The organism is Sphingomonas sp. AC449, from assembly GCF_979253475.1.
Genome location: NZ_CEEDCZ010000003.1, coordinates 171,074 through 227,592 on the forward strand (window position 1 = coordinate 171,074; position 56,519 = coordinate 227,592).

Annotated in this window: 53 protein-coding genes (2 of these 53 running past the window's edge); 27 read left to right on the forward strand and 26 right to left on the reverse strand. The window is 66.2% G+C overall.

Annotated features, from left to right (window positions below; genetic code table 11):
• Together AC0CH3_RS07415 and AC0CH3_RS07420 are read right to left on the reverse strand one after the other, a co-directional pair.
• Nucleotides 1-2,384: the 5' portion of an ABC transporter permease gene (locus AC0CH3_RS07415; RefSeq protein ID WP_354299953.1), read on the reverse strand. 115 nt of this gene lie to the left of the window's left edge; 2,384 of the gene's 2,499 nt are visible here — the first part of the coding sequence; its start codon is at nt 2,382-2,384; its stop codon lies beyond the left edge, outside the window.
• Nucleotides 2,381-3,055, reverse strand: coding sequence for an ABC transporter ATP-binding protein (locus tag AC0CH3_RS07420; protein WP_354299954.1), 675 nt, complete (start codon nt 3,053-3,055; stop codon nt 2,381-2,383). Before AC0CH3_RS07420 ends, AC0CH3_RS07415 begins: the two co-directional genes overlap by 4 nt.
• A gap of 181 nt (nt 3,056-3,236) precedes the next feature.
• Between AC0CH3_RS07420 and AC0CH3_RS07425 the strand changes: the two genes are divergently transcribed.
• A complete protein-coding gene (locus tag AC0CH3_RS07425) occupies nt 3,237-3,842 on the forward strand; it encodes an arylesterase (RefSeq protein ID WP_354299956.1) in 606 nt (201 codons plus the stop codon).
• Between the two features lie 75 nt (nt 3,843-3,917).
• A complete protein-coding gene (locus tag AC0CH3_RS07430) occupies nt 3,918-4,652 on the forward strand; it encodes a Crp/Fnr family transcriptional regulator (protein WP_082446148.1) in 735 nt (244 codons plus the stop codon).
• A gap of 16 nt (nt 4,653-4,668) precedes the next feature.
• Here the strand turns inward: AC0CH3_RS07430 and AC0CH3_RS07435 are convergent, their stop codons facing one another.
• The 3 genes from AC0CH3_RS07435 to AC0CH3_RS07445 all read right to left on the reverse strand — a co-directional run bounded on the left by AC0CH3_RS07435 (nt 4,669) and on the right by AC0CH3_RS07445 (nt 6,883).
• On the reverse strand, nt 4,669-5,004 hold the full coding sequence (locus tag AC0CH3_RS07435) for a hypothetical protein (RefSeq protein ID WP_056024276.1): 336 nt from the start codon (nt 5,002-5,004) through the stop codon (nt 4,669-4,671).
• A gap of 87 nt (nt 5,005-5,091) precedes the next feature.
• Nucleotides 5,092-5,907 carry a transglutaminase-like domain-containing protein gene (locus AC0CH3_RS07440; RefSeq protein ID WP_354299958.1) on the reverse strand — a complete coding sequence of 272 codons (816 nt, stop codon included), beginning with the start codon at nt 5,905-5,907 and terminating at the stop codon, nt 5,092-5,094.
• A 13-nt stretch (nt 5,908-5,920) separates the two neighbouring features.
• Entirely contained in the window at nt 5,921-6,883 is a 963-nt protein-coding gene (locus AC0CH3_RS07445; RefSeq protein ID WP_354299959.1) for a transglutaminase family protein, read from the reverse strand.
• Here AC0CH3_RS07445 and AC0CH3_RS07450 point away from each other — a divergent pair.
• From AC0CH3_RS07450 to AC0CH3_RS07480, 7 genes are all read left to right on the forward strand, one after another.
• The gene (locus tag AC0CH3_RS07450; RefSeq protein WP_465237734.1) at nt 6,882-7,685 is read left to right on the forward strand and encodes an N-formylglutamate amidohydrolase; all 804 of its coding nucleotides are present in this window, start codon (nt 6,882-6,884) and stop codon (nt 7,683-7,685) included. The two genes, AC0CH3_RS07445 and AC0CH3_RS07450, sit on opposite strands and share 2 nt — an antisense overlap.
• 182 nt (nt 7,686-7,867) lie before the next feature.
• A complete protein-coding gene (locus tag AC0CH3_RS07455) occupies nt 7,868-10,786 on the forward strand; it encodes a PAS domain-containing protein (protein ID WP_465237735.1) in 2,919 nt (972 codons plus the stop codon).
• Between the two features lie 115 nt (nt 10,787-10,901).
• Nucleotides 10,902-11,870, forward strand: coding sequence for a cytochrome c oxidase subunit II (locus AC0CH3_RS07460; RefSeq protein WP_354299963.1), 969 nt, complete (start codon nt 10,902-10,904; stop codon nt 11,868-11,870).
• A complete protein-coding gene (ctaD, locus tag AC0CH3_RS07465) occupies nt 11,867-14,413 on the forward strand; it encodes a cytochrome c oxidase subunit I (protein WP_354299964.1) in 2,547 nt (848 codons plus the stop codon). Before AC0CH3_RS07460 ends, ctaD begins: the two co-directional genes overlap by 4 nt.
• Nucleotides 14,410-14,811 (forward strand): hypothetical protein, encoded by a 402-nt coding sequence (locus tag AC0CH3_RS07470; RefSeq protein ID WP_354299966.1) that lies wholly within the window; start codon nt 14,410-14,412, stop codon nt 14,809-14,811. The genes ctaD and AC0CH3_RS07470 overlap by 4 nt, the downstream gene beginning before the upstream one ends.
• On the forward strand, nt 14,808-15,428 hold the full coding sequence (locus AC0CH3_RS07475; RefSeq protein WP_354299967.1) for a cytochrome c oxidase assembly protein: 621 nt from the start codon (nt 14,808-14,810) through the stop codon (nt 15,426-15,428). Before AC0CH3_RS07470 ends, AC0CH3_RS07475 begins: the two co-directional genes overlap by 4 nt.
• Complete coding sequence (locus AC0CH3_RS07480; protein ID WP_354299968.1) at nt 15,425-16,471, forward strand: c-type cytochrome; 1,047 nt, start codon at nt 15,425-15,427, stop codon at nt 16,469-16,471. Before AC0CH3_RS07475 ends, AC0CH3_RS07480 begins: the two co-directional genes overlap by 4 nt.
• 6 nt (nt 16,472-16,477) lie before the next feature.
• Here AC0CH3_RS07480 and AC0CH3_RS07485 read toward each other — a convergent pair whose 3' ends face one another.
• The 4 genes from AC0CH3_RS07485 to AC0CH3_RS07500 are packed head-to-tail and all read right to left on the reverse strand — an operon-like array spanning nt 16,478 to nt 22,080.
• Nucleotides 16,478-17,989 carry a Ppx/GppA phosphatase family protein gene (locus tag AC0CH3_RS07485; RefSeq protein ID WP_465237736.1) on the reverse strand — a complete coding sequence of 504 codons (1,512 nt, stop codon included), beginning with the start codon at nt 17,987-17,989 and terminating at the stop codon, nt 16,478-16,480.
• Nucleotides 17,986-20,151 carry an RNA degradosome polyphosphate kinase gene (locus AC0CH3_RS07490; RefSeq protein WP_056023287.1) on the reverse strand — a complete coding sequence of 722 codons (2,166 nt, stop codon included), beginning with the start codon at nt 20,149-20,151 and terminating at the stop codon, nt 17,986-17,988. The genes AC0CH3_RS07485 and AC0CH3_RS07490 overlap by 4 nt, the downstream gene beginning before the upstream one ends.
• A gap of 28 nt (nt 20,152-20,179) precedes the next feature.
• Nucleotides 20,180-20,824 (reverse strand): HdaA/DnaA family protein, encoded by a 645-nt coding sequence (locus tag AC0CH3_RS07495; RefSeq protein WP_333993538.1) that lies wholly within the window; start codon nt 20,822-20,824, stop codon nt 20,180-20,182.
• 11 nt (nt 20,825-20,835) lie between these two features.
• Nucleotides 20,836-22,080, reverse strand: a complete 1,245-nt coding sequence (locus AC0CH3_RS07500; protein WP_354299971.1) for a heavy-metal-associated domain-containing protein — start codon at nt 22,078-22,080, stop codon at nt 20,836-20,838.
• Nucleotides 22,081-22,144: 64 nt separating this feature from the next.
• Here AC0CH3_RS07500 and purM point away from each other — a divergent pair, with 64 nt between their 5' ends.
• The 3 genes from purM to AC0CH3_RS07515 are packed head-to-tail and all read left to right on the forward strand — an operon-like array spanning nt 22,145 to nt 24,442.
• A complete protein-coding gene (purM, locus tag AC0CH3_RS07505) occupies nt 22,145-23,272 on the forward strand; it encodes a phosphoribosylformylglycinamidine cyclo-ligase (protein WP_354299972.1) in 1,128 nt (375 codons plus the stop codon).
• A complete protein-coding gene (purN, locus tag AC0CH3_RS07510) occupies nt 23,265-23,837 on the forward strand; it encodes a phosphoribosylglycinamide formyltransferase (RefSeq protein ID WP_354299974.1) in 573 nt (190 codons plus the stop codon). Before purM ends, purN begins: the two co-directional genes overlap by 8 nt.
• Nucleotides 23,834-24,442 carry a hypothetical protein gene (locus AC0CH3_RS07515; RefSeq protein ID WP_465237737.1) on the forward strand — a complete coding sequence of 203 codons (609 nt, stop codon included), beginning with the start codon at nt 23,834-23,836 and terminating at the stop codon, nt 24,440-24,442. The genes purN and AC0CH3_RS07515 overlap by 4 nt, the downstream gene beginning before the upstream one ends.
• A 41-nt stretch (nt 24,443-24,483) precedes the next feature.
• On the opposite strand, the gene AC0CH3_RS07520 is transcribed toward AC0CH3_RS07515, so the two are convergent.
• The 4 genes from AC0CH3_RS07520 to AC0CH3_RS07535 form a co-directional block, all read right to left on the reverse strand.
• Nucleotides 24,484-25,002, reverse strand: coding sequence for a GNAT family N-acetyltransferase (locus AC0CH3_RS07520; RefSeq protein WP_354299978.1), 519 nt, complete (start codon nt 25,000-25,002; stop codon nt 24,484-24,486).
• Nucleotides 25,002-25,424, reverse strand: a complete 423-nt coding sequence (gene ndk, locus AC0CH3_RS07525; RefSeq protein ID WP_056023302.1) for a nucleoside-diphosphate kinase — start codon at nt 25,422-25,424, stop codon at nt 25,002-25,004. The genes AC0CH3_RS07520 and ndk overlap by 1 nt, the downstream gene beginning before the upstream one ends.
• Before the next feature lie 104 nt (nt 25,425-25,528).
• Complete coding sequence (locus AC0CH3_RS07530; RefSeq protein ID WP_354299979.1) at nt 25,529-25,966, reverse strand: DNA polymerase III subunit chi; 438 nt, start codon at nt 25,964-25,966, stop codon at nt 25,529-25,531.
• 73 nt (nt 25,967-26,039) lie between these two features.
• Nucleotides 26,040-27,518, reverse strand: coding sequence for a leucyl aminopeptidase (locus AC0CH3_RS07535; RefSeq protein ID WP_465237738.1), 1,479 nt, complete (start codon nt 27,516-27,518; stop codon nt 26,040-26,042).
• Nucleotides 27,519-27,673: 155 nt separating this feature from the next.
• Between AC0CH3_RS07535 and AC0CH3_RS07540 the strand changes: the two genes are divergently transcribed.
• From AC0CH3_RS07540 to rsmA, 4 genes are all read left to right on the forward strand, one after another.
• The gene (locus tag AC0CH3_RS07540) at nt 27,674-29,938 is read left to right on the forward strand and encodes an LPS-assembly protein LptD (RefSeq protein ID WP_465237739.1); all 2,265 of its coding nucleotides are present in this window, start codon (nt 27,674-27,676) and stop codon (nt 29,936-29,938) included.
• Nucleotides 29,939-30,092: 154 nt separating this feature from the next.
• A complete protein-coding gene (locus tag AC0CH3_RS07545) occupies nt 30,093-31,406 on the forward strand; it encodes a peptidylprolyl isomerase (RefSeq protein ID WP_443019254.1) in 1,314 nt (437 codons plus the stop codon).
• A gap of 13 nt (nt 31,407-31,419) precedes the next feature.
• On the forward strand, nt 31,420-32,421 hold the full coding sequence (gene pdxA, locus AC0CH3_RS07550) for a 4-hydroxythreonine-4-phosphate dehydrogenase PdxA (protein ID WP_354299984.1): 1,002 nt from the start codon (nt 31,420-31,422) through the stop codon (nt 32,419-32,421).
• On the forward strand, nt 32,418-33,266 hold the full coding sequence (gene rsmA, locus AC0CH3_RS07555; RefSeq protein WP_465237740.1) for a 16S rRNA (adenine(1518)-N(6)/adenine(1519)-N(6))-dimethyltransferase RsmA: 849 nt from the start codon (nt 32,418-32,420) through the stop codon (nt 33,264-33,266). Before pdxA ends, rsmA begins: the two co-directional genes overlap by 4 nt.
• Nucleotides 33,267-33,270: 4 nt before the next feature.
• Here rsmA and AC0CH3_RS07560 read toward each other — a convergent pair whose 3' ends face one another.
• The 3 genes from AC0CH3_RS07560 to guaB form a co-directional block, all read right to left on the reverse strand.
• The gene (locus AC0CH3_RS07560) at nt 33,271-33,771 is read right to left on the reverse strand and encodes a tetratricopeptide repeat protein (RefSeq protein ID WP_156350535.1); all 501 of its coding nucleotides are present in this window, start codon (nt 33,769-33,771) and stop codon (nt 33,271-33,273) included.
• Between the two features lie 49 nt (nt 33,772-33,820).
• Nucleotides 33,821-35,008, reverse strand: coding sequence for an RsmB/NOP family class I SAM-dependent RNA methyltransferase (locus AC0CH3_RS07565; RefSeq protein ID WP_354299988.1), 1,188 nt, complete (start codon nt 35,006-35,008; stop codon nt 33,821-33,823).
• A gap of 117 nt (nt 35,009-35,125) precedes the next feature.
• A complete protein-coding gene (guaB, locus tag AC0CH3_RS07570) occupies nt 35,126-36,583 on the reverse strand; it encodes an IMP dehydrogenase (RefSeq protein WP_056023327.1) in 1,458 nt (485 codons plus the stop codon).
• 119 nt (nt 36,584-36,702) lie between these two features.
• On the opposite strand from guaB, the gene AC0CH3_RS07575 reads away from it, so the two are divergent.
• Together AC0CH3_RS07575 and AC0CH3_RS07580 are read left to right on the forward strand one after the other, a co-directional pair.
• Entirely contained in the window at nt 36,703-37,689 is a 987-nt protein-coding gene (locus tag AC0CH3_RS07575; protein WP_354299990.1) for an SPFH domain-containing protein, read from the forward strand.
• Between the two features lie 5 nt (nt 37,690-37,694).
• Nucleotides 37,695-38,126, forward strand: coding sequence for an NfeD family protein (locus AC0CH3_RS07580; protein WP_354299992.1), 432 nt, complete (start codon nt 37,695-37,697; stop codon nt 38,124-38,126).
• An 82-nt stretch (nt 38,127-38,208) separates the two neighbouring features.
• Here the strand turns inward: AC0CH3_RS07580 and AC0CH3_RS07585 are convergent, their stop codons facing one another.
• Nucleotides 38,209-39,810: a phosphoenolpyruvate carboxykinase gene (locus AC0CH3_RS07585; protein WP_457325462.1), complete on the reverse strand. Its 1,602-nt coding sequence runs from the start codon at nt 39,808-39,810 to the stop codon at nt 38,209-38,211.
• A gap of 245 nt (nt 39,811-40,055) precedes the next feature.
• On the opposite strand from AC0CH3_RS07585, the gene AC0CH3_RS07590 reads away from it, so the two are divergent.
• The 7 genes from AC0CH3_RS07590 to AC0CH3_RS07620 all read left to right on the forward strand — a co-directional run bounded on the left by AC0CH3_RS07590 (nt 40,056) and on the right by AC0CH3_RS07620 (nt 45,308).
• Nucleotides 40,056-40,763, forward strand: coding sequence for a response regulator transcription factor (locus AC0CH3_RS07590; protein WP_056023338.1), 708 nt, complete (start codon nt 40,056-40,058; stop codon nt 40,761-40,763).
• A gap of 1 nt (nt 40,764) precedes the next feature.
• Nucleotides 40,765-42,348, forward strand: coding sequence for a sensor histidine kinase (locus tag AC0CH3_RS07595; protein ID WP_354299996.1), 1,584 nt, complete (start codon nt 40,765-40,767; stop codon nt 42,346-42,348).
• A 12-nt stretch (nt 42,349-42,360) separates the two neighbouring features.
• A complete protein-coding gene (locus AC0CH3_RS07600; protein ID WP_354299998.1) occupies nt 42,361-42,792 on the forward strand; it encodes an HPr kinase/phosphorylase in 432 nt (143 codons plus the stop codon).
• A complete protein-coding gene (gene rapZ / locus AC0CH3_RS07605) occupies nt 42,789-43,709 on the forward strand; it encodes an RNase adapter RapZ (RefSeq protein ID WP_354299999.1) in 921 nt (306 codons plus the stop codon). Before AC0CH3_RS07600 ends, rapZ begins: the two co-directional genes overlap by 4 nt.
• Nucleotides 43,710-43,725: 16 nt before the next feature.
• Nucleotides 43,726-44,133 (forward strand): PTS sugar transporter subunit IIA, encoded by a 408-nt coding sequence (locus tag AC0CH3_RS07610; RefSeq protein ID WP_056023348.1) that lies wholly within the window; start codon nt 43,726-43,728, stop codon nt 44,131-44,133.
• Nucleotides 44,130-44,402 carry an HPr family phosphocarrier protein gene (locus AC0CH3_RS07615; RefSeq protein ID WP_056023351.1) on the forward strand — a complete coding sequence of 91 codons (273 nt, stop codon included), beginning with the start codon at nt 44,130-44,132 and terminating at the stop codon, nt 44,400-44,402. Before AC0CH3_RS07610 ends, AC0CH3_RS07615 begins: the two co-directional genes overlap by 4 nt.
• A gap of 108 nt (nt 44,403-44,510) precedes the next feature.
• On the forward strand, nt 44,511-45,308 hold the full coding sequence (locus AC0CH3_RS07620; RefSeq protein ID WP_465237741.1) for a TrmH family RNA methyltransferase: 798 nt from the start codon (nt 44,511-44,513) through the stop codon (nt 45,306-45,308).
• A gap of 9 nt (nt 45,309-45,317) precedes the next feature.
• Here AC0CH3_RS07620 and AC0CH3_RS07625 read toward each other — a convergent pair whose 3' ends face one another.
• From AC0CH3_RS07625 to recR, 3 genes are all read right to left on the reverse strand, one after another.
• Nucleotides 45,318-46,760: a DNA recombination protein RmuC gene (locus tag AC0CH3_RS07625; protein ID WP_465237742.1), complete on the reverse strand. Its 1,443-nt coding sequence runs from the start codon at nt 46,758-46,760 to the stop codon at nt 45,318-45,320.
• A gap of 354 nt (nt 46,761-47,114) precedes the next feature.
• Nucleotides 47,115-47,639, reverse strand: coding sequence for a peptide deformylase (def, locus tag AC0CH3_RS07630; protein ID WP_354300006.1), 525 nt, complete (start codon nt 47,637-47,639; stop codon nt 47,115-47,117).
• 31 nt (nt 47,640-47,670) lie between these two features.
• Nucleotides 47,671-48,267 carry a recombination mediator RecR gene (gene recR, locus AC0CH3_RS07635; protein WP_056023361.1) on the reverse strand — a complete coding sequence of 199 codons (597 nt, stop codon included), beginning with the start codon at nt 48,265-48,267 and terminating at the stop codon, nt 47,671-47,673.
• Nucleotides 48,268-48,320: 53 nt separating this feature from the next.
• On the opposite strand from recR, the gene fmt reads away from it, so the two are divergent.
• Together fmt and truA are read left to right on the forward strand one after the other, a co-directional pair.
• Nucleotides 48,321-49,235 (forward strand): methionyl-tRNA formyltransferase, encoded by a 915-nt coding sequence (fmt, locus tag AC0CH3_RS07640; protein ID WP_354300008.1) that lies wholly within the window; start codon nt 48,321-48,323, stop codon nt 49,233-49,235.
• Nucleotides 49,232-49,990: a tRNA pseudouridine(38-40) synthase TruA gene (gene truA, locus AC0CH3_RS07645; protein ID WP_354300010.1), complete on the forward strand. Its 759-nt coding sequence runs from the start codon at nt 49,232-49,234 to the stop codon at nt 49,988-49,990. Before fmt ends, truA begins: the two co-directional genes overlap by 4 nt.
• Nucleotides 49,991-50,062: 72 nt before the next feature.
• Here truA and AC0CH3_RS07650 read toward each other — a convergent pair whose 3' ends face one another.
• The 6 genes from AC0CH3_RS07650 to AC0CH3_RS07675 form a co-directional block, all read right to left on the reverse strand.
• Entirely contained in the window at nt 50,063-51,286 is a 1,224-nt protein-coding gene (locus AC0CH3_RS07650) for a class I SAM-dependent RNA methyltransferase (protein WP_354300012.1), read from the reverse strand.
• Complete coding sequence (locus AC0CH3_RS07655) at nt 51,283-52,656, reverse strand: NAD(P)H-hydrate dehydratase (RefSeq protein WP_354300014.1); 1,374 nt, start codon at nt 52,654-52,656, stop codon at nt 51,283-51,285. The genes AC0CH3_RS07650 and AC0CH3_RS07655 overlap by 4 nt, the downstream gene beginning before the upstream one ends.
• Nucleotides 52,653-53,021, reverse strand: a complete 369-nt coding sequence (locus AC0CH3_RS07660; protein WP_354300016.1) for a hypothetical protein — start codon at nt 53,019-53,021, stop codon at nt 52,653-52,655. Before AC0CH3_RS07660 ends, AC0CH3_RS07655 begins: the two co-directional genes overlap by 4 nt.
• A gap of 16 nt (nt 53,022-53,037) precedes the next feature.
• Entirely contained in the window at nt 53,038-54,759 is a 1,722-nt protein-coding gene (gene ilvD / locus AC0CH3_RS07665; protein ID WP_354300018.1) for a dihydroxy-acid dehydratase, read from the reverse strand.
• Nucleotides 54,760-54,931: 172 nt separating this feature from the next.
• Complete coding sequence (locus AC0CH3_RS07670; protein ID WP_056023383.1) at nt 54,932-55,282, reverse strand: response regulator; 351 nt, start codon at nt 55,280-55,282, stop codon at nt 54,932-54,934.
• Nucleotides 55,283-55,329: 47 nt separating this feature from the next.
• Nucleotides 55,330-56,519, reverse strand: partial view of a hybrid sensor histidine kinase/response regulator gene (locus AC0CH3_RS07675; RefSeq protein WP_354300020.1) — the 3' portion only. It continues 1,195 nt past the right edge of the window; the window shows 1,190 of its 2,385 coding nt (coding positions 1,196-2,385); its start codon lies beyond the right edge, outside the window; the stop codon is at nt 55,330-55,332.

A 56,519-nucleotide genomic window follows, 5' to 3' on the forward strand; every position in this document is an offset into this window, starting at 1 on the left:
TAGCTCGGCAGCCAGGTGAAGCTGAAGACCTGCGTCACGACATACCAGGCGCCGCCAAGGCCTAGCAGCAGCGCGAACCCGACCAGGATGAGCGTCAGGACCGCATATTCGAGCGCCTGCACGCCGAGCACCTGCCAGCGCGTGGCGCCGAGCGTGCGCAGGATCACGCCGTCATAGGTTCGCGCCTCGCGTGCGGCCGCGATCGCCCCGATCAGCACCGCGATCCCGGCGAGGATCGCCACCGACGCCGCTGCGGTGATCGCGGTGCCCATCTGCGACACGATCGTGCGGACCTGGCCGATGACGTCGCGGACCTCGATCACCGAGATCGACGGGAACACGGCGGCGAGCGCGCGCATCACCCCGCCCTCCTCGCCCTTGTCGAGATCGATCGTCGCGGCGAGCATGTGCGGTGCATCCGCGATTGCGTTGGGCGAGAACACCATCACGAAATTGAACCCCAGCGTGTCCCAGCTGATCCGCCGGAACGACGCGATCCGCGCCTCTCGTTCGACGCCCAGCAGCGAATAGCTGATCGGGTCGCCGATCCTGAGCGACAGCGCCTTGCCGAGACGCTCGTCGATCGAGACCAGCGGCGGTCCCGCATAGCCGCGCGGCCACCACCGCCCGGCGACGATCGTGCTGCCGCTCGGGACGCCTTCCGAATAGGTGAGCCCGCGCTCGCCGCGCAGCGCCCAGGCGCCTTCGGGCAAGGTCTTGAGATCAGCCACGCGGGTCGTGCCATAGCCGGTGATCGTGCCGCGCATCGCGGGGACGGTCTCGATCACGGGATGCCGCGCGACCCCCGCGACGATTCGTGCGAAGGCCTTGGCCTGCTCGGGCGGAACGTCGAGCGCGAACAGCGCCGGCGCGCGTTGCGGGATCGTCCGCTGGATGTTCGCATCGATGCTCGTGCGGATCGCCGCGAGCAGCACGAACAGCGTCAGGCCCAGCCCGAGCGCGACGACCAGCGTCGTGGTGCGTGCCCCCGGCCGGTGCAGCGCCGCGAGCGCCAGCCGCAGCAGCGGCCGGCGCGGACGCGGGATCATCGCCGCGCCGCGCTGCACGAGCCACCCGAATCCTGCGAGCAGCCCGAGCACGCCCGCGACCGCGGCGAGGAACCCCGCGCTGAGCCGCGGCTGCTCGGCCGTCGCCAGCGCGAGGCCGACGATCGCCAGAACCGCACCCCCTACCCATAGAAGCGTTGCGCGCGCCCCCGTCGTCCCCCCGCTCAGGCTCCCCCTCAGCAACCCCGCTGCCGGCACCCTCCCCGCTGCGATCAGGGGCGGCGCGGTGAAGGCCAGCGCGATCAACAGCCCGTAGGCCGCGGCCAATGCGAGCGGTGCCGGATGCACAGCAAATCGCGGGGCGACCGGCAGGACGTCGCCGGCCACCGCGACGATCAACGGTATTGCCGCCACCCCCGCGAGGAGGCCCGCGGAAATGCCGACCGCCGCGACCGCGCCGATCTGCAGGCTGTAGATCCGTGCGATCATACCCGACGTGGCACCGAGCACCTTCAGCGCCGCGATGCTCCGACGACGCGCGATGAGATAGGACGATACGCCGTTCCCCACCCCGATCCCCGCGATAACGAGCGCCGCCAGCCCCACCAGAAGCAGAAACTGCCCCATCCGCTCGACAAATCGCGCTGCTCCCGGCGCCGCGCGGTCGCGCGTCTTGGTTTCCCAGCCGGCGTTCGGGAACCGGGTCTTGATCCGATCGACGGCGGTCTGCGGCGCGACGCCATCGGGGAGCCTCACGCGATACTTGCTTTCGTACAGGCTGCCGGGCTGCACCAGTCCGGTACGCGCAATCCCGTCCAGCGACACGATCGCGACCGGCCCCAAGGTGAAGCCCTCGCCGAGGCGGTCGGGTTCCTCCGTGAGCACCCCCGTCACGACGAACCCGGCACGGCCCAGATTGAGCGCTGCGCCCTTACCGATCCTCATCCGCTCGGCCAGTGCCGACGAGATCCAGACCCCGTCGGCAAGCAGCGTTGCACGGCCGGCGCGCGGTGCGAATGCGAGCGCGCCGTATAGCGGATAGGCGCTGTCGATGCCCTTCAGCTCGATCGGGACACTCGTGCCGCGGCGTACCGCCATCGCCTGCATCCGGACGGTCTGCGAGACACGGCCGAGCTGGCCCATTGCCGCGCGTTCGTCCGCCGAGGCAGCACGCTGTGAGGCGGCAAATTCGACGTCGCCGCCGAGGATCGTGCTGCCGCGAGCCGAAAGCTCGTCGTCGATAGCCCGGGTGAGGCTGCCGATCGCGGCGAGCGCGCCCACGCCGAGGAACAGACAGGCCAGCAGGAGACGGAGCCCGCGGAACTGGAGGTTGAGCTCCCGCCGGGCGATGCGCCATGCCACGCGAAAGTCGTTCACGCGCGATGGTCTCCGACGATCCGGCCGTCACCGAGCTCCACCGTGCGGTCGCACCGTGCGGCGAGAACCGGGTCATGCGTGATGATGACCAGCGTCGCGCGCGTCGCGGCGCGGCGTTCGAACAGCAGATCCATCACCGCCGCGCCCGTCGCGGCGTCGAGATTGCCGGTCGGCTCATCCGCAAAGACAAGGTCGGGGCGCGGCCCCAGCGCCCTGGCAATCGCGGTGCGCTGCTGCTCGCCACCCGACAGCTGCGTCGGATAATGACCAAGCCGGTGAGCAAGGCCGACCGCCTCGAGCTCGGCGCGTGCGCGATCGAACGCATCGCCGATGCCCGCGAGCTCCATCGGTACGGCAACGTTCTCGAGCGCCGTCATCGTCGGCAGCAGATGGAATGCCTGCAGGACGATACCGATCCGCCCCCGTCGCGCGCGCGCCAGATCGTCTTCGCTCAGTGCGGTGAAGTCGAGCCCGGCCACCCGAACATGACCCGACGTCGCCTGCTCCAGCCCCGACAGCACCGCCATGAGAGAGGATTTGCCCGATCCCGACGGACCCAGCAATGCGACGCTCGATCCGCGCGCGATATCCAGATCGATGTTGTTCAGGATCGGCGTGGCCGCGGTCGATGTGCCCAGCGTCAACGTGACATCGCGGACCGATATCACCATATCGTCGGAAGCTGCTTGTGACATGGAGATCTTTACGTTGGAGCGATATCGGTCCTCATATGCGGTCGCGGCCGCCCTTCTCCAAGCCTTGGCCGTCGCCGGCTGCAATCGGCCCGACGAGTCGGCGACGCCGTCGTCCGATCGCGAGCCATCCACCGTCGCCGCCTCAAGCCAGAACGCCGTGACGGACAATGTCGGGGCGATGCCCGCCGCGCCGGCTGGTGCTCAGCGGCTGATCCTCGCCTTCGGTGACAGCCTCTATGCAGGCTATGGCGTGGCACGTGGTCAGAGCCTGCCGGACGTCGTGCAGGCGAACCTGCGTCGGGCGGGTACCAATGCGACGATCGTCAACGCGGGCGTATCGGGGGACACCAGCGCCGCTGGACGGCGGCGCTTTGCCTTCGCGCTCGACAGCATGGCCCGCAAACCTGACCTGATCCTGCTCGGTCTGGGCGGCAATGACGTCTTGCGGCAGATCTCGCCTGCGGAGACGCGGGCGAACCTGACGGCGATGATGGACGAGGCCAAGCGCCGCGACATTCCCGTCATCCTCACCGGTATGCGCGCGCCCCCCAATCTGGGTGCCGACTATCAGCGCGCATTCGATACGATATGGCCCGATCTTGCCAAAGCCTATGATGCGCGCCTCTACCCCTTCATTCTCGACGGGGTGATCGGACAGCCTGCGCTCATGCAGCGCGATTATGTCCACCCGAATGCCAGCGGGATCGATCATATCGCGGATCGTCTTACGCCGATCGTTATGGGACAGCTTGGTAAAGGCTGATACGGCCCTAACCGGTTGACGATCGCGAGGCGTAGTCTCAACTGGCCGAATAATCTGTGTTACGGGGGCGGAACGATGCATCGAAGTGGGTTGATTGCACGGCTTGAGAGGCATCTCGTGCTGACCGCGGGCGAGCGCGAGGCGATCACCAGCGCGGAACATCGTGAAGTTCGCCTGAAGCCCGGCGAGATCCTGATGGCCGAGGGCGGGCTCAGCGACACGCTGTTCGTGGTGCATTATGGCTGGCTGCACTCGTCCGCAAAGCTCTCGACGGGCGGGCGTCAGATCCTGCGGTTCCATTATGCGGGCGACCTGATCGGGACGTCGAGCATCGCGTGGTCGGTGGCCTCCGCGACGCTGACCGCGGTGTCGGACAGTACGGTGATGGAGCTTCCGAAGGTCGAGCTGGGCCGGATATTTCGCCAACAGCCCCGGCTTGCTGGTTTGCTCTATGCCATCGCCGCCGCGGAAAACGTCGCGATGAGCGACCGGCTGACGTCGATCGGCCGCAAGGGTGCGACCGAACGACTGACGACGCTGCTGCTCGATATCCTCGCCCGGCTGCGCGTGACGGCAGGCGGCGTGATCGATTCCTATGATCTGCCGTTGACACAGAGCGACATCGGCGACGCACTCGGGCTGACGAAGGTGCACGTCAATCGGACGATCCGGGCGCTCGAACGTGATGGCGTCATCGAACGCAACGGGCGCCGGCTTCGTCTGATCGATCCGGACTCGCTCATGCGACAGACGGGGTTTGTCGACCGCTACGGCGAGATCGAAACCGCGTGGCTTCCCGCTGCCCCCTGAAGTGGGAGGCGGCCGGTTAGTTCGGCTCGACGACGAACAGCGTCACGCCTTCATATTTGATGTCGTGCGGGTTGAAGATGGCATCGGTCTTGAACCCGTCCTCGTCGACCGCGATATCCTTCAGGCCGGCAAGCTTGAACGTCCCCAGCTTGATCTCGCGCGGGGGCTGGCCATCGCGCAGCAGCGTTACCGCGTCGACGAACACGTCATCGTGCTTGGTGAACAGGATGTGTGGTGCGAGCTTCACGTGCATGCGGTTATAGACGGCAGTCACACACCGTCGCAGCGCGATAGCCTGCAGCAATAGCGCGTTGGCGTTCGAAGGGACGGTACCGGTCGTGTCAGCAGGCATATTGTGCATCGCAGCATAGTTGGGAATCACGCGCCGTTCGCACGAACGTTCGGCGTCTGACAAGGATAAACGGACAGTGCGAAACGCTCAAGCCGTCGCTTCGACCGCGTCCGTATGGACATCGAACCCCACCAGTTGCGCCCGACCGAACGTGGTGGTGAGCGCCGCATCGGTCGCATCCCTTCCCCGTGCCATCAGGATCCGGCCGATCCGCGGCGTGTTGTGGCGCGCGTCGAACGTGTGCCAGCGGCCACCGAGATAGACGTCGAACCATGCGGAGAAATCCATCGGCGCATCGACCGGCGCTATGCCGATATCGCCGAGATACCCGGTGCAATAACGCGCCGGGATGTTCATGCATCGGCACAACGTGATCGCAAGATGCGCGAAATCACGACATACGCCCTGCTGTTCCTGATGCGCATCCCATGCGGTCTTGGTCGAGCGCGCGTGATGATAGCCAAATTCGATATGATCATGCGTGAACGCGACGATCGCCTGGACGCGCGCCCAGCCGGACGGGACGTGGCCGAACAATGACCATGCGGTTTCCGACAGCCGGTCTGTCTCGCAATAGCGGCTGCCGAGCAGGAAGACCAGAATCTCGTCGGGCAGATCCTCCACGGCATGCTGTTGCGCGTCGAGGTCGACAGGATCGGGCTTGCCGTCGTCAGTCACCGTGAAATCGCACGACAACGTCAATCCACCCGCAGGGATCGTCATCCGCGTACATACGTTTCCGAACGCGTCGAGATAATCGTACATCGGGATATCGGGACCCGCGACGATCCGGTGCGGCGAGACCAGATCCTTGTTCCGCGATGGGTGAATCGACAGCATCGCCATCAGCGGCGTCGGCGCCTCCGCCTCGAAACGGATCTTGTAACCGGCACGTATCAGCATGCAATCGACCCTTTCATGCCTTCACCTTGCGTGGCGGCGGCGCAACTGACGGTTGAGTATTGGAAATCTGGGCGTTGGTCTCAGCCGGATCGTCGACGGCGACGTCGACGGACACGGTCATGTCCTCGAAGCTTCCGGGAAAGCCGGCCCAGGTGCCGGACACGGGCACGGCCTGATAAATGTCACGGGCGATCGCGACGCGGATCAAGCCACGGCTGCCGACGATACCGTTGGTCGGGTCGAACTCGACCCAACCAGAGCCGGGCAGATAGACGCGAACCCAGGCATGCGTGTTCCCGCCGCCCGTGCGCTGATCCCGCTTCGTCGGGCTATAGACATAGCCGGACACGAACCGCGCCGCGAACCCGAGCGCGCGCACCGCCTCGATCATCAGCATGGCATAGTCGCGACACGTCCCCTTGCGTTTGGCGAGCGTCTCGATCGGCGATTGCGTCCCCTTTTCCGGGCGCGGGACATAGGTGAACTCTCGCCGGATCGCTGCCGTCATCGAGGACAGCATCGCCAGCGTATCCGTCTGACCCGAAACATCGACGAACCGGCGCGCCCAGCGATCGATCTCCCGCAACGGATCGTGATGCTGGCGCTCGATCGATCGCAGCAGGTCGGGCATGTCTTCCGAGGAATAGGTAAAGGGATAGAGCCGGGCATAATCTTCGATATGCACGCTTTCGAGGTCGGCGGGACTATGCTCGAGCCGCACGCGGCTATCGAACACGAGGTCCTTTGCACGCCTGTCGAACGTTGCCACCGCGACGGAATTGCCCAGCACGTCATGCAGCCAGCGGACTTGGGCCGGTTCGGGCGTGATCGTCAACTCGGCCGAGATCAGGCGCTGGTCGTGGCTTTCGCGCGGCCGAACCATGATCCGATGCTCGCCAAACGAGACCGGGTTGCGGTAAGAATATGTCGTCACGTGGGAGAGTGTGAGAAATGGCATCAAGGATCCGTGTCGCATGACCAGCGAGCCTCACCGCCCGCTGATTACGGCAGAAGACATTCCACCGGTCGCGATAGTCAACCCGGGAGGGACGTCATCGTTCCTCCTGATCGGCGATCATGCGGGAAATGCGGTCCCGAACGCGCTGGCATCGCTCGGCATCACGTCGGACGAACTGTCGCGGCATATCGGCTGGGACATCGGCATCGCCGAGACCGGCGCGATGCTGGCCGAACGGCTCGACGCGGTGTTCATTCGTCAGGCCTATTCCCGGCTGGTCGTCGACTGCAACCGTTCTCCAGCGCAACCCGACGCCATCGCGGAAGTCAGCGACACCACGGTCATACCCGGCAACCTTGCATTGTCGGACGAGGCGAAGGCGGAGCGCTTCGCGGCGATACACGAGCCGTATCACGCGGCAATCGCGCATGAGGTCGCGCGCGGCACGGCCGCCGGTCGGACGACAATCCTGATCGCGCTGCATAGTTTCACGCCGCTGATGCGGGCACTGGCTACGTCCGGCGATCGTGCCACAGCGACGCTGCGCCCCTGGCACATCGGCATTCTTCACGACGGTGGCGACACGACATTTGCCACCACGCTGTTGAATGTTCTGACCGCGGACCCGGATCTCGTCGTCGGCGACAACGAACCCTATCGCATGGATCTGATCGACTATACGATCCCCCGGCATGCCTATCCGGATCGCCTGCCCTATGCCGAGATCGAGATCCGTCAGGACCTGATCGCCGACCACGAGGGATGCCGGCACTGGGCCGACAGGATTGCACACGCGCTCGTTTCGGCCTGCGCATCGTAAGCCTCCTGTCCTTCGACCCATAGGCAAGACGTGCTCGCCCGACTTTCGCGCGCCGCTAGCGACCGATCATCGGGATCGTCGCAAAAGCTCGGGATCATCCGGCGCGCCGGACGCGTTCAGACGGGGCAAATTACTTACAAACGCGTCCCCGTCATTCTCACGACCAGAAGTACCCTGCACAGATGCCTTCGAACCTGACGAACACCCCGGCGGAGGCTCGTGCTTCGACGCCGCCGCAGATCCCGACCGAGGCGCGATACCGTGCGCTGTTCGAAGCGATCGATGCCGGCTTCTGTATCATCGAAATGCTGTTCGAGAACGATCGCCCGGTCGACTACCGCTTCCTGGAGGTGAACCCGCAGTTCGAGTTGCAGACCGGGCTCGTCGATCCGGTCGGACAAACCGCGCGGACGCTGGCGCCGGGCCTCGAACAGCACTGGATCGACACCTATGGTCGCATCGCCCTGACCGGGGAGCCGATGCGTTTCGAAGACGGGTCGGCTGCGATGGGGCGCTGGTTCGAAGTGCAGGCGGCGCGGATCGGCGATCCGGCGGCGCACACCGTCGCGATCATCTTCACCGACATCACCAAGCGGCGGCAGACCGAGATCGCGGTGCACGAATCCGAGGAGCGGCTGCAACTCGCTCTCTCGGCAGGTAGCGGGATCGGGACTTGGAACTGGGATGTCGCCGAGGACCGCGTGACGGCCGACGCGCGGTTCGCGGCGCTGTATGGCGTCGACCCCGACGCTGCCCGTGCGGGCGCGCCGCTGGCCCGGTTTTTCGCGCGGATCCATCCCGACGACATCGCTGCGACCCGTCAGCATATTGATGCGGCGCTCGCCTCCGGCGGGGCATTTGTGGCGGAATACCGGCTTCTCGACAGTGACGGCTCGATCCGTTGGGTGACCGCACAGGGACGGTGCGAGCTGTCGCCTGACGGCGCCCCGCTCCGCTTTCCCGGAATCAGCTTTGAAATCACCGCGCGCAAGCTTGCGGAGGTTCGCCAGACAGCGTTGCTCGCGCTCGGCGACGTCGTCAGGGAAATGACTGATCCCGGAGAGATCGCGTATGCGGCGTCGGAAATCCTTGGCCGGGCTTTGCAGGTAAGCCGCGTCGGCTACGGCGTTATCGATCCGGTCGCGGAGACGATCACCGTCGCGAGAGACTGGAACGCGGACGGCATAGCGACGCTCGCAGGTACGCTCCATTTCCGTCAGCACGGGAGTTACATCGAGGATCTGAAGCGTGGCGAGGTCGTCGCGATCGCGGATGTCGAGCACGACCCGCGCACTGCTGGTTCGGCGGAGGTCCTGAAGCGGATCAGTGCATCGTCGTTCATCAACATGCCATTGCTCGAACAGCAGGGTTTCGTGGCGATCATCTATGCCAACCACGAACACCCGCGTGTCTGGGCGAGCGAAGAGATACGCCTGATGCGCGACGTCGCCGAGCGCGTGCGCGCGGCGACCGAACGCCTTCGCGCCGAAGCGGCACTGCGCGAAAGCGAGGAACAGTTTCGAGTTTTCGCTCAGGCCGTCCCCAACCAGATCTGGGCTGCAGCGCCTGACGGGAAACTCGGCTGGTTCAATAACCAGGTCTACGACTATACGGGTTTTGAACGCGACAACCTCGAAGGTCTCGAAGACTGGGGATCGCTCGTCCATCCCGATGACCGCGACCAATCCATGGACGCATGGCGCGACGCGCTTTCGTCGGGCACATACTATTCGACGGAGTTTCGCATCCGCCGGGCCGATGGCATCTATCGGTGGTTTCTCGTCCGGGCGGAGGCCGTGCGCAACCCGGCGGGGGCGATCACGCGCTGGGTCGGCACCAACACCGATATCGACGATCGCCGACGCCAGGCCGCCGAGATGGCGCAGTGGAACCAGACGCTGGAAGATCAGGTCGCGACGCGCACGCACGAGCTGATGGAGGCCGAAGCGGCGCTCCGGCAAAGCCAGAAAATGGAGGCGGTGGGTCAGCTTACCGGCGGCATCGCGCATGATTTCAACAATCTGCTGACCGGGATCATCGGCAGCCTCGAGCTCCTTGGCGTTCGGATCGCGCAAGGGCGACTCAGCGATGTCGAACGCTATTCGATCGCGGCACAGGGCGCGGCGAAGCGTGCAGCGGCGCTGACTCACCGGCTCCTGGCGTTCTCGAGGCGTCAGACGCTCGACCCCCGGCCGACCGACGTCAACCGGCTGGTCGGCGGGCTTCAGGAGCTGGTCACCCGCACCGTCGGCCCCGACGTCACGGTCGAGGTCGTCACCGCGGCAGGCCTTTGGCCAACGCTCGTCGATCCCAATCAGCTCGAGAACGCGATCCTCAACCTGTGCATCAACGCGCGCGACGCGATGCCGAGCGGGGGGCGGCTCACGATCGAGACGGGAAACCGGTGGATCGATCTCAGAACCGGGCGTGAGCGCGACCTCGATCCGGGACAATATGTCTCGCTGTGCGTATCCGATTCGGGCACCGGGATGACCCCCGAGGTGATTGCGAAGGCCTTCGACCCGTTCTTCACGACCAAGCCGCTCGGCCTCGGTACGGGGCTGGGACTCTCGATGATCTACGGTTTCGCGCGACAATCGGGTGGGCAGGTCCGGATCTATTCGGAGGTTGGCGAGGGCACGAACGTCTGCATCTATCTGCCACGCCATTTCGGTGATGCCGAAATCGCCGAGCCCGATTCGGAGCTGACCGCAGCGCCGAGAGCCGGTGCTGGCGAGACCGTCCTTGTCGTCGACGACGAGCCGACGGTGCGGATGCTCGTCGTCGAGGTTCTCGAGGAGCTGGGATATTGTGCGATCGAAGCGGGCGACGGGCCTGCCGGGCTCAAGATTCTCCAGTCGGACGTCCGGATCGATCTGCTGGTGACCGATGTCGGTCTGCCTGGCGGCATGAATGGCCGGCAGATGGCCGACGCCGCACGGGTCGGTCGCCCGGACCTCCGGATCCTCTTCATCACGGGCTATGCGGAGAATGCTGTCGTGGGCAACGGGCATCTCGACCCGGGCATGCACGTGATGACCAAGCCGTTTGCGATGGAGGCGCTGGCAGGACGCATCAAGGATCTCATTACCTTACGATAATCAGGATATACCGCGTACACGTGGTATTTCTTCCATGACAAGCCTGTCACTTTCCGGCTTACCTTGCGTCCGACGCGCCGTTAGTGGGCGCATGACACTCTGACGCAAGGGCATGATGCGAAAGGCGATATTTCTGGCCGCGGGGGCAGCCACGCTATCGCTGGCCGCCTGCAATCAGCACCAGTCCACGTTGTCGCCATTTGGCGAACAGGCGGATCAGGTCCGCTCCATCGCGATCGTGCTCGTCGTCGGATCGGTCATCCTCGCCGCTGGCCTGGCGCTCCTCATGCGGCACGCGATGCGCGCGCCCGAGGGGCGGCTCACGCACAAGGGGGGGATGAAGCTGGTGCTGTGGCTCGGCGGGATCGGCCCGTCGATCCTGCTGCTCGGGCTGCTGGTCTATGCGCTGCCGGCGATGCGGCCGATCCCGGTGGCAAACGCCGATCTGCGCATCGGTGTCGATGGCGAGCAGTTCTGGTGGCGTGTGCGCTATGCCCCGCCCGGTGGATCGGTCGTCGAGGCCGCAAACGAGCTGCGCCTGCCCGTCGGCCGCACCGTCGAGCTGTCGCTGCGCAGTCCCGACGTGATCCACAGCTTCTGGGTGCCCGGCCTCGCGGGCAAGATGGACATGATCCCCGGCCGCACCAACCGCCTCGTCGTCCGTGCGACCAAGGCGGGGACGTACCGCGGCGTCTGTGCCGAGTTCTGCGGGCTGGGTCACGCGCTGATGGCGTTCGACGTCGTCGCGATGGAGCCCGCCGCGTTCGAGCGCTGGCTCGCCGTGCAGGCGCGTCCCGCGACGCCGACCGCATCGCCCGGCGCACGGCTATTCGCCAGCTATGGGTGCAGCGGCTGTCACAGCGTCCGCGGAATCGGCCCGGTCGCCAGGATCGGCCCCGACCTGACCCACTTCGGATCGCGCCCGACGCTCGCCGCCGGCATCCTGCCGATGACGCACACCAACATCGCCGACTTCGTCCGTGACCCCGGCAAGACCAAGCCCGGCGTGCGCATGCCCGCCTTCCCGCAGATGTCGGCCGCCGAAGCCGACCAGATCGCCAGCTATCTCCAGGGGCTCAAATGAACACCGAGAGCGCCCAGTACGTCGCCCCCGACCAGAACGATCCCGCGGTGCGAAAGGGCCAGGAGGATCGCCTGCGCGAGGTCTGGAAGCCGCCCTCGGGCTGGTTCTTCCGCTGGACCGACGTCAACAACAACCGGATCGGCGTGTGGTACACGCTGACCGCGTTCGGCTTCATGCTGTTCGCGGGCGTGCTCGCGCTCATCATGCGCACGCAGCTGGCGGTGCCGAACAACGATCTGGTCACCGCGAACACGTTCAACCAGCTGTTCACGCTACACGGCTCGATGATGATGTTCCTGTTCGCGGTGCCGATGTTCGAGGCGGTCTCGATCATCCTGCTGCCGCAGCTGCTCGGCGCGCGCGACCTGCCGTTCCCGCGGCTGTCGGGCTTCGGCTATTGGAGCTTCCTGATCGGCGGCGTGTTCGTGTCGGGGTCGATCTTCTTCGATGCCGCGCCCGATGGCGGCTGGTTCATGTATCCGCCGCTGACGACGCGGACCGATCTGAGCGGGCTCGGCGCCGACATCTGGATGCTGGGGCTGAGCTTCATCGAGGTGTCGTCGGTCGCAGCCGCGGTCGAGCTGATCGTCGGCGTGCTCAAATGCCGCCCGCCCGGCATGCGGCTCAACCTCATGCCGCTCTACGCCTGGTATATCCTGGTCGTCGCGGTGATGATCCTGTTCGCATTTCCGCCGCTGATCGCGGGCGACGTGCTGTTCGAGATGGAGCGGCTGCTAAACTGGCCGTTCTTCAACGCGGAAAAGGGCGGCGACCCGCTGCTGTGGCAGCACCTGTTCTGGATCTTCGGTCACCCCGAAGTCTATATCGTCTTCCTGCCGTCGATCGCGCTGTTCGCGATGCTGATCCCGACCTTCGCGCAGCGGCACCTGCTCGGCTATCCGTGGATCGTGCTCGCCGCGGTCGGCACTGCGTTCCTGAGCTTCGGGCTGTGGGTCCACCACATGTTCACGACGGGTCTGCCGAAGATCAGCCTCGCCTTCTTCGCGGCCGCTTCCGAAGCGGTTGCGATCCCGACCGGCGTGCAGATCTTCGTGTTCATCGCGACTCTCTGGGCGGGCAACGTCAAAAAATCGACGCCCCTGCTCTACGCATCGGGCAGCCTCGCAGTATTCGTGATCGGTGGCCTCACCGGCGTGATGGTTGCGGTCGCGCCGTTCGACTGGCAGGCGCACGACACCTATTTCATCGTCGCGCATCTCCATTACGTGCTGATCGGCGGCACGCTGCTGCCGTTGTTCGCCGGGCTCTATTATTACTGGCCGCTGGTCACCGGCAAGAAGCTCAGCGACAGGCTCGGGCGGATCGCGTTCTGGATCATGTTCGTGGGCATGAATCTGACCTTCTTCCCGATGCACCTGTCCGGGCTGCTCGGCATGCCGCGCCGCGTGTTCACCTATCCCGAGGAACTGGGGATCGGCGGGCTCAACCTCGCCTCGACCGCGGGGTCGTACCTGTTCGCGCTCGGCGTGCTGATCGTCTGCATCGATCTCGCGCTGTCGCCGCGCCGCCCGAAGGCGCCGCGCAATCCTTGGAACGCAGGGACTCTCGAATGGCTCGCGCTGCCCGACGACGAGGACTGGGGCATCCGCTCGGTCCCGCTGATCGAGAGCCGCTATCCGATCTGGGACCAGAAGAACTTCGTCCAGAAGGTCGACGAGGGCCGCTTCTTCCTGCCCGACGCGGAGGAGATGCGGCGCGAGTCGATCATCACCACCGTGCTCGACGCACGACCGTTGCAGGTGATCCGCCTCGGCACGCCGAGCGTGAAGCCGATGATGACCGCGGTCGCGCTGGCGGGCGTGTTCATCCTGACGACCTATCACCTATACCTGCTGTCCGCGCTCAGCGGCGTCGCGACGCTAGCTTGCGTGCTGTGGTGGCTGTGGACCGGGACCGCCGAGATCCCCGAAAAGCCGACCAAGCATATCGGCCACGGCATCGAGGTGCCGCTCTACACCTCGGGGCCATCGGCGCCGGGCTGGTGGGCGATGTTCATCACGATGATGGCGGATGCGACCGCGTTTTCGGGGCTCGTCTTCGGCTATTTCTTCTTCTGGACGATCCACACCAATTTCCCGCCCACGGGCGCGGGGCTGGACGGACCGGGCGTGTGCTGGCCGATGGTCGCGCTCGCGGCGACTTTGGTCGGCTGGGCCGCCACCGTCGGCGCGCGCGAGGTGCATCGCCGTGGCAACGTCGACGCGGGCCGCGCGCTGCTGGTCGTCGGGATCGTCGCGACGCTGTCGAGCCTGTTCGCGGGGCTCGCCGGGCCTTGGGTGTCGGGAATGGATCCCGAGCTGCACGTCTATCCCGCGATCGTGTGGACGCTGGCGATCTGGACCGCGGTACACGCCGCGATCGGCGTGATCATGCAGGCCTATACGCTCGCGCGCAGCCTCGCGGGCAAGATGACGCCGGTCTATGACGCAGACCTGCGCAACATCACCGTCTACCACCACTTCCTCGCTTTGACGGGCATCGTGACGTTCTGCACGATCGGCCTGTTCCCGGGGGTCGCATGACAACGCCGAAGGACAACCGGAAGCACTGGGCGCGCGACCTGAAGGTCACGCTGTGGACGCTGATCATCCCGCCGACGATCTGGGCCGTCCATTTCCTGTTCTGCTATCTGTGGGTGGCGGTGACGTGCGCGAAATCGCCGACGCCGGGCGCGGCGCTGGATGGGTTCCCGCTGGCGACGCTGATCGCGACGGTCGTCGCGCTGCTGGGAATCGTCGCGGCGGGATATATCGCGCGCGTCCAGTCGCAGACGCCGGGCGACCCTGCACCGCATGACGAAGGGACCGCGATCGACCGGCTGCGATTCCTCGCGCTCTCGACCCGGCTGCTCGCCGCGCTGAGCTTCGTGGCGGTGATCTTCACCGCGCTGCCCGTCATCATCTTCGGCGATTGCCGATGAGACGCGCGAGCCTGGTGCTCGGCGCGGTGCTGGTCCCGCTCGGCTGGGCGTTTGCCGCGGCGCCGCTCGGCATGGTCGGGCACATGACCGGCCACATGATCGCCGTCGCCGTTGCCGCGCCGTTCCTCGCTTACGGCATTGCCGGCAGCCGCTTCGATCCGGCCGAGCGATGGCCGGCGGTGGTGACGCCGCTTGCGATGTCGCTCGTCGAACTCGTCGTGGTGTGGCTCTGGCATCTGCCCGCGCTGCGGCTGCGCGTCGACATGCAGCCGCTGGCACTGCTGATCGAGCAAGCGAGCTTCCTCGGCGCGGGCCTGCTGCTGTGGAGCGCGGTGCTCGGCACTCGGAACGGCGGTGCGACCGACCGGCGCGCGTCGGGCGTCGCGGCGATGCTGCTGACTTCGATGCACATGACTCTGCTCGGCGCGCTGATCGGCCTCGCCCCCAGGCCGCTCTACGCGATGATGGCGATGCACCCTGCTGCGCATGGTCTCGATCCGCTCGAGGACCAGCAGCTCGGCGGCGTCGTCATGCTGATGGTCGGCGCGGCGAGCTATTTTCTCGGCGGGCTCGCGATGCTCGGCGGTTTGTTGAAGACACGGAGCGCGACGGCATGACGATCCGCATCACCTGGGCGCGCGCGATCGCCGCCATCGTCGCGCTGGCGATCGCCGGCCTGTTGTTCGCCTGGTCGGGCGTGTTCAACATTGCCGCGTCGTCGGGGCATTGGAGGATCACCGACTGGTTCCTCCACTGGACGATGCGCAACTCGGTGCGGACGCACGCCGCGTTCACCGCGCCCGAAGATCCCAAGGCGCGCGAGGGCCTCGTCAGCGCCGCGGGCCTGTTCCGGGCAAGCTGCGCCTCGTGCCACGGCGCACCCGGCGTGCGCCCGCTCCCGGTGATGCAGGCGGCGACGCCCCCCGCCCCCGACCTCGCGGTCAACGCGCGCGAGTGGACCGACAAGCAGATCTTCTGGATCCTCAAGCACGGCGTCAAATATACCGGGATGCCCGGCTGGGCGGCGAAAGACCGCGACGACGAGGTCCGCCGCATGGTCGCCTTCGTCCGCCTCTTGCCTGAGATGTCGCCTGCGACCTATCGCGCCCTGACCGAAGTTCCCGGCAGCGGTACCGCCGGTCCCGATGCGGCGCGCATCGCCACCTGTGCTGGCTGTCACGGTGCGGACGGTCGTGGCCGCGGACAGCCCGACATGCCCGTGCTCGGTGGCCAGAGCCCCGCCTATCTTCGCGCGGCGCTCGAGGCCTATGCGACCGGCAAGCGGCAGAGCGCGGTGATGGCGAACGCCGCCGCCACGCTGACGCCGGCCGAGATGACGCGGCTCGCGGATCACTTCGCGGCAATGCCCGGTATCGGCGCGACCACGCCCAGCGGTCACGCCGACGCCGCCCGGATCGACCGCGAAGGCTTGCCAAAGGTCCAGCTCCCGGCCTGCGCAAGCTGCCACGCGCCCGGCAAGCCCTATCCCGTGCTAGCAGGTCAGCGCGCCAGCTATATCGCGCAACGCCTGCGGAACTGGCGCGGCGACGAGACGGTGGTCGATGCGCGCAAGTCGCAGTCGACGATGCCGGTCATCGCGCGGCGCATCCCCGAAGACATGATCGACCCGCTCGCACGGTATCTCGCGGGCCAGCGATAAGCCGGCTCAGGCAATCGCGAGCGACGGCTTTCGCCCCAGTGCCGCGGCAAGTGCGGCGTGCCGTCGCTCGACCGCCTCGCCATAGAGGCCGCGATCGTCGGGAAGCAGCGTCAGTGTCAGCGCGGTACCGTCATCGGTCAGTCTCGACCGTTTAAGAGGCCCGGCCAGCCCGCCGCTCATCCGCTGCCCCAGACGCATCGCAAGCCCCCACGCCGTGGCGCTCTTGATTGCAGCAGGGCTGGCCAGTCGACCGATGGGATCGGCTGCGGTGAGGTCGCCGCCGAGGCTGGCATAGAGCGCCTGCGCGAGCATCCCGCGTCCTGGCGCGTCGATTGCGACCCAGTTGCCGTGCAGGGCGATTTCGACGCCGCGCTCTGCGCGAAACTCGGGGTTGGCGCGCCAGCCGACATCGGCGAGCAGGCAGGCGGTGTGACGCAATCTTGCCGTCGCCGGTGGCTCGTTCACGAACAACGGCGCGATCCATCGGTCGAGCAGATCGCCGTGCTCGGGGAAGCGGCCGAGCAAACGCCCCTCTTCACGCGCCGCGACGATCAGCGGATCGAGCGCGCGCGTTGCCGTGTTCAACTGCTCGTAAAGCAGACCCTCGCGGAGGCCGTATGACGACACCACCGTCGTCCGGCTGCCCAGCTGACGCATGAGAACGCCGAGCAGCGCGGCGGCATCGGCAAGCGTCGCGGTGCGCCCGCTTGACAGCCCGGGTATCGCCTTCAGCCGCGGCTTAGAAAGTTGCGGGATCGTCCGGCTCAGTCGCGTGATCGTGGCAGCCGTCATCGAATATTGATGGATGATCGGCAGCGGATAGTCCGACAGCTCCATGTCGAGCCGGGCCAGCGCCCGCCAGGAGCCACCGACGAGAAACAGCGGAAGGCCCTGCCCCCGTTGATCCCAGCCTGCTTCCCGAACAAGTCGCGCAACATAGCGTTCGAGCACCTTCCCCCGCTTTGCGCGCATATCCCCGATGCGAAGAACGCCGAGCGGAAAGGAGACGCGGTCCTCGATCTTGCCGCTGCGAATCCGAACGAGTTCGAGGCTCCCGCCGCCGAGATCGCCGACGATCCCATCCGCCTCGGGGATCGCCGAAAGCACCCCGTAACCGGCTGCGCTGGCTTCCTGTTCGCCGGACAGCGTTTCCACCGTCAGGCCAAGATGCTCGGCTGCGGCGATGAGGTCGGAACCGTTCCTGGCATCACGCACCGCCGCCGTTGCCACGGTCCGCACGGCGGTGCATTCCATTTCGCGTGCAATCGCGGCAAACCGCGCCAACGCGATCCGGGCGGTCTTCAACGCCGACTTTTCGATCGCGCCCGTCGCCGCGAGTCCACGCCCGAGGCCCGCCAGCACCTTCTCGTTGAACCGGATCGCGGGAAGACGCGCCGGACCTTGGTAGACGACGAGCCGGATCGAGTTCGACCCGATATCGATGATCCCGGTCCGCGGGTGATCGTCGGTCTCGACCCGGGGCTTGCCTGTGCCGAAGAGAATGTTGGTGACGCTCATCGTTTTCGTCGCAGCGACAAGGTGGGCACGGCATTGCTGGTCGCAAGCGAGGCGCCGCGACCCGAGAGCGATGGGTTCGTCATGAAATACCGATGCAGGTTAAATGGCCGGTCACCCGGATCGACGCGCGTATAGTCGCCATCCGGCCCGAGCTCCCAGCTCTGTTCGTTGTCGATCAGGTTGGCGACCATCACCTGATCGAGAATCTGGTCATGTACCGTGGGGTTGAGAATGGGCAACATGTACTCGACACGACGGTCGAAGTTGCGTGGCATCCAGTCCGCCGAGGATATGAACAGCTTGGCGCCGTCGTTCGGAAGCGCCTTGCCGTTGCCGAACGCCCAGATCCGGCTGTGCTCGAGGAAGCGGCCGATGACGGACTTGACGCGGATCGTCTCGGACAGGCCCGGCACGCCCGGACGCAGGCAGCAGATGCCGCGGATGATCAGGTCGATTTCGACGCCCGCCCCGCTCGCCTCGTACAGCTTTTCGATGACGGCGGGATCGACGAGCGAGTTCATCTTCGCCCAGACCCCGGCGGCCCTGCCCGCGCGCGCGTTGGCGATCTCGACGTCGATCAGGTTCACGAGATTCTGCCGCAGGTCGCGCGGCGAGAGGCTGACGCGCTGCATGTCGATCGGTTCGACATAGCCCGTGATGTAGTTGAACATTTGCGCCGCATCGCGACCCACCGCGGCATCGGCGGTGAAGAAGCTCAAATCGGTATAGATCTTGGCGGTGACGGGGTGATAATTCCCCGTGCCGAAGTGGCAATAGGTGCGAAACGCCTGTCCCTCGCGGCGTACGACCAGCGAGACCTTGGCATGCGTCTTCCAGTCGATGAAGCCATACACGACCTGGACCCCGGCGCGCTCGAGCGCCGACGCCCAGACCATGTTCTGTTCTTCATCGAACCGGGCCTTGAGCTCGACGACCGCGGTCACCGACTTCCCGGCCTCAGCCGCCGTGATCAGCGCATTGATAACCGCGGGCTGCTTTCCCGCGCGGTAGAGCGTCTGCTTGATCGCGACGACGTCGGGGTCGTTGGCAGCCTGCTTGAGGAAAGCGAGCACCACCTCGAACGTCTCGTACGGGTGGTGGACGACGATGTCCTTCGACTTGATCGCGGCGAAGCAATCGCCGCCGAACTCGCGGATCCGCTCGGGAAAGCGGGGCGTGAACGGCGGGAATTTGAGATCGGGGCGGTCCTCGTCGACGAGTCCATCGAGGTCGACGATACCGAGAAGGTTACCGCTTTCGGTGATGATCGCATCGGCGCCGCCAAGCTCGTCCTTGAGCACCGCGGCAAGGACATCGGGGATCCCCGTTTCGAGCTCAAGCCGGATCACCCGCCCGCGCCTGCGCCGCTTGATCGCGTTGGCAAAGTAGCGGACGAGATCCTCGGCCTCTTCCTCGATCTCGATATCGCTGTCGCGCAGCACGCGAAAGCTTGCCGCCGCGAGCACGTCATAGCCCGGAAACAGCACGGGCGCGAACCGCTTCAGCAGCGTCTCGATCGCGACGTACCGCGCCGGCTCGCCCGGGAGCCGGACGAACCGCGTCATCGTGTGCGGCAGCATCACCAGCTCACGCACCGGTTCGTTGTCCGAACGCCGGACCAGATCGAAGATGACCGAAAGGCCACGGTTCGGGATGAAGGGAAACGGGTGCGCGGGATCGAGCGCCTGCGGGGTCAAAATCGGGAAGATCTGTTCGCGAAAATGCGTTTCGAGCCAGTCATCGGCTTCACCCTCGACCGCCTCGCGGCGAAGGACGAACAGACCGGCATCGTCGAGCAGGACCCGAAGGTCGCCCCAGACCGCCTGCTGGCTTTCCATCAGCGCATCGGCCTCACGGACGATCGCGCTGAGTTGCTGGCCCGCCGTCAGGCCATCGGCGGACCGACGATCGACGTCCTGCGTCTGCTGGCCCTTCAGTCCGGCGACGCGAACCATGAAGAACTCGTCGAGATTGGATCCCGAGATCGACAGGAAGCGAAGCCGCTCGAGCAGCGGATGCGCGGGATTGCACGCCTCTTCCAGAACACGCCGGTTGAACGCCAGCCATGACAGCTCGCGATTGAAATAGCGGTCGTTCGGCTCTGCGCCGATGGGATCGTCGTCGTCTTCCGATTGGCGGACGATATGCGCTGGACGGTTCATCGGTCCTCTTTGGCTCGGGTGCTGACGGTCAGGGCGGCGTGAAGATCGGAAGATCCAACGCCAATTGTGGCCGGACGATCAGACCCGCCTCGGTTAGAGTGGTTCTTGCAAGGGGAATGGACAGACGCCGGCGACGTTCCATGGCCTCCTGGTCCAGCGCATCTACGGTTCGCGTTACGGCAATATGACTACGCTCAATTCGCGTGGCGAGCCAGTCGACCAGATCGGGACGCGCATCGAGGCTGCGTCGCTCGAAGAGATGGGCAAGCAGCAGCCGCATCAGTTCGTCGTCGGGCGCGCCGATCGCGGCGATCGGGCTGGCCGAAAGACGCGAACGCAGGTCGGGCAGCTTGACCTTCCACTCGGGCGGCGCGGCATCGGCGACGATCAGCAGGGGCCGATGCTCTTCCTGGGCGCGGTTCCACGCATGAAAAAGCTGCGCCTCGGGTAGCCGTTCGGCGTCATCAATGATCGCGCCCCCGGTCTTTGCGGCAAAGATGCGTGCCAGCAGACTGCGGCCCGACTTGCGCGGCCCCGTCAGGATCGCGGTCATCACGGGCCACGTCGCGGTGTGTTCGAGCGTCTGGACGGCACGGGCGTTCGAAGGCGTTACGAGAAAGGCGTCGTCACGGGGGTCCGCCGGCCATCCCAATGGCAGCGCAATCTGGGTCATTCCGGCTATGCTCACCCTGTCGTCGCATTGTCCGCCGGAAGGTCCGGCGGGAGAAGTTGAGTCACCCGGCGTATCCGGATCGTCTGCCCCGAGCCGAACACCTGATATCCGCGCGCCTCGAGCGCGGCCTTCAGCGCTGCGGGATCTCCGTCGAAGGTCACGCGCATCAGCGAGACGCCGCCAAGCGCCAGGCTGGTCGTCGCCGCCGACCTGACGCCGGGCACTGCCCGCATCGCGCTCTCGGTCGCGGCGATGGCAGCGGCCGAGGGCGTGTCGAACTGGATCGTCACGGGCAGCCCCGCGCCCGTCGCCAGCTGGCTGAGATTGGCCTCGGCGACGCTGTCGATGCCCACTGCTTCATCGAGCGCCACCTCGGGCGGCGGCGGCGGCGACAGCGTCGCATCGGGGCGCAGCGTCCCGTTGCGCCGCGCCTGCTGATACAGGTCGTCGAGTCGCTTTACCCCGGCGTCGAGCAGTTGCGGCAAGCCATCAGGGCTGCCGACGCGCAGGGTGAAGCGGCCGATCATCTGATTGTCGGGACCGTGACGCGCCTCGAACGCGCCGATGACCGGTCCACCTGGCCACTGACGGTACAGCCGGACGACCGGGATCAGGACGTCATTCGCGCCATATTGATCGAGAATTGTCCGCCACCAGCCGCGTCCGGGGCGTTGCGACTGACCCAGATTGAGCAACAGCGCGTCCGGACCGGTGCCCGAAGGACGGACATAGTCGATGCTGCTGTTACCGGTGCGATAGCGCGCCCAGGCCTGTTGCCATTCGGTGCGCTGCTCGAAGCCCTGCGCGACGCCGCCCGACCATTGGAGCGGTACGACGAGCATCGGTGGCGAGCGATCCGCATAGGCCGAGATCCCGAGGATCGACCCCGCGCGGGTGCGATCGAACAAGACACCGAGCTTGGCGACATAACGCTGCGGACCGATCTGCTCGTTCTCGACGACGATCCCCGACACCAGCGAATCGAGCGTACCGTCGGACACCAGCCCCCCGCCCCCGCCAAGCCGGTTGGACAACTGGACCCAGGCCTTGCGTTGCGCGAGGCGCCAACCGCCATAGCGCGCGGCGTCGGCGGATTTGCCGGACACGTCGACGACGACTCCGCTGACCTCGTAGGCGCTACCGCTGTCGACTGGCGGCGCGCCCCGGCCGCCACCCTCGATCTGGGCAAGCACGGCGCCGCCGCCAAGCAACAAGGCGGTGCCGGCGAGGGCGGTGGGCAGGGCACGGATACGCATCACATCGGCCTTTTGGCGAAGCAGGCGTGGAAATCCAAGCGCGATATGGCTAGGCGCATCGAACATGACCGACACGCCAGAGCCAACCGCCGCCCCGAACCAGCCCCAGACCGGTTCGTACACCTATGCCCAAGCCGGTGTTTCGATCGCTGCGGGCAATGCCCTGGTGCGGGCGATCGCTCCCCTGGCCCGCGCGACGCGGCGGCCCGGCGCTGACGCCGACCTTGGCGGGTTCGGCGGTATGTTCGATCTGAAGGCGGCAGGGTTCACCGATCCGTTGCTGGTGGCGGCGAACGACGGCGTGGGTACCAAGCTCAAGCTTGCGATCGACTGGAACCGGCATGAAGGCGTCGGGATCGATCTCGTCGCGATGTGCGTCAACGACCTCATCGTCCAGGGCGCCGAACCGCTGTTCTTCCTCGATTATTATGCCAGCGGCGCGCTCGATGCGGCCGTAGCGGAACGCGTCGTCGCCTCGATCGCGGAGGGGTGCAAGATGGCGGGCTGCGCGCTGATCGGTGGCGAGACGGCGGAAATGCCGGGCATGTACGCCGATGGCGATTACGATCTCGCAGGTTTCTGCGTCGGCGCAGTCGAGCGCAGCCACGTCCTGACGGGCCGCGAGATCGCGCCGGGCGACGTCATGCTCGGCTTGGGCTCGTCCGGGGTCCATTCGAACGGGTTCTCGCTCGTTCGCCGGCTTGCCGCCGATCGCGGCTGGAAGCTCGATCGGCCTGCGCTGTTCGATCAGGATCGGCTGCTGATCGATCACCTGATGGCGCCGACGCGCATCTATGTGGCAAGCCTGCTGCCGTTGCTGCGGGACCGTCGCATCAAGGGCCTTGCACACATTACGGGCGGTGGGCTTCTCGAGAATATCCCGCGTGTCCTGCCGGGCGGCGTTCACGCGGTGGTCGACGCCGATGCGTGGGAGCAGTCACGGTTGATGGCGTTCCTCCAGGCGCAGGGCGCGATCGAACCCGAGGAGATGGCGCGCACCTTCAACTGCGGGATCGGCATGGTCGTCATCGTGAGCAGCGACGAGGCCGAGGCCGTTACCGCCGCCCTTACCGCATCGGACGAAACGGTCCACACGATCGGGCGGATCGAGGCCGGGACGCATGGCTGCACCGTCCGGGGATCGGTGGGTACCTGGAGCGCGCGCGCCGACTGGACGGCGACGCATGGCTGACAGGACGCGCGTTGGCGTCCTGATCTCGGGGCGCGGCTCGAACATGATGGCGCTGGCGACCGCCGCGCTCGAGCCGGATTGCCCCTACGAGATCGTGCTGGTGGCATCGGACAAGCCCGACGCGGCGGGGCTCGACTGGGCGCGGTCACACGATTTGCCGACGTTTGCGCTGTCGCCACGCGGGCTGGGCAAGCCGGCCTATGAAGCGGCGATCGACTCGGCCCTGCGCGACGCTGGCGTCGAGGTGGTCGCGCTCGCAGGATATATGCGGCTGTTGTCCGACACGTTCGTCGCCGCATGGCGGGACCGGATCGTCAATATTCATCCCTCGCTCCTGCCGAAGTACAAAGGCCTCGATACGCACGCACGGGCGATCGCGGCCAACGACACGGTTGGCGGGTGCTCGGTTCATCTGGTCACAGAGGAACTCGACGGGGGCGCGGTGCTGGGCCAGGTCGAGGTCCCGATCCGTCCCGGTGACGACGCCGATAGTCTCGCGAACCGCGTATTGGCGGCCGAGCATGCGCTGTATCCAAAGACGCTGGCCGCGTTCGTGACACGATGAGCGGCCCCACGCCCACCGAACGAGCCGAAGCGTCAGCGGTCCGGCGGCGCTGGATCACATTGGCCGAGCTCCTTGCCATCGCCGGCGTTCTGATCGCGGCGCTGACGCTCTGGAGCAACTGGTCGGATCGCTCAGCGGAGAAGGCCGAAAGGGCGAACGCCAGCGCGAGCGAACGACAGGCCGCGCGGCGGTTCGAAATCCGTGCGGTAGCGGCGGAAAATGGCGACTCGCTGCTGTTGTTGCGCGACGACAAACACGAAATCCAGAATGCGACCGTCACCTTTCCATCCGCGCTTCAGGTCGCGCGCAAGGAGGCACTCACCGACCAGATCCAGCGCAGCTGGTTCGAAAAGCCCTTGCTCAAGGCGACCGACGGTGGCGCGGACGAGCAGGCGGGGCGATTGCCGGTGTTGATCACGGTCTCGTACACCGATGGTGACGCCGTACGCACCGCGAGTGGCATCCATGACATCATCTGGGAGACGAAACCCGGCGGGTTCCTGGCGGGCCGGTCCCTCAAGCTGCAAGGCCTGCGCTCGCGGCAACGGGGCGGCGACCAAACGAAGCTGGATGCGATCTGGGCGCGGGAAAAACCGAAATCATAGTGGTGAGGTTGGCCAGCGACGGCAGGATGCAATCGCGCCGTTCAGAGCCGGAGCGCGTATACGGGATCCTCGTAGAGTGTATCGCCTACCGCAAAGGACCGTGACCCCACGACCTCGAAGCCGGCACGCTCGTAAAAGCGTCTGGCGCGCACGTTCTTCGCCCACACACCCAGCAACATCCGCGTGTGGCCACGTGCCCTCGCGTCGTCGCACGCCTGTCGCAAAAGGCCTTGTCCGACCCCGCCGCCGTGAAACTGTTTGAGCGTGTATATCCGACGCAGCTCGATATCCGCTGCGTCCGTGTCGATCGGGAAGTCCGGGCTGGTAAGCACCGTGTAGCCGATCGGGGCATGGCCTGGTTCATACTCGGCCAGGGTCACCACCGTCTGCGGATCCGATAGCCAGGTCTCGAAGACGGCGTGGCTGTTGTTGCGCGCGCAGTGACCGATGATGTCGGCCCCGTTCAGCACGCTTGCATAGGCATCGAGAAACGCGGCGGATGCGACGAGCGACAAGGCGGGTGAATCACCCAGTGTCGCGCGTCGCAGCCGCCAGGTCATCAGCCGACGATTTCTTCTGGCTTGAAGAAATAGGCGATCTCGATCTCGGCATTCTCGTCCGAGTCCGAACCGTGAACCGAGTTTGCCTCGATCGATTCGGCGAGCTCCTTGCGGATCGTGCCGGCATCGGCATTCGCAGGATTGGTCGCACCCATAATGTCGCGATTACGCTGCATCGCGTTCTCACCCTCGAGAACCTGAACCACGACCGGGCCGGAAATCATGAAGTCGACGAGCTCACCAAAGAACGGGCGCTCTTTGTGCACGGCGTAGAAGCCTTCGGCCTGCTCGCGCGTCATCTGGATGCGCTTCGAAGCAACGACGCGGAGGCCGGCTTCCTCAAGCATCTTCGTGACGGCGCCCGTCAGATTGCGGCGGGTTGCATCGGGCTTGATGATCGAAAAGGTACGGTTCGCGGCCATGCTGGTCACGGGCTCCTGTGTTGACGGAAATGGGATGCGCGGCGCTTAGTCGCAGAGCGGCCCTAAAGCAACGTCTATGCCGCGCGCATGCCCGGGCGATCCGATCAGGCGGCCTGCTCCCAACGCCCCGAATCATTCTGTTTCCAATAGCGTCGTTCCACGCCAGCGCGGCCCGCAAGCGCTTTCCACGCCAGCCGTGCCTCACGAATCGCGTCTTCGTCGAAGATGTGAAACGCGCGGTCGAAGTCGAGTGCCGTATCGCGCCATTTGCCATCGACGATCGCGACGTTGCCGGCGGCATTTGCCGCGGTAACGTCGGGCGCGATCAGTATGGGCTGTGCCGCGTCGTTACCGCCGCCCTGTTGCGCATGCGGCAGGAAGCTCTCGGGCGCGTAGGACCACAGCAGCCGATCGAGCGCGAGGCGCTGAGCCTCCGACTCCGCGACGACGACGAGCCTTCCCCCGCTAGCGACGACGCGCTCCGCGATCCGGGGAAGGACGCGGTCGAGGGGGATGCTGAGGTGGTAAAAGTCGACCTGCACGTTGCGTCCCCCTGCCCGACCCTTCCGTCATCCCGACCTTTTCAGGATGACGATGGGCACATGCGCTTTAGCCTCAGCCCTCGAAATTGTCCGCGACGAACCGGTCGAGCAGCCGCACGCCATATCCCGTCGCGCCCTTGTCGTGGTTCGTCCCCGGCTTGTCGGACCAGACCATGCCGGCAATGTCGAGATGCGCCCACTTGACGCCCTCGTCGACGAAACGCAGGATAAACTGTGCCGCGGTGATCGACCCTGCGCCGCGAGGACCGACATTCTTCATGTCAGCGATCGGCGAGTCGATCATCTTGTCATAGGCCGGCGACAGCGGAAAACGCCACAATGTCTCGCCGGTCGCCTTCCCCGCCGCGAGGAGCTTGTCCGCGAGCGCATCGTCATTGGCGAAGATGCCGCCATTCTCCGTCCCGAGCGCGACGATCATCGCACCCGTCAGCGTCGCGAGGTCGACGATCATCGTCGGCTTGAACGTCTTCTGCACCCATGTGACGCAATCGCACAGCACGAGCCGGCCTTCGGCGTCGGTGTTGAGCACTTCGATCGTCTGACCCGACATCGAGGTTATGACGTCGCTGGGCCGCAAGGCCGCGCCGTCGGGCATGTTCTCGACCAGCCCCATGACGCCGACGACGTTCACCTTGGCCTTGCGCGCGGCGAGCGCCTTCATCGCGCCGGCGACCGCACCGGCACCGCCCATATCCCACTTCATGTCTTCCATGCCCGCGCCGGGCTTGATCGAGATGCCGCCCGAGTCGAACGTCACGCCCTTGCCGACGAACGCCAGCGTCGGTGCATCCGCGCCTGCACCATTCCACTTCAATGCGAGGATACGGGCTTCCCGACGCGAACCCTGGCTCACGCCCAGCAAGGCGCCCATGCCAAGATCCGCCATCTGCGCTTCGTCGAGCACGGTGATCTCGACGCCCAGACCTTCGACCGCCTCCGTGACCTTCGCGACGAAGCTCTCCGGATACAGGATGTTCGGGGGCGAGGTGACGAGCCAGCGGGTCAGATCGAGCCCGTCGGTGACGGCGTCGTGACGCGCCCACGCGGCTTCGCCGCCGTCACCCGAACCAACGATCGTCAGCGTCGTCAGTGTCGGCTTCGCGGTCTCGGCAAGCTTGGTACGATAGGTATCATAGCGCCATGCGCGCTGTTCGGCAGCAGCGGCGAACCGCGCGACGAGATCGGCCGAAGGTGCCGATGGCAGAGCCTGCACCATCACCGTGACCGCCGTGGCGCCCGACGTCAGCAGGCGCGCGACGACGGCGCCGCCAGCCTTCTCCCAGTCGTTCTCGCTTCCCGCACCCGTCCCGACCAGCAAGACCTGCCGAACGACATCGTCGACGGGGACGAAGAGTTCGACGATCGAACCCGCATCGCCCGAAAAGCGTGCCGCGGTGGTGGCCTGGTCCGCGACAGCCTGCGCGTGGTCACCGAACGCACCCCAGACGATATGGGGCACGCCGTCCTTGCCGACGGGAAGTGCGAGAATGGCGGCATCAGCGGCAGCGGCGGGAGCGAAATGGATCTGCATCAGGGGACCTCGAACCACGGGATAAATAGGCGATGACAGCCTCCTAGGCTCATGACGCGGGTCTGGCAAAGCACGACGATTGCAGCAAAGGCCCGGTGGTGCGATAGGCGGCCTTCGACGGGCACGAACGGTGGCCCGAATGCCAAAAGGGGCTGATGTTCATCGTGCTGCGTATCGACCTTTTGGCGGGTTGCGCCCTGACGCTCGCATTGCTGGCGGCGTCGCCTACCCATGCGCAGGATCTGCAGGACCGCCCGGTCACACCCCCTGCGCCCGAAGCGCCGGCGGCGGGCGCGCCGACGACGCCGGACGCGGACCAGGTCCAGTTCAGCTCGGAGACGCTAGAATATGACACGAACACCGATGTCGTGACCGCCAAGGGTGCGGTTCGCATGTTTCGCGAGGGAAGCCGCCTGCGCGCGGACACGGTCGTCTGGAACCGCAAGACGGGCAAAGTGCTCGCGACCGGCGATATCGCGGTGACCAACCCGCAGGGTGACATCGCCTATGGCGACCAGATCGAGCTCACCGATTCGCTCAAGGACGGCGTCGTCGACAATATGCTCGTGGTGCTCGAGCAGGGCGGCCGCATGGCGGCCGCACAGGGTACGCGCGAAGCGGACGGAACGCTCAACCTTCGCAGCGCCGCCTATACGCCGTGCTCGGTCACCAATTCGGACGGATGCCCGAAGGACCCGACGTGGAAGATCACGGCCGTACGCGTGACCTACCGTCCGCAGCGAGAGCGTATCTATTTCGACGGCGGACGACTCCACCTGTTCGGGCTTCCCTCGCTTCCGCTGCCCAAATTCTCCACGCCCGTGGGCGGCGGCAGCGACAGCGGTCTTTTGTCGCCGACCGCGAGCTACAGCCGGGTCAACGGGCTCGAGCTCGGCGTTCCCTATTATTTCAAGCTGGGGCCAAACAAGGGCCTCGTGATCACGCCTCGCGTCTATTCGAGCGTCCTGCCGATGGTGCAGGCCGATTATTCGCAACTGGGGACGAAGGGGGCGTTCAGGGTCAACGCCTATGCCACGGCCAGCCGGCGCAGCGACGATTTGCTCAACAGCAACCCCGCCGACACGGAGATGGCTTTTCGCGGCTATCTCGACGGCATCGCGCGGTATCAGTTCTCGCCGCAATGGAGTGCCAGCGCGTCGCTGCGTGTGACGACCGATCGCACGTTCCTGCGGCGGTACGACATTTCCCGCGATGATCGGCTCCGGTCGACCGCCAGCATTCAGCGGGTCGACGATTCGAGTTACCTTTCGCTGACCGCCTGGGCAGCGCAGACGCTCCGGGTCAACGATCCCCAAGGCCAGCAACCGATCGCGCTGCCGGAAATCGACTATCGCAAGCGGTTCGACGACGGCGTGCTCGGAGGCCGGTTCCAGCTGCAGCTGAACACGCTCGCGCTGACGCGAACGGATGGGCAGGACACGCAGCGCGCGTTCGCCAGTCTCCAGTGGGACCTCCGTCGTCTGACGCGGTGGGGGCAGGAAGTCACCTTCACCGCCTTTGCACGCGGCGATGCCTATAATACCGACGATACGCTGCTGACGTCGGTCGCGAGCTATCGCGGGAACGAAGGCTTTACCGGCCGCGCGATCGGCGCGGTTGCCGTCGACGTGAAATGGCCGTTCATCGGGTCGTTCCTTGGCGGCACGCAGCGTCTCACGCCGCGGGTACAGGTCGTCGCGGCGCCGAAGCTGGCCAATCTCTCGGTCCCCAATGAAGACAGTCGTGCGCTCGATCTGGATACGTCCAACCTGTTTTCGCTCAACCGGTTTGCCGGATATGACCGGTTCGAGGATTCGACCCGTGTCACCTACGGCGCCGACTGGGCGATCGACCTGCCGGGGATCGCGATCGAGACGAATATCGGCCAGAGCTATCGCCTCGACACGCGACCGACCATCCTCCCCGACGGCACGGGCCTCAGCGACCGGTTCTCGGATGTCGTCGGTCGCACGGAGGTCCGCTTCCGTGACTTCGTCTCGGTGACGCACCGGTTCCGCCTCGACAAGGACGGCTTCGCGGTCCGCCGCAACGAGATCGACGCCACGCTCGGCTCGCGCGCAACCTACATTCTCGTCGGGTATCTCCGGCTCAACCGCGACATCACGCCGGCGATCGAGGATCTCCAGGATCGCGAAGAGGCGCGCGTCGCAGGGCGTGTCCAATTCGCCAAATTCTGGTCGGCGTTCGGTTCGGCGGTCGTCGACCTCACGAACCGCGCGGAGGACCCCTTGTCGCAGTCGAGCGGCTTCGATCCGATCCGCCACCGGCTTGGTGTCCAATATGAGGACGATTGCCTGCGGCTCGGTGCAACGTGGCGACGCTATTACAACAACACCGGGGATGCGCGCAGGGGCAACAGTTTCCTGCTGACGCTGGCCTTCACTAATCTGGGCCGCTAAGCCCCTATTCAGCTACTGCACGGCAAGACGCGCGTTGCGTGCGACGATTACGCGATGATGGGATACCGATATCTTGAAGCATGATGTTCGACTGGCAACGCGTGGAAGCCGGGTAATCGGGGCAGTGGTCTTGGCGGCCCTAGCGGCTGGCGCCGTGGCGCAAACCGCGCCACCGGCGGCCAACTCGGGCCGCACCGTGTCCGATCAGAGCATACCGGACAATACCGGGCTCGACATTCCGGCCAACCTCCAGATCTTCGGCAAGGTCGATCCAAACGTTCGAAAGCCGACGGCGATCGTCAACGATTCGGTCATCACCGGCACCGATGTCGACCAGCGTGTCGCGCTGATCGCGATGGCAAACGAAGGTGCGAAGCTGTCGCCCGAAGACCGCGACCGGCTGAAGCTCCAGGTCCTGCGCCAGCTGATCGACGAGACGCTGCAGCTTCAGGAAGCGAAGACGGCCGACATCACGATCTCGCCCGCCGAACTTACCCAGAGCTATGACGCGGTCTCGAAGCGGTTCAATCGCACCCCCGTGGCGATGACCGCCTATCTGCGCGAAACGGGGTCGTCGGATCGTTCGCTCAAGCGGCAGATCGAGGGGGAGCTGGCTTGGCAGCGCTATCTCCGCAAGCGCGTGGAGCCGTTCGTCAATGTCGGCGACGAGGAGGTCAAGGGCATCATCGACCGCCTCGAGGCAGCCAAGGGCACCGACGAGTTCAACCTTAAGGAGATCTACCTCGCGGGTAATGCGACCAATGGCCAGCAGGTCTATGCCAACGCCCGCCAGCTGATTCAGGATATCCAGAAGGGCGGCAAGCCGTTCGATTATTACGCGACGCAGTTCTCGGAAGCGTCGACCCGTGCGGTCGGCGGTGATCTTGGATGGGTGCGCGCCGCAACGCTGCCGCCGCAGCTCGCCGAGGCGGCACAGTCGATGCAGGTGGGTCAGGTCGCCGGCCCGATCGAGGTTTCGGGTGGCTATTCGATCCTCTATCTGACCGACAAGCGGCAGGTGCTGACGGCGGATCCGCGTGACGCACGGCTCAGCCTCAAGCAGCTCACGCTGCGCTTTCCGGCGAACACGACGCAGGCACAGGCCGCGGTGCGCGCCGAGGCGTTCGCGCAGGCTACGAGGAATCTGCGGGGCTGCGGGACCGTCGAGAAGGTTGCTGCCGGGATCGGCGCCGACGTGGTCGACAACGACACCGTGCGGATCCGTGATCTCCCGCCGCAGCTGCAGGAAGTCATGCTGAAGCTTCAGGTCGGTGAGTCGAGCCCGCCATTCGGCTCCGCCGAACAGGGTGTCCGCGCGCTCGTGCTGTGTGGCCGCGACGATCCGCAATCGGGCGCGCTGCCAAGCTCGGCCCAGATCCAGGGTCAGCTCGAGCAGCAGCGCGTCAACCTACGTGCGCAACAGAAGCTGCGCGATCTCCGTCGCGACGCGGTGGTCGAATATCGCTGATCGAACGATGAGCATGCGCAATCCCTTGGCGGTATCGATGGGCGACCCGGCCGGAATCGGACCCGAAATCATCGCCAAGGCGTGGGCAAAGCGTGAGGCCCATGATCTGCCGCCGTTCGTGGCGATCGGCGACGCGCGGGCGATCGAACGGGTGTGGAACGGTCCGCTCGTCCGCGTTACCAGCCTCGACGAAGGCAGCGCTGCCTTCGCGACGGGCGTTCCCGTGCTCAGCGTCGAGGACGCGGGCGATGTCGTGCCGGGCGCGCCGGACACCGATGGGGCCCGATGCGCGCTCCATTCGCTCGAACTTGCGGTAGGACTCGTCCGGACCGGGGCAGCGCGCGCGCTGGTGACCGGGCCCGTGTCGAAGGCGCGTCTCTATGCGATCGGTTTCAGCCATCCGGGTCAGACCGAATTCGTCGCCGAACGGTTTGGCATTGCCGGTGAGAATGCCGTGATGATGCTCGCCGGTCCGTCGCTTCGGGTCGTACCCATCACCACGCACGTCCCCCTCAACGCGGTCTCGTCCTTGTTGACGATCGATCTCATCCTCGCACGGGGGCGCGCGACCGCGCGGGGGCTGACCCGCAATTTCGGCATCGAAGCCCCTAGGCTTGCGTTTGCAGGGTTCAATCCGCACGCCGGCGAACAGGGCGCACTGGGTCGCGAGGAGATCGACGTCATCGAACCGGCCATCGCGATCCTTCAGGCCGAGGGCATCAATGCGACGGGCCCGTTCGCAGCAGATACGTTGTTCCATCCGCGTGCCCGTGCGACCTATGATGCGGCGCTCTGCTGTTATCATGACCAGGCGCTGGTGCCGCTCAAGACCATCCATTTCGATGAGGGTGTGAACATCACGCTTGGCCTCCCGATCGTCCGGACCTCGCCCGACCACGGCACCGCTTTTTCGATCGCCGGCAAGGATATGGCGGAGCCCGGTGCGATGATCGCTGCGATTGCGATGGCCGGCCAGGCGGCGGACCGTCGTGCACGGTCCGCGCTGGCGCAATGATTCAACCGACAATGCCGTTGCCGCCGCTCCGCGAAGTCATCGCGCGGCACGGCCTGAACGCAAGCAAGGCGCTTGGTCAGAACTTCCTGTTCGACGGGCAGCTACTCGCGCGGATCGCGGCGGTTCCAGGGGATCTCCACGACAAGGAAGTTCTCGAGATCGGGCCAGGCCCGGGCGGCCTCACGCGTGCGCTGCTGGCCGCAGGGGCGCGGGTTACCGCAATCGAACGCGACCATCGCTGCATCCCGGCGCTCGGCGAACTCGGCGATGCGTTCCCGGGGCGCCTGCGCGTGATCGAAGGCGACGCACTGGCGATCGACGCCCCGTCGCTCTTCGAAGGCGCTCCGCATATCGTCTCGAACCTGCCGTACAATATCGGCACGGCGTTGCTCGTCGGGTGGCTATCGACGGGATGGATGCCGTGGTGGCAATCGCTGACGCTGATGTTCCAGAAGGAAGTCGCCGAGCGTATCGTTGCGACGACCGACAGCGATCATTACGGCAGGCTCGCCGTACTCGCGCAGTGGCGAAGCAACGCGCGTATTGCGATGCCGGTTCATCGCTCCGCCTTCACGCCGCCGCCGAAGGTCATGTCGGCGGTCGTTCACATCACCCCATCGCCCGCCCCGCAGGATGTCGATTTCAGCCTGCTGGAGCGGCTTACCGGCGCGGCGTTCGGGCAGCGACGCAAGATGCTCCGGCAAAGCCTGAAGTCGGTACCGGGCGCGCTCGATGCGCTCGACCGGATCGGTATCGAAGGAACGCGTCGCGCCGAGACACTCTCGGTGGTCGACTTCGTGGCGCTGGCCCGCGAGGCAGGATCAGCGGGCAACGCCTCCCGCTGATCGATCAGTCCTTGGCCGGCGCCGGCTTGGGAGCGACCTGCGCCGTCGTGATCGGCGGCCCCTTGGCGATCGTCGCGGCCAGCTGGCTTGCCTCGGGGCATGCGCCCTTGCAGATCGTCCGAATCTTGGCGAGGTTGTCGCGCGCACGAACGACCGCCCCCTTCATGACCAAGGCCGTGCCCTGTCCGTTGAGCGCGACGACGTCGTTCGGCTCGAGCAGCAACGCCTCGCGGTAGAGACGGATCGCCTTTCCGGGCAGGTCGCGTGCCTCTGCGACCTTCGCCAGCTCGATGAACGCCGCGCGATTGCGCGGATCGACCGCAACCGCTGTTTCCAGCATGTCGGTCGCACCGTCCAGATTGCCGGCCGCCTTCAGGCTGCGGCCCTGAGCCAGCAGCTGCATCGACCTGGGATCGATCTGATTGTCCGGGCGCTGGCCGCTGAGCGAGGTCGACACCGACACCACCGTGAGCGCGGCAGCAAAGGCAACGGTCGAAAAACGCATCAGGGTCTCCAGGCGGCGCACAGCGACATTGGCTAGCATTGCTAGGCGGCTAGCATGCGCGGATAAGCCGCGCGACAAAAAAGCCATCGGTCCCGTCTCGGCCTGGCTCGAGGCGGATACCGTGACCATGCTCCGCACCGGTGGGCAAGGTGAAGCGATCGACCTGCCAGCCGGGATGCGCGTTCAGGAACCAGCTGACCTGATCCGTTCCCTCCGCGTCCAGCAACGAGCAGACGATGTAGACCAGCGCACCGCCCGGCTTGACCAGCGAGGATGCCGCCGAGAGAACCTGCTGCTGCGTCGATTGCAGGCGCGACAGGCGGTCGGGGGTGAGCCGCCAGCGGGCCTCCGGGTTGCGCCGCCACGTCCCGGTTCCCGAGCAGGGAGCATCGACAAGCACGCCATCGGCCTGCCCGCTCCATTCGACCAGCGCGTCCCGCTCGCGACCGGGATTGAGCAGCATCGTGTCGATGATCGTCGCACCCGCGCGGGTTGCGCGGGGGGCGAGCCTCGCCAACCGGTTGCGGTCGGTATCGCACGCCAGGATAGCACCCTGATCGGCCATCGCCGCCGCCAGCGCGAGCGTCTTGCCGCCTGCCCCGGCGCAGAAGTCGACGATCCGCTGGCCAGGTTTTGCCTGCATCGCGAGACCGACGATCTGGCTGCCTTCGTCCTGAACCTCGAGTGCGCCTCCGTTGAAAAGCGGGAGCAGCTCGACATTGGTACCCAGCGGAAGCCGGATGCCATCCGGCGCCTTATCGGTAGCCTCCGCCTCGGGCAGCGCCGCCAGAACGGCTGCGCGGTCGGTTACGAGCCGGTTCACGCGAAGATCGAGCGTAGCACGGCCTGCCAGGTCGGTCAGCGCGGCGCCATCAAGCCCTGACGCGCGCAACGCCTTGGTCAGCCATTGCGGGGCGACACCCGCTCGTGCCCGCGGCTCATCCTTTGCGATCGACGCCGGCGCATGCGTCGAGCCATCGAAGGTTTCCGCAACGGCGGGATCGGCATCGGCGACGAGCAGCATGGCGGACCGCCCATCCTCGGGGCGATCGCCCGCCTTGCGGATGGCGGAATAGACGAGCTCGCGAACGGCCCGACGATCCTTCGACCCGGCATAGCGCCTGGTCGCGAAATACCGCGCGATCAGCGTGTCGGCGGCAGCGCCGCCTTCGCGCGCAGCGACGATGATCTGATCGAGCAGTTCGATCGCAGCCTGCGTTCGCGCCGGGGGGGTCATGCTGCTGCGCCCCCAACAAGGAGGGATATCAGCGGCGATTGGTACAACAAGCTCATCATCATGCCCTCCCCTAGCCCCTCCCGGCGCCGGGAGGGGAATATTTTCGGGGGTAAGCGCTTAGCGGGTCGGGTAGTTTGGCGCCTCACGCGTGATCGTCACGTCATGGACATGGCTCTCCATCAGGCCCGCGCCGGTGATCTGGACGAATTCGGCGCGCGACTGAAGGTCGGGGATCGTTGCCGAGCCTGTGTAGCCCATTGCCGCCTTGATGCCGCCGACGAGCTGATGAATGACGTCCTTTGCCGGCCCCTTATAGGCGACCTGGCCCTCGATCCCCTCGGGAACGAGCTTCAGCTGATCCTTGATATCGCCCTGGAAATAGCGGTCCGCCGAGCCGCGGCCCATCGCGCCGACCGAGCCCATCCCGCGATAGGACTTATAGGCGCGTCCCTGATACAGGAACGTCTCACCCGGTGCCTCGTCGGTCCCGGCCAGCAGCGAGCCGATCATGACGGTCGACGCGCCCGCGGCGAGCGCCTTGGCCATATCGCCCGAGGTCCGGATCCCGCCATCGGCAATGACGGGGACGCCCGCCTTGTGACCCGCTTCGGCACAATCCATGACCGCGGTCAGCTGCGGCACGCCGACGCCTGCGACGACACGCGTCGTACAGATCGAACCGGGCCCGATCCCGACCTTGATGCCATCGGCACCGGCGTCGATGAGCGCGCGCGTTGCCGCAGCGGTCGCGACATTGCCAGCGACGACCTGGACGGAATTGGAGAGCTTCTTGACGCGCTCGACCGCGCGGCCAACGTCACGGTTATGCCCATGCGCGGTATCGATCACGATCAGATCGCAGCCGGCATCGACCAGCTGCTCGGTCCGGTCGTACCCCTTGTCGCCGACCGTCGTGGCGGCCGCAACGCGCAGCCGGCCTGCCTCGTCCTTCGTGGCGTCGGGGAACATGACCGCCTTCTCGATATCCTTGACGGTGATCAGCCCGACACAGCGATACTGCGCATCGACGACGAGCAGCTTCTCGATCCGGCGCTGATGCAGCAGGCGGCGGGCTTCCTCCTTGCCGACTTCGGTCGAAACCGTGGCGAGGTTCTCATGCGTCATCAACTCGCTGACGGGCTGCTGCGGGTTGCCGGCAAAGCGCACGTCGCGGTTGGTGAGGATGCCGACGAGCTTGCCGTCCGCCTCGACGACGGGGATACCACTGATGCGGTGCCCGGCCATCAATGCCTGGGCCTCGCCCAGAGTCGCGGTCGGCTTGATCGTGATCGGATTGACGACCATGCCCGACTCGAACCGCTTGACCTGCCGCACTGCCGCCACCTGCTGCTCGACGGTGAGGTTGCGGTGGAGCACGCCAATGCCACCAAGCTGCGCCATGACGATCGCCATGTCCGCCTCGGTGACGGTGTCCATCGCCGAGGACAGGATCGGGATGTTCAGCGCGATGCCGCGCGTCAGTTGGGTACGCGTGTCCGCCTGGCTAGGCAGGACGTCCGACTCGCCCGGATACAGGAGGACGTCGTCGAAGGTGAGGCCGAGGCGGATATCCATGTAAGCTGCCGATCCTGGGTGTGAGGTGGCGCGCCATGTAACCAAAGCCGACGCGTACGGCTAGGCCTCTCGTCGGTCGACGTGCTATAGCGAAGCGATACACGGATGAGGGAGTTACCATGGGCCTCGTAATAGCCGCGCTCGCAGTGGCGCTGGTGCTTTTCTACCTGATGACCAGCATCAAGATCGTCCGTCAGGGATATCAGTACACGATCGAGCATTTCGGTCGGTTCACCGCGGTCGCCCGGCCAGGTTTCAACTTCTACCCCGCGTTCTTTTACCGTGTAGGCCGCAAGGTCAACATGATGGAACAGGTCATCGACATCCCCGGTCAGGAGATCATCACGAAGGACAATGCGATGATCTCGACGGATGGCGTCGTGTTCTTCCAGGTGCTCGACTCCGCAAAGGCGGCGTACGAGGTGTCGGACCTGTACCAGGCGCTTCTTCAGCTCACGACGACCAATCTCCGGACGGTGATGGGGTCGATGGACCTCGACGAGACCCTGTCGAAACGCGACGAGATCAACGCGCGCCTGCTGAGCGTCGTCGACCATGCGACGACCCCCTGGGGCGTCAAGATCACGCGCGTCGAGATCAAGGACATCCGGCCGCCGGCCGACATCGTCAACGCGATGGGCCGGCAGATGAAAGCCGAACGAGAGAAGCGCGCCAACATCCTCGATGCGGAGGGCTCACGCGCCTCTGAAATCCTCCGTGCCGAGGGACAGAAACAGGCGCGGATCCTCGAATCCGAGGGGCGCAAGGAATCGGCGTTTCGCGATGCGGAAGCACGCGAGCGCGCCGCCGAAGCCGAAGCCGCTGCCACCCGCGCCGTCTCGCACGCAATCGAGGAAGGCGGGGCGCAGGCGATCAACTATTTCATCGCGCAGAAATATGTCGAGGCGATCGGCAAGTTCGCAACTTCGCCGAACGCCAAGACCATATTGTTCCCCGTCGAAGCGACACAGCTGATGGGCACGCTGGGTGGGATCGGCGAACTCGCCAAGGATGCGCTGCGCGACACGGTCAGTCCACCCCCAGCCAAACCGGCGCCGCGTGGTCCGTTTGAACTGTCGTCCTCAACCGAACCGCCCACGACCTGATGGGAATGATCGGTGCGGCTGGCGCGTGGCTGATTGCCGCGCTTGTGCTCGGGATCGCGGAGCTTGCCGCGCCCGGGATATTCTTCGTGTTCCTGGCAATTGCCGCAGCCGTGACCGGAATTGCCCTTCTTGCGCTTCCGGAGTTGCCGATCGCCGTCCAGTTGGCGTCATTCGCGGTCTGGAGCACCGTGACGGTCCTGATCGGCCGGCGCTGGTACCGCGATTATCCCGTTGCGGGTGCCGACCCGATGCTGAACGACCGGTCCGCCAGGATGGTGGGGCAGATCGTGATCGTCGAAACGGCGATCGTGGAGGGACGCGGGCGGGTGTTGGTCGGCGATGGAAGCTGGCCGGCACGCGGGGACGACGCCGCGGCTGGGACACGTGTTCGGATTACGCGCGTCGCCGACGGCGTGGCGGACGTGACGCCAGTCTGACCCGACGTATACCCGGGGCGGGCGTGCAATATGCAGCACCCCCGCCCCGAAACAGACGACCGGTCAGGACCGATCCGTCCCGTTATGCCGCTTCGCGAGTCTTGGGTGCGGCCTGCCGGACGCCCTCATCGACATGATCGGCGAACTGCGCGAAGTTCTCGACGAACAGGTCGACGAGCTTTGCCGCCGTCGCGTCGTAGGCATCCTTGTCCGCCCAGGTGGCGCGCGGGTCGAGGATCGCGTCGTCGACGCCCGGGACGCTGACCGGCACCTTGAACCCGAAGTTTGGATCGGTCCGGAATGTCGCGTCGTTCAGGCTGCCGTCGAGCGCCGCGTTGAGCAATGCCCGCGTGGCCTTGATCGGCATCCGGTTGCCGACGCCATATTTGCCACCCGTCCAGCCGGTGTTGACCAGCCAGCAGTCGACGCCACCCTTTGCGATCCGCTCCTTGAGCAAATTGCCGTACACCGAAGGGTGGCGGGGCATGAACGGCGCGCCAAAGCACGTCGAGAATGTCGCATCGGGCTCCGTCACGCCGATCTCGGTTCCCGCCACGCGAGCCGTGTAGCCCGACAGGAAATGGTACATCGCCTGATCGGGCGTCAGCTTCGCGATTGGGGGCAGAACGCCGTAGGCGTCCGCGGTCAGCATCACGATGTTGCGGGGAACCGGGCCCATATTCTCATCCGACGCATTCGGGATGAAGTCGATCGGATAGGCACCGCGACTGTTTTCCGCGAGCGTGTGGTCGTCGAGATCGAGCAGGCGCGTCGTCGGATCCATCACGACGTTTTCGAGCACCGTGCCGAACCGCTTCGTGGTCGCGAAGATTTCGGGCTCGGCGTCCGCGGAGAGACGGATCATCTTCGCATAGCAGCCACCCTCGAAATTGAAGACGGCGGTATCGGACCAGCCATGCTCGTCATCGCCGATAAGGGTACGGCTCGCGTCGGCGGACAACGTCGTCTTGCCGGTGCCCGACAGGCCGAAGAATACGGCGGTATCGCCGTTCGGTCCCATGTTGGCAGAACAGTGCATTGGCATGACGCCGGTCGGCGGCAGCAGATAGTTGAGCAGTCCGAACACCGACTTCTTCATCTCGCCGGCATATTTGGTGCCGCCGATCAGGATGAGCTTGTCGGTGAAGTTGACCGCGATCACGGTCTCGCTGCGGCAACCATGACGGGCCGGATCGGCGCGGAAGCTCGGCAGATCGACGATCGTATAATCGGCTACGAAGCCCTTGAGCGCGGCCTCTTCGGGACGAACCAGCATCGTCCTGATGAAGAGGTTATGCCAGGCGAGTTCGGTGATCACGCGGACCTGGACGCGATGATCCGTCTGCGACCCACCGTACAGATCCTGGACGAACAGCTCCTTGCGATCGGCGAGCGCTTTGAAGAAGTCGGCCTTGAGCGCCTCGAAATGCGCCGGCTCCATCGCCTTGTTGCTCTTGCCCCACCACACGGTGCTTTCCGTCTCGGCATCGCGGACGATGAACTTGTCCTGCGCCGAGCGCCCCGTATGGGCCCCCGTCGTCACCACGAGGGGTCCATCGGCGGACAATGTGCCCTCGCCACGCTCGAGCGCGGCCTCGACGAGCTGGGCGGTAACGAGGTTCCAGTGCAGTTTCGCCGGGGTCTCGATCCCCTGTACTGCCAGCCCGCCATCGGGAATGCGCAAATCCGCCACGTCAACTCTCCATAAACTCTGCCGCATACGTATGTATGTGATTGAAAGTCGATGTATCCGGCGCCCCGGCACGGGTCAAACGGGGTAACCTACAATCTTACCATCGTCAGACATTTCATGACCCATATTGGCTCAAACGCGCGATGTTGTTGAGTGGCGCCCGACTTTGGCTTAGTCCGGTCCGCACGTGATGGATGCATGACGGATGCGAACGGCGATCGAATGACAGTTTTCCCATGACCGCGACGATCGCGTTGGTCGATGACGACCGGAACATCCTGACCTCGGTGTCGATCGCGCTGCAGACCGAGGGGTTCACGACGCGTATCTATTCCGACGGGGAAACGGCGCTCAAAGCGCTGACCGACAACCCGCCGGATCTCGCGATCTTCGATATCAAGATGCCGCGAATGGATGGGCTCGAGCTGCTCCGTCGGCTCCGCGAGAAGAGCCAGATTCCCGTCATCTTCCTGACCAGCAAGGACGACGAGCTCGACGAGGCGCTGGGCCTCGCGATGGGTGCCGACGACTATATCGCCAAGCCCTTTTCGCAACGTCTGCTGATCGCGCGTATCCGAGCGATCCTGCGGCGCACCGAACTGACGCAGTCCCCGGGATCGGAAACCGAAGCGGAGACGGCGGGTCCGCTCGATCGTGGTCGTCTGAACATGGATCCGGCGCGACACCGGACGATGTGGAACGGGCTTCCCGTAACGCTCACCGTGACCGAGTTCATGATCCTAGAAACGCTCGCGCAGCGGCCGGGGATCGTGAAGACCCGCAACCAGCTGATGGATGCGGCCTATCAGGACGACATCTACGTCGACGACCGGACGATCGACAGCCATATCAAACGCCTTCGCCGCAAGTTCCGCCAGGTCGACCCGGAATTCGATGCGATCGAGACGCTCTATGGCGCCGGATACAGATTTTCAGACGATTAGCATGCCCGCCCCCGATCTGCACGACATCGACGATCTGCGCGAAAGTGAAGATGGCCGGGATCTGACGCTGCGCTGGTCGGGCCAGATCTCGCTCACCCGGCGGATATTGGCGGTCAACATCTTCGCGCTGCTGCTGTTGGCCGGCGGGTTCTTCTACCTTGATTCCTATCGCAGCCGGATCCTCGACAGCCGCGTGGCGCAAGCCGGGCGCGAGGCACGGCTGATCGGCGAAGCGCTCGCCGCGGTCGCGCCCGACTTACGTGACCCGCTGATCGTTCGGCTAGGCAATGATACCGGCTCGCGTATCCGACTCTACGACGCTGCCGGAAAGCCGATCGTGGACAGCCGCTTGCTCGGACTGCGCAATTTCGTGCTCCAGGATCCCGACAAGGAGGATTGGGGTCAGGACGTCGCGCGCTTCCTCGACGCGGTGATCGATATCGTCGTGATGGCGCCGCGAGCACCGCTCTACCGCGAGCGCAGCGCCGGCCAATCCTGGCCCGACGTCGACCGAGCACGCCGGTACCAGCGTATCTCGGCGACCGTGTGGCGTGCGCCGGACCGTACCCCCGTCATCACGGCATCCGCACCGCTGCCCCGCGGCGGCGTCGTCATGACGACGGTGAACGCCCGGGACATCACGCGGACCGTCCGGATCGAGCGTTTCCGCCTGAGCATGGTTCTGCTGCTCGTCTCGATCGTCTCCGTGCTGCTGTCGTTGTTCCTGGCACGGACGATCGTCCGGCCCTTGCGGCGGCTGGCGCGCGCCGCTGTGCGGGTCAGGCTGGGACGAGCGCGCGAAGTGGTCGTTCCGCGACTCCCCTCTCGGCGCGACGAGCTCGGCATGCTGGCGCGCGCGCTGTCCGACATGAGCCTCGCGCTCCGCGCAAGGATCGATGCGACCGAGGCGTTTGCCGCAGACGTCACGCACGAGATGAAGAACCCGCTCGCTTCGCTGCGGTCTGCCGTCGAGGGTCTTTCCCGCGTGCGCGACCCGGCGCTGCAGGAGCAGCTGATGGCGATCGTCCGCGATGACGTCCATCGGCTCGACCGGCTGATCTCGGACATCTCCGACGCCTCGCGTCTCGACGCGCAACTGAGCCGGGCAAAGTTCGAGCCGGTCGACATGGCGACGCTGATCGATGGCCTGCTCGCACAGCGCACCGCACGGGGCGTCGAGCGGGATATCCGCATCCGTTTCGACCGCGGCACCGATGGCCCGTTTGTCATCCTCGGCGAGGGCGCGCGGCTCGAGCGCGTCATCGAGAATGTGATCGACAATGCCGTGTCGTTCTCACCCGATGGCGGGCTGATCACCGTGTCGACGGTTCGCGGGGCGCAGCATCTCGTGATCCGGATCGAGGACGAGGGACCGGGCGTACCGGAGGACGCACGGGACGCGATCTTCCGTCGCTTTCATTCGGTCCGACCGGAATTGGAGACCTTCGGCCGACATTCGGGACTGGGTCTGGCCATCGCCCGGACGATCGTCGAAGGCCATCAGGGTGCGATTACCGTCGAATCGCGGGAAGATCGCCTTGGTGGCGCACGCTTCGTCATCCGCATTCCCCTGAATGATAGTTGAGGAGCCTGCGCGATGGTCGAACTGTCATCGGACCGGCTGCATGCGACGGCGGTCGCGATCGGCGGCGTTGCCGTGCTGATCGAGGGGCCGTCGGGGTCGGGCAAGTCCGATCTGGCGCTGCGGCTGATCGACCGTGGCGCGGTGCTCATCAGCGACGACCAGACGCTGCTCATCCGCGCCGGTTCGCGGTTGCTGGCGCGCCCGCCGCAGACGATCGCTGGCAAGCTGGAGATCCGCGGCGTCGGCATCCTGTCTATGCCGCATGTCGCCGACATACCCGTGGCGATGCTCGTCAGGTTGCAGGACCAGGTCCAGCGCATGCCCGATCGGAGAATCCGACGGATCGCCGGGATCGACGTACCCGAAGTTGCGATCGAGCCGTTCCATAGCTCTGCACCGATCAAGATCGAATTCGCCCTGCGCAACGGAGTTGCACTCGCTTGACGACTCACCACAAACCTATCCTGCTTCTGACCGGCATGTCCGGCGCGGGAAAGTCCACCGTGCTGAAGACGCTGGAGGACCTTGGCTGGGAAATCGTCGACAATCTGCCGTTGCTGTTGCTCGATCGATTGCTCGATACCCCGCCCCCGCACAACGCGCTCGAGGACGGCAAGCAGCCTCTTGCGATCGGCATCGGCGCCCGCACGCGCGATTTTGACTCGCAGCGGATCATCAGTCGCATCCGCGATCTGCGTGACGAACACGGGCTGGAGATCAGCACGCTGTTTCTCGACTGTGCGAGCACGGAACTCGAGCGACGCTATTCCGAGACGCGACGTCGCCATCCGCTTGCGCTGGATCGCCCCGCCGGTGACGGCATCGCGCGCGAACGCGAACTGCTGCGACCATTGCGCGACTGGGCAAACCGGCTGATCGACACGACGACACTGTCCGCCAACGAACTCGCACAGCAGATTCGCGCGGAATTCGCGCGCGGTGAACGCGGAACGCCGACGCTGTCGATCCAGTCGTTCGGGTTCTCGCGGGGCCTGCCTCGCAACGCGGACATGGTGTTCGACATGCGTTTTCTGCGTAATCCGCATTGGGTCCACAGCCTGCGTCCGGGCACCGGACTGGACGGTAACGTCGCCGCCTATATCGCAGCCGACCCCGCCTATGAGGCCGCCCTCTCGCGGATCGAGGACCTGCTGCTCCTGCTGCTCCCGCGCTACAAGGCGGAGGGCAAATCCTATGTCAGCGTCGCGATCGGGTGTACCGGAGGGAGACATCGCTCGGTTCATGTCGCCGAACGGATCGCCGGACGGTTGCGCGTCGAGGGTTTTTCGCCCACGGTCATCCATCGCGACCTGGGGGCCGCGCCGCAGGACTCGCTCGAGGGACTACCGGTCGGCACATGAGTATGAAGCGTCTGATATGATCGGCCTAGTTTTGGTGACCCATGGGCGGCTTGCCGAGGAATTCGTCACCGCGATGATTCACGTCGTCGGTCCACAGGAACGCGTCGCGACAATCGCGATCGGGCCTGACGATGATATGGAGGAACGCCGCGCGGATATCGCCGCGGCGATCGCCGACGTCGACACGGGCCGCGGCGTCATCGTGCTGACCGACCTGTTCGGCGGCACGCCGTCCAACCTGGCGATTTCGCTGATGGAACGCGGCCGCGTCGAGGTGATCGCCGGGATGAACCTGCCGATGCTGATCCGGCTCGGGTCGGCGCGCAAGGCGATGACCGTGGTCGCCGCGGTCGCGGCCGCGCGAGAAGCGGGTCGCAAATATATCTCGGTCGCGTCCGAGGTTCTCGGCGAGGCCGCGGCGTGAGCGTCGCACGGACTGTCCTGATCACCAATCGCCGCGGCCTGCACGCCCGCGCCAGCGCGAAGTTCGTCACGCTCGCCTCGTCGCAGAGTTGCGACGTCCAGGTCGAGAAGGACGGGTCGGGCAGCGTCACGGGCACGTCGATCATGGGGCTGATGATGCTCGGTGCCGCAATGGGCGATTCGATCACGATATCGGCGAACGGAGACGGCGCCGACGAAGCCGTCACCCGGCTGGCCGAACTGGTCGAGGCAAAGTTCGGCGAGGACTGATCCGCGGCGAACCAGCCCGCTGCACGGCTTGCCGGAGCGCGTACGGACGGGCATGAGCGGCGCGTGCTCATAGACTTCTCTCCCTCCCGCGCGCTGGACGCCTGATAGATGCCCCGCGAAATCACCGCGTTCTCCAACCCGCTCATCAAATATGTCCGTGATCTGCGCGACAAACGGCATCGGCGAGCGGCGAAGCAGTTCCTGGCGGAGGGATTGCGTATCCTGACCGAGGCGCGAGAGACGGGGCGGCTGCCCCGGACGCTGTTCTACGCCGCCGCGAGCGCGAACCATCCACTGGTCCATGCGCTGTCGATGGACGTCGAGGAGGCGGGTGGCGAGTCGATCCAGACGACGCCGGATATCCTCTCCAAACTGTCGGGCAAGGATAACCCGCAAGCGGTCGTCGGAGTGTTCGACGAGTTCGATACGACGCTGGAGCAACTCGACCGGGAGTCCGCCGGGATCTGGCTGGTTGCCGAGCGGTTGCGCGATCCGGGTAATCTCGGGACGATCCTGCGGACCGGCGATGCGGTCGGCGCGGGTGGGCTGATCCTGATCGGCGAGTCGGTCGATCCGTTTTCGGTCGAGGCGGTTCGCGCAAGCATGGGCGCGCTATTCACGATTCCCGTGGTCAAGACCGAATGGGCGCCCTTCCAGTGCTGGCTCCGCAGCGGACCCGGGCAACTGGTCGGCTTAAGCCTCGATACCGAGACCGACTACCGCGCCGCGCGGTACGCCGCGCCGACGTTCCTGCTCACCGGAAACGAGGCGCAGGGTATGCCCGCCGAGATGGCGGAAGGGTGCGACACGCTGGTCAAGATTCCGATGCTGGGCAAGGCCGACAGCCTGAACGCTGCGGTTGCGACCGCCGTCATGGCGTATGAGGTCCTTGCCCAACAGCGTTGATATAGCGCCTTAACATTCCGGCTTCTCGATCAGCGCCGGTCCCTCCCCCAACGCCAGCGCATCGACCGACGACACGTCCTCGAGATCGCGAGCACCGGTCTCGATATTGAGGTCGCGGAACTTGCGGCCCGTGACCATCAGGCGGCCGTTGAACGAGTTGGTGAAGCCGTTGAAGTTCTTCACCGCGCTGTTCAATCCGACCCCGACCTTGCGGAGATCGTCGGCGACCTTGGCAAGACGGTCGTGCATCTCCTTGCCGAGCTCGCCGATCTTGCGCGCTTCGTTGGCGAGCTTTTCCTGACGCCAGACCGCCGCCACTGTCCGGGCGATCGCAATCAAATTGGTAGGAGTGGCGAGCAACACCCTCTTTTCAAACGCGAAGTCCCACAGGGTCGGGTCGTGCTCGAGCGCCGCCGACAGGAAATGCTCGCCGGGCACGAACATGATCACATAGTCCGGCGTGTCGGCGAACTGGCTCCAATACGCCTTGTTGCCCAGACCGTTGACGTGCGCGCGCATCGACGCGGCGTGCGCCGCCAGACCGATCAGGCGCTCGGCATCGTCGACCGCGCCGAACGCATCCTGATAGGCGTTGAGCGAGACCTTGGCGTCGATCACCAATGCGCGCCCGCCGGGGACGCGGATGATCGCGTCGGGGCGGAGCCGCGCACCGTCGTCGCCGACCGCAACCGAGACCTCGGTCTGGAAATCGGTGTGCTCGCTGAGCCCGCAGGTTTCGAGCACGTTCTTGAGCTGCTGCTCGCCCCAGCGGCCGCGCGACTTGGGCGCGTTGCGGAGCGAGTTGACGAGCTTGGCAGCCTCGGTCGAGACCTTTTCCTGGCCGAGCCGCATCTGCTCGATCTGCCCCTTGAGATCGCCGAACGCATCGCGACGGTCCGCCTCGACCTTGGCGACGCCTTCCTCATAGCGCTGAAGGCGGTCGCTGACCGGCTGGAGCATCGACTTGAGGTTCTGGCCAGCGCTTTCCTCCGACTGGCGGAAGCGCGCGTCGGCGCGGTCGAGAAACGTCTTCTGCGCGTCGTTGAGCAGCTTGTTGGCGACATCGCCGAACTGCGCGGCCATGACGTCCTTGGCCTCGCGCAGTTCGACCAGACGCGCCTCGAACGCCTCGCTGCGCGCATGTTCGGTCGCCAGTTCGGTCCGCGCCGCATCGCGGTCCGCGCGGATCGTCAGCAGATCGCTGCGAAGGCGATCCGCCTCGCCTGCACGTTCGGCGCTCTGCGCGCGGAGCGTGGCGAGATCCTGCAGCGCGGCGTTGCGTTCACGCTCGACCGCATCGCGCGCGGTGCGAATAAGGTCGGCATCGGCCACCCTGGTCTGCGCGACGGCGAGGTCGCTGGCGAGCGTGGCAGCGCGGCGTGACGCCAGCAGCCAGCCGAGCAGGAGCCCGGCAGCAGCCGCAAGCACGGCGACGATCACGAGGTCGGTCATGAATCGATCCACAAGTTGAAGAGGCATACGCGCCGGCGCCGGTGCCCGCCCTGGTCGTCATGATCGATACACGACGACGCGGCAGTGACGGTCTGGCCTGGCATGCCGGGAACATAGGTCGAACACGCCGTGTAGGACAGCAGTATTTTTCCACTGCCTGCCCCGCGCTCTAGCAGCGCTTTTCCGCATTCGAAGCAAAAAACGTAGCGTGGCCACGCCCCGCAGGGCCAACGCTGGCGGTGCTGCGATGGACCGCGCCCGGCCTTGGCCGGGGCGGCGAGCAGTCATTCAGAATCACGCCTAAGTGCGACGCGGGGCGCGTCGGGCGCCAATAACCGCATCACCGCATGCGGGTCAGCCAAGCTTACGCGCCTTTGCCAGCTTCTTGAGTACCATGTCGCGCTTGAGACGGCTGATATGGTCGATGAAGAGGACGCCGTCGAGATGGTCGATCTCGTGCTGCATGCAGGTCGAGAGCAGGCCGTCGAGATCCTCCTCATGCGCTGCACCGGTCTCGTCGAGCCACTTGACGCGGCACCGCGCTGGCCGCGCGACCTCGGCATATTGATCCGGGATCGAGAGGCAGCCCTCGTTGTACGTCGATACCTCGTCGCTGACCGACAGGATCTCGGCGTTGATATACGCCTTGGGATTCTTGATCGGCTTTTCGTCCTCGCCCTGCTCATCCTGCAGGTCGATGACGAGGACACGCTTCTGGACGCCGACCTGCGTTGCGGCGAGGCCGATGCCGTTGGAGTCGTACATCGTCTCGATCATGTCGGCGACGAGCGTGCGGATCGAATCGTCGACCGTCTCCACTGGCTCGGCGACGAGACGCAGGCGGGGATCGGGGACTTCGAGAACGGTCATGACGGTCATACCGCGCAGCTAGGTTTTGCGCCGGGTGCCGTCAAGCCATCGGACGTCGCGCACGAAGCGCCTGCGCCAGCGTGCCCTCGTCGAGATAGTCGAGTTCACCCCCCACCGGGAGCCCGTGGGCAAGCTGCGTGACGCGGATCGGAAAGCGTTCGATCCGCTCGGCGATATAGTGTGCGGTCGTCTGCCCCTCGAGCGTCGCGTTCATCGCGAGTACGACCTCGTCGACGCCCCCCGCCTCGATCCGGCGGACGAGGCTGTCGATGCTGAGATCCTCCGGGCGGATGCCCTCGAGCGCGGAGAGGCGCCCGCCCAGGACATGGAAGCGGCCGGGGAACAGCCGCGAACGATCGAGCGCCCAGAGGTCGGCGACCTCCTCGACGACGCACAGCGCGCGCTGGTCGCGGCGCGGGTCGGCGCATATCCCGCACGGGTTGGTCGTATCGACATTCCCGCAGACGGTGCAGTTCTGGAGCCGTTCGTCGACCGCGGTCAGCGCCTCGCGCAGGGGGCCGAGCGCGGCGTCGCGCTTCTTGAGCAGGTGCAGCACGGCGCGACGCGCGGATCGCGGGCCTAGGCCGGGAAGCCGGGCCAGCGCCTGCGTCAACGCCTCGATCTCTGGGGATGCCATCGGGAACAGATAGGGGGTTGCAAGCCTCCCCGCCAGCGTGTTCGAGGTGGAGCATGCGGATCATCTTCATGGGAACGCCCGAGTTCGCGCGCGACATCCTCGACGCGCTGCTGGTGGCATCGGAACACGACGTCGTCGCGGTCTACAGCCAGCCCCCCCGCGCGGGCGGGCGGCGCGGGCGCGAGCTGGTCCCCTCCGCGATGCAGGTCCGCGCCGAGGCGGCGGGCATTCCCGTCTTCACCCCGACCAGCCTGCGGACGGCGGAGGCACAGGCCGCGTTCGCCGCGCACGATGCCGACGTCGCAGTGGTCGCAGCCTATGGCCTGATCCTGCCGCAAGTCATTCTGGACGCACCGAAACATGGATGCCTGAACGTCCACGGCTCGCTGTTGCCGCGGTGGCGCGGCGCGGCGCCGGTGCAGCGCGCGATCCTGGCCGGCGACAGCGAGACGGGGGTCGGGATCATGCAGATGGAGGCCGGTCTCGACACCGGGCCGGTCCGTCTGGAGGCGCGGACGCCGATCGTCGGGAAGACGACGGGCGACCTTACGCGCGAACTTGCCGCAATGGGCGGGCGGCTGATGCTCGAGGTGCTTGGCGATCTCGACGCGCACCCGGCGCGCGTACAGCCCGACGCGGGCGTCACCTACGCGGCCAAGATCGACAAGGCCGAGGCGCGGATCGATTTCACGAAGCACGCGACCGAGGTCGAGCGGTTGATCCGGGCGATGAACCCGGCACCGGGGGCGTGGTTCGAGTACAAGGGCGAGCGCGTGAAGGTGCTGGCCGCCGACGTGCTGCCCTTCACCTTCCCGGGCAGCGAGGGTATGACGGTCAATGGTGAACTGACGATCGCATGCGGCGACGGCGCGATCCGGCCGACGATCGTCCAGCGCGCGGGGCGCGGCGTGACGTCGGCGACGGAACTGCTCCGCGGCTTCGCGATCCCCTCGGGTACGCAACTTTGACGCGGTTCGCGCTGACGGTGGAATTCGACGGGCGGCCGTTCATGGGGTGGCAGCGGCAGAAGCACGGGCCAAGCGTCCAGGCGGCGCTCGAGGCGGCCGTGCTGAAGATGACCGGCGAGACCGCGTCAGTGCAGGCGGCAGGTCGGACCGATGCCGGCGTGCACGGAATGGCGATGCGTGCGCATGTCGACATCGCGAAGCCGGTCGCGGCGTTCCGACTGATGGAGGCGCTGAACGCGCTGGTGCGGCCCGCGCCGGTGTCGGTGCTGGCGTGCGAGGTCGTCGACGACGACTGGCATGCGCGGTTTTCGTGCATCGGGCGGTCGTACGAGTACCGAATCGTCAACCGCCGCTCGCCGCTGACGTTCGAGGCGGGGCTGGCGTGGCAGGTGCCGCAGCCGCTCGATGCGGACGCGATGGCGGCGGCGGCGGCCGCGCTGGTCGGGCGGCATGATTTCACGACGTTTCGCTCGGCGCATTGCCAGGCGGACAGCCCGGTGCGGACGCTCGACCGGCTCGAGGTGGTGCGCGACGGCGAGCGGCTGTTCATCCACGCGGCGGCGCGGTCGTTCCTGCATCACCAGGTGCGGTCGATGGTTGGGTGCCTCGCGCTGGTGGGCATGGGACGCTGGGCGGTCGACGATGTGGCGGAGGCACTGGCGGCGAGGGATCGCGCGATGCTGGGGCTGAATGCACCGCCCGACGGGTTGTACTTCGTGACGGCCGTGTATCCGCCGCCGTCATCGCGGGCCTGATCCGGGACCCTGGGTCACGCAGCACTGCGCCCGTTACCCTGGGTCCCGACTTTCATCCGGATGACGCGGGCGTCAGGACGGCTGCGCGTCGCGGACGAACTTTGCTGCGAGTTCGACATGCGTCGACCAGCGAAACTGGCCGACCGGCTGGATCCAGTCGATCCGCCACCCCGCCGCGCACAGGTCCTTCGCGTCGCGCGCGAAGCTCGCCGGATTGCACGAGACGTACATGATGACGGGCGTCTTGCTCTCGGCAAGCGCCGCCATCTGCTCGCGCGCGCCCGACCGCGGCGGGTCAATGACGACCGCGTCGAACCGGTCGAGCTCGGCGGTCGTCAGCGGGCGGCGGTACAGGTCGCGGTGCTCGGGATAGACCGGACGCTGCAACCGGTGCGCGGCCGCCTTCAGCGACGACAGCGCATCGCGTGCGCCCTCGGCGGCATAGACCTTGGCGGGGATCGCGAGCGTGAAGGTGCCGAGCCCCGCGAACAGGTCCGCGACCGTGGCGGGTTTGCCGATCGCCTCGAGCACGGCATCGGTCAGCGCGGCCTCGCCGTCGGGAGTCGCCTGAAGGAACGACGCGGGCGGCAGCGGCACGGGGACGCCGCCGAGCGTGATCGTGACCGCGTCGGGCTCCCAGCGTGTCTCGGGCCCGAGGCCGTCGTCGAACGCGACACGCGCGACCTTGTGCGTCTCGCAGAACCGGGTGAGCGCCTCGGCGGCGGCGAGGCCTTCGGGTGCGAAGCCGGTGATGAGGATATCCGCGCCCTGGTCGGCGAGCGTCAGGTGGATGTCGGCGCGGCGGCGGAAGTTGAGCCGCCTGAGCAGCTGGCGGAGCGGCTCGACGAGTGCGAACAGGCGCGGATCGAGAATCCAGCATTCCTTGATGTCGACGATCGTGTGCGCCTTCTCGGCAGTGAAGCCAAGCGTGATCCTGCCCCCCTTGGCCTCGGCGTGGAGCGTCGCGCGGCGGCGACTGCGTTCGGGCGAGACGTGCGGCGTGCGTAGCGGGGCGGACAGCCCCTGCCCGTCGAGCGCGGAGGCGATCCGGTCGGTCACGAACTCGGCATAGCTCTGGTCGTCGAGATGCTGGAGCTGGCAGCCGCCGCAGGTCGGGAAATGGACACAGGGCGGCGTCTGGTGGTGGACCCCGTGCGTCACGGTGCCATCGGGTGCGAGCGTGTCGCCGGGCGCGGTCAGCGCGGCGTGGCGACCGTCCGCGGTGATGCCGTCACCGCGCGCGGCAACGCGGATGATGAGGTCGGGGGCGATGTCGGGCGTGATGTCGGAGGTCATGCCGACGCTCTGGCCGACCGGAGCGCATCCGCCAAGTCATCGGCGATAAATGCCGGTCCCGACCGGCGCGCGGCGTCGCCGTGGAGCCACACTCCGGCACAGGCGGCGGCGAACGGATCGAGCCGCGCCGCCATCATCGTGCCGATCGCGCCGGCGAGCACGTCGCCCGTCCCCGCGGTCGAGAGCCAGTCGCTCGCACCGTGCGCGATCCGGACGCGGCCGTCGGGCGCGGCGACGACGGTGTCCGCGCCCTTGAAGACGACGACCGCAGCCGCGCAGACCGCGGCATCGCGCGTGCGCGTGATCTTGTCCGCATCGAATCTGCCGAAGAGCGCGTCGAATTCGCCCGCATGCGGCGTCAGGATGACGGGAAGCCCGAGTGCCGCGATCCGCGCTGGGTCGAGCAGGCGGAGCGCGTCGCCGTCGATGACGAGTGGGTGGCCTGCGGCGAGCGCCGCGTCGAGCCGGGCGCGCGCGCGATCGTCGCGGCCGAGCCCCGGGCCGATGACGACCGCGCCGATCCGGTCATTGGCGAGCGCCGCGTCGGTCAGTGGCGCGCGGACGAGCGCGTGGGGCGCGCCTGCGGTGTCGCCGAGCAGCGTCACATAGCCGGCGCCCGCGCGCATCGCGGCGTGGGCCGCCAGCTCCGCTGCGCCCGGCATGCCACCCGCGACGACCGCCACCATGCCGCGCGTATATTTGTGCGAATCGGGGCCCGGCGCCGCGAGCACGGGCGGCGCAAGGACCGCGGCCTCGCTGATGACGGGGACGCCGATGTCGAGCAGGCGGATCGTCCCGCAATAGCGCGCGGCGGGCTGGAGCAGATGCGCGGGCTTCACCGCACCAAGTGCGAGCGTGAGATCGAAGACGGGGGGCGTGCTGAGCGCCGTGCCCGTGTCGGTGGCGAGGCCGCTCGGCAGGTCGATCGCGATGCTGACACCCGCGGCGTCGGCCAACGCGCGAAGCTGCGCCGCCGCCGCATCCAGCGGGCGCGTCAGGCCGGTACCGAACAGCGCGTCGACGAGCACCGGGACGGGTCTGGCATCGGCGAGTGTTTCGACGGGGCCGCACCACCCTGCTCTTGCCGCCTTCGCCGCATCGGTCCGGGGCTCGGACAGTGCCGCGACGCGGACCGTCGCGCCCAGGTCCGCGAGCACGCGCGCGGCGACATAGCCGTCGCCGCCATTGTTGCCGGGGCCGCACAGGATGAGAATGGCGTTCGCCCCCGCGAGGCGACGGACCGCGTGCGCGATGCGCGTGCCCGCACGGTCCATCAGCGTGTCGACCGAGACGCCGGTTGCGATCACCGCCTCCTCGGCCGCGCGCATCTCGGCGGCGGTCAGGACGGGCTGGCCCTCGATCGGGATCATGAGCCGGTTGCCTCCGCGCGGACCGTTGCCGGAAGACGGTAACGCTCGGTACCCAGCGTCACATCCATGCTCCCCGCCGCGGGCACCGTGACACGCGCCTGCTCGGCCCCGTCGGCGGCGACGACACCGCGGCCGTCCGCCGTGACGCGCAACCGACGAAACCCGCCACCGGGGTGACGGATCGTCAGGACGATGCCGTCAGGCCGCGCAGCCTGTTCGATCGTGCAATCGGCCACGAGCGCGGCGTTGCCCTTCGCACACGGGATATGCATCGCCGCCTGCGCGTCGTCGCGACGCTGCGCCGTCTCCGAAGCGCCCGGCTGCTCCTGCCCGCAGGATGCGAGCGGGAGCGAAAGAAGGGTCACAACATACTGCGATCGTCTAGATATCCGCGTAGACATGGGTTTCGGCTGCGGCTCCGGGATGCGTGACCGCACCCTTGTACGCCGGACCGACGGTCTTGGCATAGCGCCAGAGTGCGCCCGAGCCATAATCGGTCGGGCGCGGGACCCAGGCGGCACGACGCGCGGCCATCACGCCCTCGGGAACGTCGAGATCGATCGTCCCCGCCTCCGCGTCGATATGGATGATGTCGCCGTCCTCGACGAGCGCGATCGGGCCGCCATCGGCGGCTTCGGGGCCGACATGGCCGATGCAGAACCCGCGCGTTCCGCCCGAAAAGCGCCCGTCGGTGATCAGCGCGACGCTCTCGCCCATGCCTAAGCCATAGAGCGCGGCGGTGGTCGACAGCATCTCGCGCATCCCCGGGCCGCCCTTGGGCCCTTCGTAGCGGATGACGATGACCTCACCCTCGTTGATCTCGCGGGCCTCGACCGCCGCGAACGTGTCCTCCTCGCAGTCGAACACGCGCGCTGGCCCGGAGAACTGGAGGCGGTGCATGCCGGCGACCTTCACGATCGCGCCGTCGGGGGCGAGACTGCCGCGTAAGCCGACGACGCCGCCGGTGGGGGTCAGCGGCGTGTTGATGTCGTAGATGACCTTCTGGTCGGGGTTCCACGTCACCTGGTCGATATTCTCGCCGAGCGTCTTGCCCGTGACCGTCATGCAGCTGCCATCGAGGAAGCCGCCGCTGAGCATCGTCTTCATGAGCATGTAGACGCCGCCGGCCTCGTACATGTCCTTGGCGACATACTTACCGCCGGGTTTGAGGTCGGCGATGTACGGGGTCGTCTTGAAGATCTCGGCGACGTCGAACAGGTCGAACTCGATCCCGGCCTCGGACGCCATCGCGGGCAGATGCAGCGCGGCGTTGGTCGAGCCACCCGTTGCGGCGACGACGCGCGCGGCGTTGATGAACGCCTCCCGCGTGCAGATGTCGCGCGGACGGATATTATCTGCCAGACACTCCATGACCTGCGCCCCCGCGGCCACCGCGATCTGTTCACGCGTCGTGTACGGTGCGGGCACCATGTTGCTGTTCGGAATGGACAAACCGATCGCCTCTGCGACGCAGGCCATCGTGTTGGCGGTGTACTGGCCGCCGCACGCACCGTGACCGGGGCAGGCAACCTTCTCCAGCGCATGGACTTCGGACAGCGGGCACGCGCCCGCCGCATATTTGCCGACGATCTCGAACACGTCGACGACGGTGACGTCGCGCTCCTGATAGCGGCCGGGCAGGATCGAGCCGCCATAAACGAACACCGACGGGATGTTGAGGCGCAGCATCGCCATCATCATACCGGGAAGCGACTTGTCGCAGCCGGCAAAGCCGACGAGCGCGTCGTAGCAATGGCCGCGGACCGAGAGTTCGACCGAATCGGCGATGACCTCGCGGCTGACGAGGCTCGCCTTCATCCCCTGATGCCCCATCGCGATACCGTCGGTGACCGTGATCGTGTTGAAGCGGCGTGGCATGCCGCCACCCTGGATGACGCCCGCCTGTGCGGCATCGGCCTGCGCGTCGAGCGTGGTGTTGCAGGGTGCCGAGTTGTTGCCGGCGGACGCGAGGGCGACGAACGGCCGGGCGATATCCTCCTCGGGAATCCCCATCGCATAGTAATAGCTGCGGTGCGGGGCGCGTTCGGGACCAACGGAGACGTGACGGCTCGGCAGGCGTGATTTATCGAATGTGCGGGTCATGGCGACCGCCTATGTCGCGGGAAGGGGCATTCGCGCAAGAGAGTTGCGTCGATTTTTGACGCGAGCACGCGAAACTGTCCCGCCCTTGCAGAACGCAGAGGGGCTCATTCGCGCGAAACACGGGTCACGGTAGTATTAACTCTGGGTCCTGACTTTCGTCAGGATGACGGCGTCACAGCGCTTCGAGGGCCTTTGCCACGCCGTCCATCGTGAAGGGCTTCTGCAGGCGGGGGCGGTCGCGGAATTCGGGTGCGACGCCGTCGTCACCGCCGCCGGTGGCGAAGACGAACGGCACGCCCTGCGCCGCGAGCGCCTCGGCAACCGCGGTGCTCTTTTCCCCACCGCGCAGATTGACGTCGAGGATCGCGCCGTCGACGCCGCCCTGCGCGATTCGCGACAGGGCATCGGCGACCGTGTCGACCGACCCGGCCACGGCCTTGTCCAAGACCTCTAGAAAATCCTCGAGCATCATGGCGATCAAGGGTTCATCCTCGACGATGAGGATTTGCTGGGGAACGTTCATCGCACCGCCTTAGGCGGGATTGTTACAGTCTGCCAACACCTTGTTGCTTAACGTCCGGCAAGTACGTCGCGCGCCGCCTCGGCGAGCTGCTGCACGGAGAACGGCTTGGGGAGAAATTCGACATTGTCGAGGTCGATCGACTTGCGAAGCTGTTCCTCGGCATAGCCCGACATGAAGACGATCGGCAGGTCGGGATATTTCTCGCGCGCGTGGCGGACCATCGTCGGTCCGTCCATCGTCGGCATGACGACGTCGGTGATGAGTAGGTCGGGCCGGCCGTTGCGCGCCATCACCTCGAGCGCGATCTCGCCATTCTCCGCCGTGAGCACGCTGTACCCCTGCCGCGTGAGCGCACGTTCGGCCACCGCACGGACCATGTCCTCGTCCTCGACCAGCAGGATCGTCCCCGTGCCCCAGAGATCCGCGGGCTTGGCGGCGGGTTTGGGGAGCGTGAGCCGCGGCGCGGCAGGCGCGGCATGGACGGGCAGGAAGATGCTGAAGGTCGCCCCCTGCCCCGGCTTCGATTCGGCGAAGATATACCCGCCCGACTGTTTGACGATGCCGTATACCGTCGAGAGCCCGAGTCCGGTTCCCTTGCCGAACTCCTTGGTCGTGAAGAACGGCTCGAAGATCTTGGGCAGTACGTCGGGCGGGATGCCGGCGCCGGTGTCCTGGACGATCAGCGCGGTATAGTCGGCGATCGGCAGGATGTCGGATGCCATCTGGCGGACCTCGGTCGAGGAGACGCCGCGCGTGGTGATCGTCAGCGTCCCGCCGCCACGGGGGTTGGCGGACAGGATCGCGTCGCGCGCGTTGACCGCGAGATTGACGACGACCTGTTCGAGCTGCCCCGGATCGGCGCGCACCGGTCCCAGATTGCGCCCGTGCATCATGTCGAGACGGACGGTCTCGCCCATCAGCCGCTTGAGCAGATTGGAGACTTCGGAGACGACATCGGGAAGCTGAAGGATCTGCGGGCGCAGCGTCTGCTGGCGGCTGAACGCGAGCAGCTGGCGCGTGAGGCCGGCCGCGCGGTTCGAATTGGTGCGGATCTGCTGGATGTCGTCGTAATCGCTGTCGCCAGGCGAATGGCGCATCAGCATCAGGTCGCAGTGCCCGATGATCGCGGTCAGGATGTTGTTGAAATCATGCGCGACACCGCCCGCCAGCTGGCCGACCGCCTGCATCTTGGTCGCCTGCGCGACCTCGCGCTTCAGACGCGATTCCTCCGAATTGT

Excerpts from the sequence above, each read along its gene's own strand:
- AC0CH3_RS07420 (WP_354299954.1), bottom strand. The coding sequence starts at position 3,055 with ATGGTGATATCGGTCCGCGATGTCACGTTGACGCTGGGCACATCGACC.
- AC0CH3_RS07430 (WP_082446148.1), top strand. The coding sequence starts at position 3,918 with ATGCATCGAAGTGGGTTGATTGCACGGCTTGAGAGGCATCTCGTGCTG.
- AC0CH3_RS07435 (WP_056024276.1), bottom strand. The coding sequence starts at position 5,004 with ATGCCTGCTGACACGACCGGTACCGTCCCTTCGAACGCCAACGCGCTA.
- AC0CH3_RS07440 (WP_354299958.1), bottom strand. The coding sequence starts at position 5,907 with ATGCTGATACGTGCCGGTTACAAGATCCGTTTCGAGGCGGAGGCGCCG.
- AC0CH3_RS07450 (WP_465237734.1), top strand. The coding sequence starts at position 6,882 with ATGACCAGCGAGCCTCACCGCCCGCTGATTACGGCAGAAGACATTCCA.
- AC0CH3_RS07445 (WP_354299959.1), bottom strand. The coding sequence starts at position 6,883 with ATGCGACACGGATCCTTGATGCCATTTCTCACACTCTCCCACGTGACG.
- AC0CH3_RS07455 (WP_465237735.1), top strand. The coding sequence starts at position 7,868 with ATGCCTTCGAACCTGACGAACACCCCGGCGGAGGCTCGTGCTTCGACG.
- AC0CH3_RS07460 (WP_354299963.1), top strand. The coding sequence starts at position 10,902 with ATGCGAAAGGCGATATTTCTGGCCGCGGGGGCAGCCACGCTATCGCTG.
- ctaD (WP_354299964.1), top strand. The coding sequence starts at position 11,867 with ATGAACACCGAGAGCGCCCAGTACGTCGCCCCCGACCAGAACGATCCC.
- AC0CH3_RS07470 (WP_354299966.1), top strand. The coding sequence starts at position 14,410 with ATGACAACGCCGAAGGACAACCGGAAGCACTGGGCGCGCGACCTGAAG.
- AC0CH3_RS07475 (WP_354299967.1), top strand. The coding sequence starts at position 14,808 with ATGAGACGCGCGAGCCTGGTGCTCGGCGCGGTGCTGGTCCCGCTCGGC.
- AC0CH3_RS07480 (WP_354299968.1), top strand. The coding sequence starts at position 15,425 with ATGACGATCCGCATCACCTGGGCGCGCGCGATCGCCGCCATCGTCGCG.
- AC0CH3_RS07485 (WP_465237736.1), bottom strand. The coding sequence starts at position 17,989 with ATGAGCGTCACCAACATTCTCTTCGGCACAGGCAAGCCCCGGGTCGAG.
- AC0CH3_RS07490 (WP_056023287.1), bottom strand. The coding sequence starts at position 20,151 with ATGAACCGTCCAGCGCATATCGTCCGCCAATCGGAAGACGACGACGAT.
- AC0CH3_RS07495 (WP_333993538.1), bottom strand. The coding sequence starts at position 20,824 with ATGACCCAGATTGCGCTGCCATTGGGATGGCCGGCGGACCCCCGTGAC.
- AC0CH3_RS07500 (WP_354299971.1), bottom strand. The coding sequence starts at position 22,080 with ATGCGTATCCGTGCCCTGCCCACCGCCCTCGCCGGCACCGCCTTGTTG.
- purM (WP_354299972.1), top strand. The coding sequence starts at position 22,145 with ATGACCGACACGCCAGAGCCAACCGCCGCCCCGAACCAGCCCCAGACC.
- purN (WP_354299974.1), top strand. The coding sequence starts at position 23,265 with ATGGCTGACAGGACGCGCGTTGGCGTCCTGATCTCGGGGCGCGGCTCG.
- AC0CH3_RS07515 (WP_465237737.1), top strand. The coding sequence starts at position 23,834 with ATGAGCGGCCCCACGCCCACCGAACGAGCCGAAGCGTCAGCGGTCCGG.
- AC0CH3_RS07520 (WP_354299978.1), bottom strand. The coding sequence starts at position 25,002 with ATGACCTGGCGGCTGCGACGCGCGACACTGGGTGATTCACCCGCCTTG.
- ndk (WP_056023302.1), bottom strand. The coding sequence starts at position 25,424 with ATGGCCGCGAACCGTACCTTTTCGATCATCAAGCCCGATGCAACCCGC.
- AC0CH3_RS07535 (WP_465237738.1), bottom strand. The coding sequence starts at position 27,518 with ATGCAGATCCATTTCGCTCCCGCCGCTGCCGCTGATGCCGCCATTCTC.
- AC0CH3_RS07540 (WP_465237739.1), top strand. The coding sequence starts at position 27,674 with ATGTTCATCGTGCTGCGTATCGACCTTTTGGCGGGTTGCGCCCTGACG.
- pdxA (WP_354299984.1), top strand. The coding sequence starts at position 31,420 with ATGCGCAATCCCTTGGCGGTATCGATGGGCGACCCGGCCGGAATCGGA.
- rsmA (WP_465237740.1), top strand. The coding sequence starts at position 32,418 with ATGATTCAACCGACAATGCCGTTGCCGCCGCTCCGCGAAGTCATCGCG.
- AC0CH3_RS07560 (WP_156350535.1), bottom strand. The coding sequence starts at position 33,771 with ATGCGTTTTTCGACCGTTGCCTTTGCTGCCGCGCTCACGGTGGTGTCG.
- AC0CH3_RS07565 (WP_354299988.1), bottom strand. The coding sequence starts at position 35,008 with ATGACCCCCCCGGCGCGAACGCAGGCTGCGATCGAACTGCTCGATCAG.
- guaB (WP_056023327.1), bottom strand. The coding sequence starts at position 36,583 with ATGGATATCCGCCTCGGCCTCACCTTCGACGACGTCCTCCTGTATCCG.
- AC0CH3_RS07575 (WP_354299990.1), top strand. The coding sequence starts at position 36,703 with ATGGGCCTCGTAATAGCCGCGCTCGCAGTGGCGCTGGTGCTTTTCTAC.
- AC0CH3_RS07580 (WP_354299992.1), top strand. The coding sequence starts at position 37,695 with ATGATCGGTGCGGCTGGCGCGTGGCTGATTGCCGCGCTTGTGCTCGGG.
- AC0CH3_RS07590 (WP_056023338.1), top strand. The coding sequence starts at position 40,056 with ATGACCGCGACGATCGCGTTGGTCGATGACGACCGGAACATCCTGACC.
- AC0CH3_RS07595 (WP_354299996.1), top strand. The coding sequence starts at position 40,765 with ATGCCCGCCCCCGATCTGCACGACATCGACGATCTGCGCGAAAGTGAA.
- AC0CH3_RS07600 (WP_354299998.1), top strand. The coding sequence starts at position 42,361 with ATGGTCGAACTGTCATCGGACCGGCTGCATGCGACGGCGGTCGCGATC.
- AC0CH3_RS07610 (WP_056023348.1), top strand. The coding sequence starts at position 43,726 with ATGATCGGCCTAGTTTTGGTGACCCATGGGCGGCTTGCCGAGGAATTC.
- AC0CH3_RS07620 (WP_465237741.1), top strand. The coding sequence starts at position 44,511 with ATGCCCCGCGAAATCACCGCGTTCTCCAACCCGCTCATCAAATATGTC.
- AC0CH3_RS07625 (WP_465237742.1), bottom strand. The coding sequence starts at position 46,760 with ATGACCGACCTCGTGATCGTCGCCGTGCTTGCGGCTGCTGCCGGGCTC.
- def (WP_354300006.1), bottom strand. The coding sequence starts at position 47,639 with ATGACCGTCATGACCGTTCTCGAAGTCCCCGATCCCCGCCTGCGTCTC.
- recR (WP_056023361.1), bottom strand. The coding sequence starts at position 48,267 with ATGGCATCCCCAGAGATCGAGGCGTTGACGCAGGCGCTGGCCCGGCTT.
- fmt (WP_354300008.1), top strand. The coding sequence starts at position 48,321 with ATGCGGATCATCTTCATGGGAACGCCCGAGTTCGCGCGCGACATCCTC.
- AC0CH3_RS07650 (WP_354300012.1), bottom strand. The coding sequence starts at position 51,286 with ATGACCTCCGACATCACGCCCGACATCGCCCCCGACCTCATCATCCGC.
- AC0CH3_RS07655 (WP_354300014.1), bottom strand. The coding sequence starts at position 52,656 with ATGATCCCGATCGAGGGCCAGCCCGTCCTGACCGCCGCCGAGATGCGC.
- ilvD (WP_354300018.1), bottom strand. The coding sequence starts at position 54,759 with ATGACCCGCACATTCGATAAATCACGCCTGCCGAGCCGTCACGTCTCC.
- AC0CH3_RS07670 (WP_056023383.1), bottom strand. The coding sequence starts at position 55,282 with ATGAACGTTCCCCAGCAAATCCTCATCGTCGAGGATGAACCCTTGATC.